The 57671-nt window shown below is 68.6% G+C and carries 49 protein-coding genes, 1 tRNA gene and 1 pseudogene (1 of these 51 running past the window's edge); 20 read left to right on the top strand and 31 right to left on the bottom strand.

Annotated elements, in window-relative coordinates; all coding sequences use genetic code 11:
- Both AWC02_RS00315 and AWC02_RS00310 read right to left on the bottom strand, forming a co-directional pair.
- Nucleotides 1-2769, bottom strand: partial view of an alpha-(1->3)-arabinofuranosyltransferase gene (locus AWC02_RS00315; protein ID WP_109560799.1) — the 5' portion only. It extends 1473 nt beyond the left edge of the window; the window shows 2769 of its 4242 coding nt (coding positions 1-2769); its start codon is at nt 2767-2769; its stop codon lies beyond the left edge, outside the window.
- Between the two features lie 49 nt (nt 2770-2818).
- A complete protein-coding gene (locus AWC02_RS00310) occupies nt 2819-2992 on the bottom strand; it encodes a DUF2613 domain-containing protein (protein WP_013827163.1) in 174 nt (57 codons plus the stop codon).
- A 127-nt stretch (nt 2993-3119) separates the two neighbouring features.
- On the opposite strand from AWC02_RS00310, the gene AWC02_RS00305 reads away from it, so the two are divergent.
- Nucleotides 3120-4298 (top strand): glycoside hydrolase family 3 N-terminal domain-containing protein, encoded by a 1179-nt coding sequence (locus tag AWC02_RS00305; RefSeq protein ID WP_085126163.1) that lies wholly within the window; start codon nt 3120-3122, stop codon nt 4296-4298.
- Nucleotides 4299-4372: 74 nt separating this feature from the next.
- Nucleotides 4373-4999 (top strand): TetR/AcrR family transcriptional regulator, encoded by a 627-nt coding sequence (locus tag AWC02_RS00300; protein WP_046321346.1) that lies wholly within the window; start codon nt 4373-4375, stop codon nt 4997-4999.
- Nucleotides 5000-5014: 15 nt separating this feature from the next.
- On the opposite strand, the gene AWC02_RS00295 is transcribed toward AWC02_RS00300, so the two are convergent.
- Together AWC02_RS00295 and AWC02_RS00290 are read right to left on the bottom strand one after the other, a co-directional pair.
- The gene (locus AWC02_RS00295; protein WP_085126161.1) at nt 5015-5857 is read right to left on the bottom strand and encodes a MaoC/PaaZ C-terminal domain-containing protein; all 843 of its coding nucleotides are present in this window, start codon (nt 5855-5857) and stop codon (nt 5015-5017) included.
- Nucleotides 5858-5945: 88 nt separating this feature from the next.
- Nucleotides 5946-7310 (bottom strand): 3-oxoacyl-ACP reductase, encoded by a 1365-nt coding sequence (locus AWC02_RS00290; protein ID WP_085126159.1) that lies wholly within the window; start codon nt 7308-7310, stop codon nt 5946-5948.
- 136 nt (nt 7311-7446) lie between these two features.
- On the opposite strand from AWC02_RS00290, the gene AWC02_RS00285 reads away from it, so the two are divergent.
- Nucleotides 7447-8781, top strand: a complete 1335-nt coding sequence (locus tag AWC02_RS00285; RefSeq protein ID WP_085126157.1) for an acetyl-CoA C-acetyltransferase — start codon at nt 7447-7449, stop codon at nt 8779-8781.
- A 135-nt stretch (nt 8782-8916) separates the two neighbouring features.
- Here the strand turns inward: AWC02_RS00285 and AWC02_RS00280 are convergent, their stop codons facing one another.
- From AWC02_RS00280 to AWC02_RS00270, 3 genes are all read right to left on the bottom strand, one after another.
- Nucleotides 8917-9645, bottom strand: coding sequence for a DJ-1/PfpI family protein (locus AWC02_RS00280; RefSeq protein WP_085126155.1), 729 nt, complete (start codon nt 9643-9645; stop codon nt 8917-8919).
- A gap of 11 nt (nt 9646-9656) precedes the next feature.
- Nucleotides 9657-10625, bottom strand: coding sequence for a GlxA family transcriptional regulator (locus AWC02_RS00275; protein WP_085126153.1), 969 nt, complete (start codon nt 10623-10625; stop codon nt 9657-9659).
- 136 nt (nt 10626-10761) lie between these two features.
- Nucleotides 10762-12597, bottom strand: a complete 1836-nt coding sequence (locus AWC02_RS00270) for an acyl-CoA dehydrogenase (RefSeq protein WP_085126151.1) — start codon at nt 12595-12597, stop codon at nt 10762-10764.
- A 281-nt stretch (nt 12598-12878) separates the two neighbouring features.
- On the opposite strand from AWC02_RS00270, the gene AWC02_RS00265 reads away from it, so the two are divergent.
- On the top strand, nt 12879-13355 hold the full coding sequence (locus tag AWC02_RS00265) for a flavin reductase family protein (RefSeq protein ID WP_046319898.1): 477 nt from the start codon (nt 12879-12881) through the stop codon (nt 13353-13355).
- Nucleotides 13356-13418: 63 nt separating this feature from the next.
- Nucleotides 13419-14279 (top strand): inositol monophosphatase family protein, encoded by an 861-nt coding sequence (locus tag AWC02_RS00260; protein ID WP_085126149.1) that lies wholly within the window; start codon nt 13419-13421, stop codon nt 14277-14279.
- Nucleotides 14280-14301: 22 nt separating this feature from the next.
- Here AWC02_RS00260 and AWC02_RS00255 read toward each other — a convergent pair whose 3' ends face one another.
- The 5 genes from AWC02_RS00255 to AWC02_RS00235 all read right to left on the bottom strand — a co-directional run bounded on the left by AWC02_RS00255 (nt 14302) and on the right by AWC02_RS00235 (nt 18828).
- On the bottom strand, nt 14302-15057 hold the full coding sequence (locus tag AWC02_RS00255; RefSeq protein ID WP_085126147.1) for a succinate dehydrogenase/fumarate reductase iron-sulfur subunit: 756 nt from the start codon (nt 15055-15057) through the stop codon (nt 14302-14304).
- Complete coding sequence (locus tag AWC02_RS00250) at nt 15057-16976, bottom strand: fumarate reductase/succinate dehydrogenase flavoprotein subunit (RefSeq protein ID WP_085126145.1); 1920 nt, start codon at nt 16974-16976, stop codon at nt 15057-15059. The genes AWC02_RS00255 and AWC02_RS00250 overlap by 1 nt, the downstream gene beginning before the upstream one ends.
- Before the next feature lie 42 nt (nt 16977-17018).
- The gene (locus AWC02_RS00245) at nt 17019-17849 is read right to left on the bottom strand and encodes a hypothetical protein (protein WP_085126143.1); all 831 of its coding nucleotides are present in this window, start codon (nt 17847-17849) and stop codon (nt 17019-17021) included.
- 72 nt (nt 17850-17921) lie between these two features.
- Nucleotides 17922-18218 carry a hypothetical protein gene (locus AWC02_RS00240; protein WP_046319882.1) on the bottom strand — a complete coding sequence of 99 codons (297 nt, stop codon included), beginning with the start codon at nt 18216-18218 and terminating at the stop codon, nt 17922-17924.
- A gap of 166 nt (nt 18219-18384) precedes the next feature.
- Complete coding sequence (locus AWC02_RS00235; protein ID WP_085126141.1) at nt 18385-18828, bottom strand: Hsp20/alpha crystallin family protein; 444 nt, start codon at nt 18826-18828, stop codon at nt 18385-18387.
- Nucleotides 18829-19055: 227 nt separating this feature from the next.
- On the opposite strand from AWC02_RS00235, the gene nirB reads away from it, so the two are divergent.
- A complete protein-coding gene (gene nirB / locus AWC02_RS00230; RefSeq protein ID WP_085126139.1) occupies nt 19056-21626 on the top strand; it encodes a nitrite reductase large subunit NirB in 2571 nt (856 codons plus the stop codon).
- A complete protein-coding gene (nirD, locus tag AWC02_RS00225) occupies nt 21623-21994 on the top strand; it encodes a nitrite reductase small subunit NirD (RefSeq protein ID WP_085126137.1) in 372 nt (123 codons plus the stop codon). The genes nirB and nirD overlap by 4 nt, the downstream gene beginning before the upstream one ends.
- Here nirD and AWC02_RS00220 read toward each other — a convergent pair.
- The 12 genes and pseudogenes from AWC02_RS00220 to AWC02_RS00165 all read right to left on the bottom strand — a co-directional run bounded on the left by AWC02_RS00220 (nt 21991) and on the right by AWC02_RS00165 (nt 36812).
- Nucleotides 21991-23124: a uroporphyrinogen-III synthase gene (locus AWC02_RS00220; protein WP_237160255.1), complete on the bottom strand. Its 1134-nt coding sequence runs from the start codon at nt 23122-23124 to the stop codon at nt 21991-21993. The genes nirD and AWC02_RS00220 overlap by 4 nt on opposite strands.
- A 1-nt stretch (nt 23125) precedes the next feature.
- Nucleotides 23126-24517: a nitrate/nitrite transporter gene (locus AWC02_RS00215; RefSeq protein ID WP_085126133.1), complete on the bottom strand. Its 1392-nt coding sequence runs from the start codon at nt 24515-24517 to the stop codon at nt 23126-23128.
- Between the two features lie 160 nt (nt 24518-24677).
- Nucleotides 24678-25370, bottom strand: a complete 693-nt coding sequence (locus AWC02_RS00210) for a sirohydrochlorin chelatase (RefSeq protein WP_085126131.1) — start codon at nt 25368-25370, stop codon at nt 24678-24680.
- Nucleotides 25367-25657: pseudogene (locus AWC02_RS00205) on the bottom strand (winged helix-turn-helix domain-containing protein); the annotation flags it as partial. The pseudogene AWC02_RS00205 and the gene AWC02_RS00210, both read right to left, overlap by 4 nt.
- A gap of 99 nt (nt 25658-25756) precedes the next feature.
- Nucleotides 25757-27160 carry an MFS transporter gene (locus AWC02_RS00200; RefSeq protein WP_085126127.1) on the bottom strand — a complete coding sequence of 468 codons (1404 nt, stop codon included), beginning with the start codon at nt 27158-27160 and terminating at the stop codon, nt 25757-25759.
- Between the two features lie 236 nt (nt 27161-27396).
- Nucleotides 27397-28599, bottom strand: a complete 1203-nt coding sequence (locus tag AWC02_RS00195) for a sodium-dependent bicarbonate transport family permease (RefSeq protein WP_085126125.1) — start codon at nt 28597-28599, stop codon at nt 27397-27399.
- Between the two features lie 433 nt (nt 28600-29032).
- Nucleotides 29033-29587: a GNAT family N-acetyltransferase gene (locus AWC02_RS00190; RefSeq protein ID WP_046319892.1), complete on the bottom strand. Its 555-nt coding sequence runs from the start codon at nt 29585-29587 to the stop codon at nt 29033-29035.
- Nucleotides 29588-29599: 12 nt separating this feature from the next.
- Nucleotides 29600-30493 (bottom strand): 5-oxoprolinase/urea amidolyase family protein, encoded by an 894-nt coding sequence (locus AWC02_RS00185; RefSeq protein ID WP_085126123.1) that lies wholly within the window; start codon nt 30491-30493, stop codon nt 29600-29602.
- A 32-nt stretch (nt 30494-30525) separates the two neighbouring features.
- Nucleotides 30526-31176, bottom strand: a complete 651-nt coding sequence (locus AWC02_RS00180) for a 5-oxoprolinase subunit B family protein (RefSeq protein ID WP_085126121.1) — start codon at nt 31174-31176, stop codon at nt 30526-30528.
- 96 nt (nt 31177-31272) lie between these two features.
- On the bottom strand, nt 31273-32217 hold the full coding sequence (locus AWC02_RS00175) for an ABC transporter substrate-binding protein (protein WP_085126119.1): 945 nt from the start codon (nt 32215-32217) through the stop codon (nt 31273-31275).
- Nucleotides 32218-32291: 74 nt separating this feature from the next.
- Nucleotides 32292-35900: a hydantoinase B/oxoprolinase family protein gene (locus tag AWC02_RS00170; protein ID WP_085126117.1), complete on the bottom strand. Its 3609-nt coding sequence runs from the start codon at nt 35898-35900 to the stop codon at nt 32292-32294.
- 3 nt (nt 35901-35903) lie between these two features.
- Nucleotides 35904-36812 carry a TetR-type transcription factor C-terminal domain-containing protein gene (locus AWC02_RS00165; protein WP_109560798.1) on the bottom strand — a complete coding sequence of 303 codons (909 nt, stop codon included), beginning with the start codon at nt 36810-36812 and terminating at the stop codon, nt 35904-35906.
- A gap of 155 nt (nt 36813-36967) precedes the next feature.
- Between AWC02_RS00165 and AWC02_RS00160 the strand changes: the two genes are divergently transcribed.
- The 5 genes from AWC02_RS00160 to casI all read left to right on the top strand — a co-directional run bounded on the left by AWC02_RS00160 (nt 36968) and on the right by casI (nt 42236).
- Nucleotides 36968-38179 carry an acyl-CoA dehydrogenase family protein gene (locus tag AWC02_RS00160; protein WP_085126113.1) on the top strand — a complete coding sequence of 404 codons (1212 nt, stop codon included), beginning with the start codon at nt 36968-36970 and terminating at the stop codon, nt 38177-38179.
- Nucleotides 38176-39201, top strand: coding sequence for a phosphotransferase family protein (locus tag AWC02_RS00155; RefSeq protein ID WP_085126111.1), 1026 nt, complete (start codon nt 38176-38178; stop codon nt 39199-39201). Before AWC02_RS00160 ends, AWC02_RS00155 begins: the two co-directional genes overlap by 4 nt.
- A gap of 29 nt (nt 39202-39230) precedes the next feature.
- Nucleotides 39231-39992: an SDR family NAD(P)-dependent oxidoreductase gene (locus AWC02_RS00150; protein ID WP_085126109.1), complete on the top strand. Its 762-nt coding sequence runs from the start codon at nt 39231-39233 to the stop codon at nt 39990-39992.
- Nucleotides 39993-40102: 110 nt separating this feature from the next.
- On the top strand, nt 40103-40465 hold the full coding sequence (locus AWC02_RS00145) for a hypothetical protein (RefSeq protein WP_109560797.1): 363 nt from the start codon (nt 40103-40105) through the stop codon (nt 40463-40465).
- 76 nt (nt 40466-40541) lie between these two features.
- The gene (casI, locus tag AWC02_RS00140; RefSeq protein ID WP_085126107.1) at nt 40542-42236 is read left to right on the top strand and encodes a steroid-22-oyl-CoA synthetase; all 1695 of its coding nucleotides are present in this window, start codon (nt 40542-40544) and stop codon (nt 42234-42236) included.
- Here casI and AWC02_RS00135 read toward each other — a convergent pair.
- Nucleotides 42233-43471: a DNA polymerase domain-containing protein gene (locus AWC02_RS00135; protein ID WP_109560796.1), complete on the bottom strand. Its 1239-nt coding sequence runs from the start codon at nt 43469-43471 to the stop codon at nt 42233-42235. The genes casI and AWC02_RS00135 overlap by 4 nt on opposite strands.
- A 68-nt stretch (nt 43472-43539) precedes the next feature.
- On the opposite strand from AWC02_RS00135, the gene fadD2 reads away from it, so the two are divergent.
- Nucleotides 43540-45210 (top strand): long-chain-fatty-acid--CoA ligase FadD2, encoded by a 1671-nt coding sequence (fadD2, locus tag AWC02_RS00130; RefSeq protein WP_085126103.1) that lies wholly within the window; start codon nt 43540-43542, stop codon nt 45208-45210.
- A 75-nt stretch (nt 45211-45285) separates the two neighbouring features.
- On the opposite strand, the gene AWC02_RS00125 is transcribed toward fadD2, so the two are convergent.
- From AWC02_RS00125 to AWC02_RS00115, 3 genes are read right to left on the bottom strand one after another with little or no spacing between them, the layout of a single operon-like run.
- Entirely contained in the window at nt 45286-47493 is a 2208-nt protein-coding gene (locus AWC02_RS00125; protein WP_085126101.1) for an acyl-CoA dehydrogenase family protein, read from the bottom strand.
- Nucleotides 47494-47525: 32 nt separating this feature from the next.
- Nucleotides 47526-48476 (bottom strand): 2-hydroxyacid dehydrogenase, encoded by a 951-nt coding sequence (locus AWC02_RS00120; RefSeq protein WP_085126228.1) that lies wholly within the window; start codon nt 48474-48476, stop codon nt 47526-47528.
- 40 nt (nt 48477-48516) lie between these two features.
- Entirely contained in the window at nt 48517-49158 is a 642-nt protein-coding gene (locus AWC02_RS00115; protein WP_085126100.1) for a TetR/AcrR family transcriptional regulator, read from the bottom strand.
- An 87-nt stretch (nt 49159-49245) separates the two neighbouring features.
- Here AWC02_RS00115 and AWC02_RS00110 point away from each other — a divergent pair, with 87 nt between their 5' ends.
- Together AWC02_RS00110 and AWC02_RS00105 are read left to right on the top strand one after the other, a co-directional pair.
- Entirely contained in the window at nt 49246-49821 is a 576-nt protein-coding gene (locus AWC02_RS00110) for a VOC family protein (protein ID WP_085126098.1), read from the top strand.
- 114 nt (nt 49822-49935) lie between these two features.
- A complete protein-coding gene (locus AWC02_RS00105) occupies nt 49936-50460 on the top strand; it encodes a hypothetical protein (RefSeq protein WP_133055589.1) in 525 nt (174 codons plus the stop codon).
- Here the strand turns inward: AWC02_RS00105 and selB are convergent.
- The 3 genes from selB to AWC02_RS00090 form a co-directional block, all read right to left on the bottom strand.
- Nucleotides 50457-52271 carry a selenocysteine-specific translation elongation factor gene (gene selB / locus AWC02_RS00100; protein WP_085126094.1) on the bottom strand — a complete coding sequence of 605 codons (1815 nt, stop codon included), beginning with the start codon at nt 52269-52271 and terminating at the stop codon, nt 50457-50459. The two genes, AWC02_RS00105 and selB, sit on opposite strands and share 4 nt — an antisense overlap.
- A 2-nt stretch (nt 52272-52273) precedes the next feature.
- Nucleotides 52274-53581 (bottom strand): L-seryl-tRNA(Sec) selenium transferase, encoded by a 1308-nt coding sequence (gene selA, locus AWC02_RS00095; RefSeq protein WP_085126093.1) that lies wholly within the window; start codon nt 53579-53581, stop codon nt 52274-52276.
- A 21-nt stretch (nt 53582-53602) separates the two neighbouring features.
- Nucleotides 53603-53697: transfer RNA gene (locus AWC02_RS00090), tRNA-Sec, on the bottom strand.
- 119 nt (nt 53698-53816) lie between these two features.
- Here AWC02_RS00090 and AWC02_RS00085 point away from each other — a divergent pair.
- The 5 genes from AWC02_RS00085 to AWC02_RS22760 form a co-directional block, all read left to right on the top strand.
- Nucleotides 53817-54713, top strand: coding sequence for a metal-dependent hydrolase (locus AWC02_RS00085; RefSeq protein WP_085126226.1), 897 nt, complete (start codon nt 53817-53819; stop codon nt 54711-54713).
- 47 nt (nt 54714-54760) lie between these two features.
- Nucleotides 54761-55849, top strand: coding sequence for a PDR/VanB family oxidoreductase (locus AWC02_RS00080; protein WP_085126224.1), 1089 nt, complete (start codon nt 54761-54763; stop codon nt 55847-55849).
- On the top strand, nt 55846-56826 hold the full coding sequence (gene selD / locus AWC02_RS00075; RefSeq protein ID WP_085126091.1) for a selenide, water dikinase SelD: 981 nt from the start codon (nt 55846-55848) through the stop codon (nt 56824-56826). The genes AWC02_RS00080 and selD overlap by 4 nt, the downstream gene beginning before the upstream one ends.
- A gap of 64 nt (nt 56827-56890) precedes the next feature.
- The gene (locus AWC02_RS00070) at nt 56891-57217 is read left to right on the top strand and encodes a hypothetical protein (RefSeq protein WP_085126090.1); all 327 of its coding nucleotides are present in this window, start codon (nt 56891-56893) and stop codon (nt 57215-57217) included.
- Nucleotides 57218-57371: 154 nt separating this feature from the next.
- Nucleotides 57372-57671: hypothetical protein (locus tag AWC02_RS22760; protein WP_207567965.1), on the top strand; the 300-nt coding region annotated here is incomplete at its 3' end.

The following is a 57671-nucleotide window of genomic DNA, read 5'->3' as shown; positions in this document are numbered from 1 at the left end:
GCTGAAGGTGGCGGGCTCCTCGGGCTCCAGCATCATCGACGCCGCGCAGCGCACCGCGCCGTCGACCGGCGCACAGCCGGCCCGGCCCGGCAGTCCCGCCCCCAGGTCCCACTGCGCCACCTGCGCGCCCGCCGGCGGCGCTGGAACCAGCGCGGTGTGCCGCAGGTCGACCGGATGGGCGAAACCCGAGGCGTCGTACTGGGTGACGGCCAAATCGGTGATGCCGAACTGCACACCCGGAGAGCCGTCGTCGGTGCCGGACGCCGTGATGCGCACCCACGGCGTCTCGCCGTAGGGCAGGGCGGCGGTCAGCGGCTCGCCGGCCCGGTCGAAGCGCAACGTGGTGGTGCCGTTGACGGTGGAGATCTGGATGCGCCGCACCTGCGCGCCGACGGCCGTCGCGCTGGGCGTCACGGTGATGATGCCGTTGGTCAGCGGATGGTCGAAGTCCACCTGCAGCCACTGCCCGACCGCCGACTGCAGCGCGCTGGAGACCCAGGCAGTTCCGGAGTCGCCGTCGATGGCGGCCGCAGGGGAGGTCGACGGCGCCACGTCGGGCAGCGTGGTGGCGTCCGAGGACGAACTGGAGGCGGTGAGCCGGCCTCCGAGCCAACCACCGAACACGGTGCTGGCGCCGGGCGTCGGATAGTCCGGGACCCGGCTCAGGGTGTGCCGGGCGTCGCCGGCGGCCCGGATCGTCGAAGAGTGGTCGTCCACCCGGCCGTAGTCGGTCTCGCGGGCCAGCGGGGTGTCGGTGACGGTCACCGCGGGGGTGGGCAGTCCCGCGCGCCGGGCGTCCCCGGTCAGCAGCACCGGGCCCAGCGCGGGCTCGCCGCGCAGCCGGCGGTGCTCGTCGAGGCGCAGCAACACCTCGGGGCCGCCGTCGACGCGCGGCATCGCGTCGAGATCGGCCAGATAGGGCGCGCCCGGGTTTGCGTCGGCCGCGGGATCACCGACCCGGTAGATCTCGATCGCCGGATACGCGGGCCGCAGGCCGCTGTCGGCGACGAAGCCCGGGACCGAGCCCGAGCCGACCGGATCGCCGAACTGGGCAACCCGCCGCAGCCCCGGTGAGCCGTCGACGGCGCGGTGCACCAGCAGTGGCCGCGCCGAGCGGGAGGTGTCGGGATCGAGGTCGTTGCGCACCACCAGGTAGGAGATGCCCTGTCTGATCAGGGTGTCGGCCAGGCCGGCCGATGGCCGGCCGGAGGCGAACAGGCGCTGCACCGAGTCGAGCGCCCGGATGGTCTGCGGCGGTGTCAGCGGGATCGAGTCGCGCACCCCCCACGGGCCGGCCTCGAGGACCTGCAGCGGCTCGTCGTGACTGTTTCCCCAGGTCTGGGTGGCGAACGGCGCCCCCGGTGCCACGAGAACGCGGCCCGGGGTGGGCCCGCCGGCGTTGTGTTCGGAGAGCCACGCCGCGGCGTCCCGCCAATATTGCGGCAGGGCGGTGAAGGTCCCCGGCGGCGTGAGCCGGCCGGTCCAGGCCAGCGAGGTGCTGACCAGCAGGGCCGTCAGGATCACCAGGCCCACCGCGGCTGACTTGTGGTGCTCGGGGTGGGCGAAGGCGCGCCGCCACACCGGCCGGGGGGCGCTGCCCGGCAGCGGGATACGGCCCAGCAGGTGGACGAGCCCCAGGACCAGCGGGATCCGGATCACCGACTCGAGCTTGTGCAGGTTGCGCAGCGGGGCGCCGGCACCGTCGAGGAAGGCCTGCACCGGGTGGGCCAGCGGGGAGCCCAGCCCGCCCGCGTAGCCGATGGCCAGCAGCGTCACGCCGATCAGCAGCATGGTGACCAGCCGTCCGGCCCCCGGTGTGCGCCGGACGAGCAAGCCGGTCAGACCGGCCAGACCGGCGGCGGCCACCAGGCAGGTCCCCAGGATCAGCACCGGGCGGGTGACCAGCGGAGACCCCGCGGTGGCGTTCGGCGCGACGAACGGCGTCCAACTGTGTGTGCCGCGCAGCATCTCGGTCAGCGACGTCCACCGGGTGGTCACCCCGGCCGATTCGATGAAATCCAAGAACGGCGGGCTGACCCGGCCCAGCAGCACCAGGGCCACCACCCACCAGGCCACCGCCAGAGTCAGCGCTAGCAGCCACCAACCGGTGAACCGCCACCAGCGGCGGCTCGGGCGGTGACACAACCACCAGATCAGGGCCGGCAGGCAACCCGCCAGCGTCGCGACGGCATTGACGGCGCCCATCAGCGCCACCGCGACGCCGGCCTGCCCGGCCAGCATCCGCGCCGACCGTTGCGGTGCCTGCCGATCCGGATCGCCGGGCAGGCCCAGCGCCCGGATGACCGGCAGCAGCACCCACGGCGCCAGCGCCATGGGCAGCGTCTCCGACGAGATCGAACCCAAGGTGGTGAGCACCCGTGGTGACAGGGCGAACGCGGCGGCGCCGATCAGCCGTGCCGTGGGGCTGCCGATCCGCAACGCCTCCGCGACGCGCAGCAGGCCCCAGAACGCCACCGTGAGCAGCACGGCCCACCACAGTCGCTGCACCATCCAGCCCGGCAGGCCCAGCAGATCACCGGCCAGGAAAAAGGCGCCGTGCGGAAACAGGTAGCCGTACGCCTGGTTCTGCACCTGGCCGAACGGCAGCTCACTGCTCCACAGGTTGGCGGCCCGTGCCAGGAACCGCAGCGGAGCCAGTGTGAGATCAAGCTTGGTGTCCGGCGAGATCCGCCCGGGCGCCTGCAGCATGCTGCAGGCCAGCGCGACGGCGGCCACCAGCCACAGCCAGCGCCGGGACAGCGGAGTCAGCGCCTGCGACGTTGCCGGCAGTTGGTCGAGCGTTGCCGGCGGGCGCAGGTCAGCCGCGGTTGCCGTATTCAACCCTGTTCAGCACCGAAGACTGCGGGTCCCCTCCGGCGATCTGCGGCTTGGTGTCCTGTTGCACCATGAGCGTGACCCCGAAGACGGCCGCGGCACCGAGTAACACGCCCACGACGATGCTGATGGCGGCCGGTACCACGAACCGAGGCATGGTCAGGCTCCTTCTGCACTCTCGTGACGTGTTCGTCGGGGCACCATCACCCCCGCTGGCCCCCGCCCGCCAAACTAGCATGTGGGCCTTGTGAGGCCGGTTGTTCCGGCCGTGACAGCATGGTGCGATGCCTGGAACGCTGACTCGACAACTGCCCGGCCTGTTGCTGGCCGCCGTAGCGCTGCCGGCACTCGTCACGTCGTGCTCGCACCGCGACGAGACGCCCGCGCCGGCGTCTGAGGCCGCCCCGACGGCCGCCTCCCCGGCAGCGGACCCGGTGTGTGAGCAGCTGTCCGCCCTGTCGGTGCGCGACAAGCTGGCGCAGCTGGTGATGGTGGGGGTTCGCGACGCGGCGGATGCTCGCGCGGTCGTCACCGATCACCACGTCGGCGGCATCTTCATCGGCAGCTGGACCGAGTTGTCCATGCTCACCGATGGTTCTCTGAAGGAGATCAAGGAGAGCCAGGCCCCCACCGGCCCGCTGCCGCTGGCGGTCAGTGTGGACGAGGAGGGCGGCCGGGTGTCGCGGCTGTCGTCGCTGATCGGATCGTCGCCGTCGGCCAAGGAACTCGCGCAGACCAGCACCCCCGAGCAGGTCCGTGAGCTGGCGGCGCAGCGCGGCCGCCAGATGGCCGAGCTGGGCATCACCGTCGACTTCGCGCCGGTGGTCGACGTCGTGGACGACGACACCGACGACGACACCGTGATCGGTGACCGGTCCTTCGGGGCGGACCCGGCCAAGGTCACCGAGTACGCCGGCGCATACGCCCAGGGATTGCGGGACGCCGGGCTGCTGCCGGTGCTCAAACACTTCCCCGGCCACGGCCACGGCTCCGGCGACTCGCACACCGCCGGCGTGGTGATCACGCCGGACCTGCCGCAGTTGCGGGAAAACGACCTGATTCCCTACCGCACGCTGGTCACCCAGGCCCCGGTAGCGGTCATGATGGGCCACCTGGAGGTGCCCGGGCTCACCGAGGACCCGGCCAGCCTGAGCCCGGCGGCCGTCGAGCTGCTGCGCACCGGCACCGGTTATCACGCGCCGGCGTTCGACGGTCCGGTGTTCAGCGACGATCTGTCGTCGATGGCGGCGATCACCGAGCACTACGGGGTCGCCGAGGCGGTGCTGCGCAGCCTTGCGGCCGGTGTCGACGTGGCGCTGTGGGTCACCACCGACGAGGTGCCGGCGGTGCTCGACCGGTTGGAGCAGGCGGTGTCGGCCGGTGAGCTCAAGCAGGAGGCCATCGACGCCTCGCTGGCCCGGGTGGCCGCGGTCAAGCGGCCAGGTACGCACTGCCACGGGTGATCCCGGCAGCAGGAGCCCAAGTTACTCTTCGGTAAGATCGCGCCGGAGGGGGAACGCGGAAGGACCTCGAGGCGATGGCAGCTGGTAGCAAACGGTTACCGCGGGCCGTGCGCGAACAGCAGATGCTCGACGCCGCGGTCCAGATGTTCTCGATCAACGGCTATCACGAGACCTCGATGGATTCGATCGCCGCGGCCGCCCAGATCTCCAAGCCGATGCTCTACCTGTATTACGGCTCCAAAGAAGAACTGTTCGGGGCCTGCCTGGACCGCGAACTGCGCCGTTTCGTCGAGACGCTGCGTACCGGGATCGATTTTCAGCAGCCGCCGAAAGAGATGCTGAGCAACACGATTCGGGCGTTCCTGCAATATATCGATGCCAACCGGGCGTCATGGATCGTGATGTACACCCAGGCCACCAGTTCGCAGGCCTTCGCCCACACCGTTCGCGAGGGCCGCGAGCGCATCATCGAACTGGTCGGCCGGTTGCTGCGCGCCGGCACCCGCAAACCCGAACCGGGCGTCGACTTCGAACTCATGGCGGTCGCGCTGGTGGGTGCCGGCGAGGCCATCGCCAGCCGCGTCAGCACCGGCGACACCGGCGTGGACGAAGCCGGCGAACTGATGATCGACCTGTTCTGGCGCGGCCTCAAAGAAGCCCCCGGCGGCCGCGACGGCGCCGACGCCGTCGCCGCCGGCTGAGCCGGGGTTGCGCCGCTACAGCGCCCGCACCGCCCCGGTCAGATACGGGTAGCCCTTGGCGATGTTGCGCAGTGCCAGATCCCAGCCGCCGTCGACCTTGTCGACGTAAAGGCCCGGGCTGGCCGGTAGCAGCATCGGCTTGCCGAACCGCACCGAGTAGTCGACCGCATCGGGAAGCACGCCTTCGATGTTGGCCAGCACCGTGGCCGCCGAGAACATCCCGTGCGCGATAGCGGTCGGAAACCCGAACAACTTGGCGCCGATCGAGCTGGTGTGGATCGGGTTGTGGTCTCCGCTCACCGATGCGTAACGCCGAATCTGCCCCGGGGTGACCCGCAGCACCGCGTTGGGCGGGCCCAGTTTGGGCGGCTTGGCCGGTTCGGGCTTGGGCTCATCGGACAGGTTGGTGCGCTGCTGATGCAAAAACGTCGTCACCTGATTCCAGGCCGTTTCGTTGCCGATATTGATGTCGGTGAGGATGTCGACCAACAAACCCTTACGGTGCTCCCGCAGGTTCGCCGCCCGAACGGTCACCCCGACCGTGTCGGTGACCGCGATCGGGCGGTGGCGCGTGATGCGGTTCTCGGTGTGCACCGAGCCCATCGCCGCGAAGGGGAAGTCGAAGCCGGTCGCCAGCGCCATCACCATCGGAAATGTCAGCGCGAAGGGATAAGTCAGCGGGACCTGGTCGGCGAACCGTAATCCGGTGACGGCCGCGTAGGCGGCCACGTTTTCGGGATCGATGGTCAGCTCGTCGACCCGCAGTGTCCGGTTCGGCAGGGTCTGACTGCGCGGGACGAAGGGCAGTGCCCCGGCGACCGCGCGCACCATGTTTCTCAACCCGCTCGGCTGCGTCACATCACTCACAGGTGCCCTTCCTTCTCATCACGGGTGTCCCCACCGCAGCGCGGCCGGGGCTCCCACGGCATCGTTGTCGGGGTGGGGGTCAGGCGCCCAGCATGGCTTGGCCGCAGACCCGGATGGTGTTGCCGGTCACCGCATTGGAGGCCGGGCTGGCGAAGTAGCCGATCAACTCGGCGACATCGACGGGCTGGCCGCCCTGGAACAGCGAGTTCAGCCGGCGGCCGACCTCGCGGGTGGCCAGCGGGATCGCCGCCGTCATCTCCGTTTCGATGAAGCCCGGGGCCACCGCGTTGATCGTGATGCCCTTCTCCGCCAGGGACGGAGCCAACGCCTCGGTCAGGCCGATCATCCCGGCCTTGGTGGTCGCGTAGTTCGTCTGACCCCGGTTGCCCGCGATTCCGGCCATCGATGACAGACCGATCACCCGGCCGCCCGCACCGATGCTGCCGTTGGCGACCAGCCCCTCGGTAAGGCGTTGCGGGGCAAGCAGGTTGACCGCCAGGACAGCGTTCCAGCGGCTGTCGTCCATGTTGGCCAGCAACTTGTCGCGGGTGATGCCGGCGTTGTTGACCAGTACGTCGGCCTTGCCGTCGTGGTGCTGCTTGAGGTGGGCGGTGATCTGCTCCACGGCGTCGTCGGCGGTGACGTCCAGCGTCAGCGCGGTGCCGCCCACCCGCGCGGCGGTCGCGTTGAGTGCCTCGGCGGCGGCCGGAACGTCGATGGCGACCACCGTGGCGCCGTCCCGGGCGAACACCTCGGCGATGGTGGCACCGATACCGCGCGCCGCGCCGGTGATGATCGCCACCTTGCCCTCCAGCGGCTTGTCCCAGTCGGCGGGGGCTGTCGCGTCGTCGGCGCCCACGTAGAACACCTGGCCGTCGACGTATGCCGAGCGGGCCGAGAGAATGAATCGCAGCGTCGATTCCAGACCGGTGGCGCCGGGCTTGGCGTCCGGCGACAGATACACCAGCTGCACCGTGGCGCCGCGCTGCAGTTCCTTGCCCAGTGAGCGGGTGAAGCCTTCCAGTGCCCGCTGGGCGATCCGCTCGTCGACGCTGCCGGCCGCCTCCGGGGTGGTGCCGACGACCACCAGCCGGCCGCAGCGGCCGACGTTGCGCAGCAGGGGGGTGAAGAACTCGTGGAGTGCGGTCAGCCCGGCGGGCGTGGTGATGCCGGTCGCATCGAAGACCAGCCCGCCGAAGGAGTCGGCCCACCGGCCGCCGAGGTTGTCGCCGACAAGCTGGTAGTCGTCGGCCAGCGCGGCCCGCAGCGGCTCGGCCACCCGGCCCGCGCCGCCGATCAGCAGCGGTCCGGCCAGTGGGGGTTCGCCGACCCGGTAACGGCGCAGGCTCTCGGCCTGCGGTACGCCGAGCTGCTTGGACAGGAACGATCCGGGGGCGGAGTTGAGGATCTGGGACAACAGGTCCGACGAGAGCTTCGGGGCCACTGAGCTGCCTTCCGTGTGAGGACGTGCCTGGTGCGCGGTGTCGACAACGAACTTACTCCAGAGTAAGAATACTGGGTAGTATCAGTCCGACCGTCCCCGGCAACGCGGGGGGACCCAGCATCACATCGGAGAGACCGTGTCATCTGCATCTGCTGCTCAACCCGCCGGTACGCGCCGTCGCGTCGCTGTTCTCGGCGGCAATCGCATTCCCTTCGCGCGTTCGGACGGCGCCTACGCCAACGCGTCCAACCAGGACATGTTCACCGCCGCGCTGGGCGGTCTGATCGACCGTTTCGGCCTGTCCGGCGAGAAGCTGGACGCGGTGGTCGGCGGGGCGGTGCTCAAGCACAGCCGTGACTTCAACCTGATTCGCGAGTGCGTCCTGGGTTCGGCGCTGTCGCCCTACACCCCGGCGTTCGACCTGCAGCAGGCCTGCGGCACCGGGCTGCAGGCAGCGATCTGCGCCGCAGACGGGATCGCTGCCGGCCGCTACGAGGTCGCCGCCGCCGGGGGAGTGGACACCACCTCCGATGCGCCGCTGGCGATCGGCAACGAACTGCGCCGCACGCTGCTCGCGCTGCGCCGGGCCAAGTCCACCACGCAGCGGTTGAAGCTGGTGGGCAAGCTGCCCGCGGCGCTGGGTGTCGAGATCCCGGCCAACAAGGAGGCCCGCACCGGTCTGTCGATGGGCGAGCACCAGGCCATCACCACCAAGGCGATGGGCATCAAGCGGATCGACCAGGACGAGCTTGCCGCGGCCAGTCACCGCAACATGGCGGCCGCCTACGATCGCGGCTTCTTCGACGACCTCATCACGCCCTTCCAGGGCCTCTACCGCGACGACAACCTGCGGCCGCAATCCAGCCCGGAGAAGCTCGCCACGCTCAAGCCGGTGTTCGGCACGAAGGCCGGCGACGCCACCATGACGGCGGGCAACTCCACTCCGCTCACCGATGGAGCCTCGGTGGCGCTGTTTGCCAGCGAGGAGTGGGCCGCGGCGCGCGGCCTGACTCCGCTGGCCTACTTCGTGGACGCCGAGACGGCGGCGGTCGACTACGTCAACGGCGCCGACGGCCTGCTGATGGCCCCGACCTACGCGGTGCCGCGTCTGCTGGCGCGTAACGGGCTGACCCTGCAGGACTTCGACTTCTACGAGATCCACGAGGCGTTCGCGGCCACGGTCCTGTGCCATCTGGCGGCCTGGGAGTCGCCCGAGTACTGCAAGCAGCGGCTGGGGCTGGATGCGGCGCTGGGGTCCATCGATCGGTCGAAGCTCAACGTCAACGGGTCGTCGTTGGCGTCCGGACACCCGTTCGCCGCCACCGGCGGTCGAATCGTGGCGCAGGCGGCAAAGCAGATCGCCGAGGCGAAGGCGGCCAAGAAGGGCGCCGCCAAGAACCAGCCGGTGCGTGCGCTGATCTCGATCTGTGCCGCCGGAGGCCAGGGCGTGGCCGCCATCCTCGAGGGTTAGACGACCGGCGCCGCGACGCGACGTTTGAGTTGCGGCATCGCCGGGTAGACCAGGCACGGGCCGTTCCGCCGCGCTCACCGGTGTGGTGACCGCCGCCGAGCCGCCTGCTCCGGTCCGCCGTTGAACTGAGGGGATTCAACGGCGGACCGTTTGGGCACTACGGGCGCGCACCGCACCGAGTGCCTGATCCCACAACAGCAGCGCGCTGGCTTTCAGCCGGGCCGGCTTCGCCAGCTCCCGCGCCATCAGCGCGGTGGCCGCCGTCTTGGTCGGCACCGAGGCCTTGGAGGTGTGGCCGGAGTCGAACGGCGGCTGCGGGTCGTATTCGATGGACAGCTGAATGGCCTTGGCGCGACCTTCCCCGCCGATCTGGCCGGCCAGCCACAGGCCGAGGTCGATACCCGCCGACACACCCGCGCAGGTCACGATGTCGCCGTCGTGAACGATGCGCTCGTCACCGATCGCGGTGGCGCCGAAGGCTTTCAGGGCGGGCAGTGCCATCCAGTGCGAGGTGGCCCGCTTGCCTGCCAGCAACCCGGCTGCGCCCAGCACGATCGAACCCGAACACACCGAAGTCGTCCAGGTTGCCGAGCGGTGAGCGGTGCGGACCCATTCCAGCAGCTTTTCGTCGCGGGCGTGTTCCATGGTCGTCATCCCGCCGGGGATCAGGATCAGGTCGGGGGAAGGGGTCTCGTCGAAGGAATGGGTCGCGCCGACCACCAGGACGCCAGAGTCCGCGGCAACCGGACCCGGTGTGTGCCAGACGAAGCGCACCTGCGCGTCCGGGAGCCAGCGCAGCACCTCATAGGGACCGATGAAGTCCAGGGCGGTGAAGCCGGGGTAGAGCACGACGGCGATCTGCATGGTTGTTCCTTTCAGGCGAACGTCTTGCGGTAGTGATCGGGGGAGACGCCGAGTCGGCGCAAAAATGTGCGCCGCAGCGTCTCTGCGGTGCCGAACCCGCAGCGGCCGGCGATCGCGACGACGGTGTCGTCGGTCTCCTCGAGTTGCCGGCGCGCGGCCTCGGTGCGTACGCGCTCGACGTAGGCGGCCGGCGTCATGCCCACCTCGCCGGTGAAGACCCGGGTGAAGTGCCGGGGACTCATCGCGGCGCGGGCGGCCAGCTCGGTGAGCCGGTGCGGCCCACCCGGTTCGGAGTCGATCAGTTCCTGCACCTCGCGGATGGGCGCCCGGCGGGCCCGCGGGAGCCACCCGGGCGCCGCGAACTGGGACTGACCGCCGGGGCGGCGCAGATACAGCACCAGCCAGCGGGCTGCGGTCTGTGCCACCTCGGTGCCCAGGTCCTCTTCGACCAGCGTCAGGGACAGATCGATGCCGGCGGTGACCCCGGCCGCGGTCCAGACCGTGTCCGAACTGCGCAGGAAGATCGGCTCCGGGTCGACGGTGACGGCCGGGAACTGCCGCGCCAGGGCCTCGGCGAACGCCCAATGCGTGGTGGCCCGGCACCCGTCGAGCAGGCCCGCCTGGGCGGCCAGGAATGCACCGGTGCACACGCTGACCACCCGCCGGGCGTGAACGGAGGCGCGGCGGATCCAGGCGACGGTGGCCGGGTCTGCCTGCGCGGCATGGATGCCGACCCCGCCGGGCAGCAGCAGGGTGTCGATGGAGTCGTCGGGTGCGGGCAGGGGGCTGGGCTGCAGCGTGAGTCCGCTGCTGGTGGCGATCGGCGCGCCGTCGGCGCTGGCCACCGTGACCTCGTAGCCATCGTGGTCGCCGCCCTGTGCGAGCACCGCCAACGTGGCGGTGGCGAACACTTCGGACGGTCCGACCACGTCCAGCGCCTGGATCCCGGCGTAGCCCAGGATCACGACCTTGCGTGTCATGCGACCAGTCTCCGGCGTACGGGTGGGTGGCGTCTACGCCATACATCCCACAAATCAGGACAACCCGCCGGTACCCCCGACGGCAGCAGGCCCCCAGGGGGTCTCCCCGGGGGCCTGCGCGGCCTGCGGTCAGCGCTTAGAACGCTGCTTCGTCGAGCTCCATGATGTCGTTGTCGATGGCCTCGATCACCGAGCGAGTGCTGGTCAGCAACGGCAGGAAGTTCTTGGTGAAGAACGACGCCACCGCGATCTTGCCCTCGTAGAAGGACCGGTCGGCCCCCTGCGCGCCGGCGTCGAGCTTGGCCACTGCCACGGCGGCCTGGCGGGTCAGCAACCAGCCGATCATCAGGTCGCCGACGCTCATCAGGAAGCGCACCGACCCGAGGCCGACCTTGTAGATGCTGGAGGCATCTTCCTGCGCGGCCATCAGGTAGCCGGTCAGCGCCGCCGCCATGCCCTGCACGTCGGCCAGGGCGGTGGCCAGCAGCTCCCGCTCAGCCTTCAACCGGCCGTTGCCGGTCTCGTTCTTGATGAACGTCTCGATCTCGCCGGCCACGTGGCCCAGGGCAACGCCCTTGTCCCGGATGATCTTGCGGAAGAAGAAGTCCTGGGCCTGAATTGCCGTGGTGCCCTCGTAGAGGGAGTCGATCTTGGCGTCCCGGATGTACTGCTCGATCGGGTAGTCCTGGAGGAAGCCCGAGCCACCCAGGGTCTGCAGGCTCTCGGTGAGCTTGGCGTAGGCCTGCTCGGAGCCGACACCCTTGACGATCGGCAGCATCAGGTCGTTGATCCGGACCGCGAGGTCGGCGTCCACCCCGTGCAGCGCCTTGGCCACCGGGGCGTCCTGGAAGGTCGCGGTGTACATGTACAGCGCCCGCAGACCCTCGGCGTAGGCCTTCTGGGTCATCAGGGACCGACGGACGTCCGGGTGGTGGGTGATGGTCACCCGCGGAGCGGTCTTGTCGGTCATCTGGGTCAGGTCGGCGCCCTGCACACGCTCCTTGGCGTACTCCAGCGCGTTGAGGTAGCCGGTGGACAGTGTGGCGATGGCCTTGGTGCCCACCATCATGCGGGCCTGCTCGATGACCTCGAACATCTGCGCAATGCCGTTGTGCACCTCACCGACCAGCCAGCCCTTGGCCGGCACCCCGTGCTGACCGAAGGTCAACTCGCAGGTGGCCGAGACCTTCAGGCCCATCTTGTGCTCGACGTTGGTGACGAACGCCCCGTTGCGCTCACCGAGTTCGCCGGTTTCGAAGTCGAACAAGAACTTCGGCACGAAGAACAGCGACAGGCCCTTGGTGCCGGGCTTGGCACCCTCGGGGCGGGCCAGCACCAGGTGGAAGATGTTCTCGAACAGGTCGTCGGAGTCAGCCGAGGTGATGAATCGCTTCACGCCCTCGATGTGCCAGGAACCGTCGGGCTGCTGCACGGCCTTGGTGCGGCCGGCGCCCACGTCCGAGCCGGCGTCCGGCTCGGTGAGCACCATGGTCGAACCCCAGCCGCGTTCGGCGGCGAGGACGGCCCACTTCTTCTGCTCCTCGGTGGCGATGTTGTAGAAGATGTTGGCGAAGCCGGCGCCGCCGCCGTACATCCACACCGCCGGGTTGGCGCCCAGGATGTGCTCCTGCAGGGCCCACATCAGCGCTTTGGGCATCGGGATGCCGCCAAGCTCTTCGATGACCCCGACCCGGTCCCAGCCGCCTTCCAGGTTGGCGCGCACCGACTTCTTGAACGATTCGGGCAAGGTGACCGAGTGGGTCTCCGGGTTGAACACCGGGGGGTTGCGGTCGCCCTCGACGAACGATGCGGCAATCGGCCCCTCGGCCAGGCGAACCATCTCGCCGAGCATCTCCTGAGCGGTGTCGATGTCCAGGTCGGCGTAGTCGCCCTCGCCGAAGACCTGGTCCAGGCCGAACACCTCGAAGAGGTTGAAGACCTGGTCACGGACATTGCTCTTGTAGTGGCTCACTCTTCCTCCTCATGGAATGCCACCTGTGGTTGGGTACTCAGGCTTAAGTTACCCACCAGTAACGTAACCTGAAATATACTCGCCGGTAGCCATAGTGCAAGCTGATGTGAGCTACGTCCTTTTTCCGGGTAACCAACCGGTTGGTCTCTTTGCCGGGCAGGGGCCGCAGACGGCCGATCAGCCGAGGCCAGCGGCCGGCGGGTAGGGTTCTCAGCGACCAGATCACACCAGACGAAGCGAATGGTTTTCCGGTGAATTCTCACGTGAGCTCCGCGAGCAGACTGACCCCGCTGACACCGGCGTCGTTGCGGGAGGCCTTCGGGCATTTCCCCACCGGAGTGGTGGCGGTGGCCGCCGAGGTCGACGGCGTTCGGGTCGGCCTGGCCGCCAGTACTTTCGTGCCGGTCTCCCTGGAGCCGCCCCTGGTGTCCTTCTGTGTGCAGAACACCTCGTCGACCTGGCCGAAACTCAAGGACGCTCCCCGGTTGGGGATCAGTGTGCTCGGTGAGGCGCACGACGTGGCGGCGCGGACCCTGGCGGCCAAGACGGGCGACCGGTTCGCCGGGCTGGAGACGGTGACCAGCGAAGGGGCGGTGTTCATCAAGGGCACCGGCGTCTGGCTGGGCAGCGCGATCGAGCAGCTGGTTCCGGCAGGGGATCACACCATCGTGGTGCTGCGGGTCTGCGAACTGACCGTAGACCCCGAGATCGCGCCGATCGTGTTTCACCGCAGCGGTTTCCGCCGGCTCGGTAGCTGAGGCCGCGCCGCCGCCCCCGCGCCGGGGGTGCGACAACCGCCGCCGGTGTGCTGCTATGGGCTGATGGCGCCACTCACCAGCGACCCCCTACAGCTGCGAATCACCGCCGAGACGCTGGTGGCCGAGGCGGCGGCCTTCGTCCGGCGCCGACGCGCCGAGGTGTTCGGTGCGCACGGAGCCGACCCCGCCGCCGGGATCGTCCAGACGAAAAGCAGCCCGACCGATCCGGTGACCGTGGTCGATACCGAGACCGAAAGCCTGATCCGTGACCGACTGACCCGCTTGCGGCCCGGAGATCCGGTGCTCGGCGAGGAGGGCGGAGGTCCGGGTCGCCACGAACCGGGGGTCGTCACCTGGGTGGTCGACCCGATCGACGGCACCGTGAACTTCATGTACGACATCCCGGCCTACGCGGTTTCGGTGGCCGCACAGATCGGCGGGGTCTCGGTGGCCGGCGCGGTTGCCGACGTGGCCGGCGGCCGGCTCTACTCGGCCGGTGCCGGACTGGGCGCACAGGTCACCGATTCGCAGGGCACAGCCCAGCTGCGTTGCACCGATGTCAGCGAGCTGTCGCTGGCGCTGCTGGGCACCGGCTTCGGCTATTCGCCCCGGCGCCGGGCCGCGCAGGCGGCGTTGCTGGCCCGGTTACTGCCGACGGTGCGCGACGTCCGCCGGATCGGGTCGGCCGCACTGGATCTGTGCATGGTCGCCGCCGGACGGCTGGACGCCTACTACGAGCACGGGATCAAGCCATGGGACTACGCCGCGGGTGCGCTGATCGCGGTCGAGGCGGGCGCACGCGTGGTGCTGCCCGGCCCGGCGATCGACGCAGGGGACCTGATCGTCGCGGCAGCGCCGGGTGTGGCCGACGCGCTCATCGCGTCGCTCCGGGATGCGGGCGGCTGGGAGCCGATTCCCGAGTAATCGGTGCGCAGTCGCCCACGCGTCAGTCGGACTTGCGGCGGAAGATCTTTCGGCCGAGCCAGACCACCGGGTCGTAGCGGTCGCCCGCCACCCGTTCCTTCATCGGGATGATGGCGTTGTCGGTGATCGTGATGTGCTCCGGGCAGACCTCGGTGCAGCACTTGGTGATGTTGCACAGCCCCAGACCGGCCTCGTCCTGGGCGAAGTCACGCCGGTCGGCGGCGTCCAGCGGGTGCATGTCCAACTCGGCGAGCCGGATGAACATCCGCGGCCCGGAGAAGCGCTCCTTGTTCTCCTCGTGGTCCCGGATGACGTGGCAGACGTTCTGGCACAGGAAGCATTCGATGCACTTGCGGAACTCCTGGGAGCGCTCCACATCCATCTGCTGCATCCGGTACTCGCCGGGCTTGAGGTCCGCGGGCGGCTTGAAAGCCGGCATCTCGCGGGCCTTCTGGTAGTTGAAAGAGACGTCGGTAACCAGGTCGCGGATCACCGGGAAGGTCCGCACCGGGGTCACCGTGATCGTCTCAGCCGGGTCGAACACCGACATCCGCGTCATGCACAGCAGCCGCGGCAGGCCATTGATCTCCGCCGAACACGATCCGCATTTGCCGGCCTTGCAGTTCCAGCGGACCGCCAGGTCCGGGGCCTGGGTCGCCTGCAGGCGGTGGATGACGTCGAGTACGACCTCGCCCTCGTTGACCTCGACCTCGAAGTCGTGCAGACCGCCGCCGTCGAGGTCACCGCGCCAGACTCGCAACTGGGCGTTGTATGTCATTACGCTCTCCGTCCCGGATGTTGCGCCAGCTCTTGGTCGGTGTAGTACTTCTCCAACTCGGAGATCTCGAACAGCTCGAGCAAGTCCTCGCGCATCCCGACCTGGGGTTCCGGAGTGATCGTGATGTCGGGGACCGCGCTGTCGTCCGAGACCCGGCAGACCAGCAGGGTCTTACGCCAGTCCGGGTCCATCCCCGGGTGGTCGTCGCGGGTGTGCCCACCCCGGCTCTCGGTGCGCTGCAGCGCGGCCTTGGCCACGCATTCGCTGACCAGCAGCATGTTGCGCAGGTCGATGGCCAGGTGCCAGCCCGGGTTGTAGTGCCGCCCGCCCTCGACGGTGACAGCGGCGAACCGGGCCTTGAACTGCTCAAGGCGCACCAGGGCCTGCTCCAGCTCGCCGGCATTACGGATGATGCCGACCAGGTCGTTCATCGCCTGCTGCAGCTCGGACTGCAGCGTGTACGGATTCTCGCCAGTGCCGCCGCCGGAGGGTCCGTCGAACGGCGCGAGCGCCAGCTGGGCTGCGGCGTTCAGCGTCGCCGGTGTCACCGTCGGCCTGGTCTCCAGGCTCCGCACGTATTCGGCGGCGCCCAGACCGGCGCGGCGGCCGAAAACCAGCAGGTCCGACAGGGAGTTGCCGCCCAGCCGGTTGGAGCCGTGCATCCCACCGGAGCACTCGCCGGCGGCGAACAGGCCGGGAACCACCGACGCAGCGGTGTCGGGGTCGACCTCGATCCCGCCCATCACGTAGTGGCAGGTCGGCCCGACTTCCATTGCGTCCTTGGTGATGTCGACCTCAGCGAGCTGCATGAACTGGTGGTACATCGAGGGCAGCCGGCGCTTGATCTCCTCCGGCGTCAGCCGGGAGGCGATGTCGAGGAACACCCCGCCGTGCGGCGATCCCCGCCCCGCCTTCACCTCGGAGTTGATGGCGCGGGCCACCTCGTCGCGGGGCAGCAGGTCAGGGGTGCGGCGGGCCGAGTCGTTGTCCTTGAGCCACTGGTCGGCCTCTTGCTCGGTCTCGGCGTACTGGCCTTTGAACACCGGCGGGATGTAGTCGAACATGAACCGGGTGCCGTCGGAGTTCTTGAGCACCCCGCCGTCGCCGCGGACACCCTCGGTGACCAGAATTCCCTTCACACTGGGGGGCCATACCATCCCGGTCGGGTGGAACTGGACGAACTCCATGTTGATCAGGGTGGCCCCGGCGCGCAGCGCCAGCGCGTGACCGTCGCCGGTGTACTCCCAGGAGTTGGAGGTCACCTTGAACGACTTTCCGATGCCGCCGGTGGCCAGGACGATCGCCGGCGCTTCGAACAACACGAAGTCGCCGCTTTCGCGCCAGTAGCCGAACGCACCCGCGATGGCACCGGTGGCCTCGTCTTTGACCAGTTCGGTGATGGTGCACTCGTGGAAGATCTTGATCCGCGCCTCGTAATCACCGAACTCGGCGTAGTCGTCCTGTTGCAGCGACACCACTTTCTGCTGCATGGTGCGGATCAACTCCAAGCCGGTGCGGTCACCGACGTGGGCCAGACGCGGGTAGGTGTGGCCGCCGAAGTTGCGCTGGTTGATCTTTCCGTCGGGCGTCCGGTCGAACAGCGCCCCGTAGGTCTCCAGCTCCCACACCCGCTCCGGGGCTTCCCGGGCGTGCAACTCCGCCATGCGCCAGTTGTTCAGGAACTTTCCGCCACGCATGGTGTCGCGGAAGTGCACCTGCCAGTTGTCCTTGGAGTTGACATTGCCCATCGATGCCGCGCAGCCGCCTTCGGCCATCACGGTGTGTGCCTTGCCGAACAGTGACTTACACACCACCGCAACGCTCAGGCCCTGCTCGCGCGCTTCGATTACCGCACGCAGCCCAGCGCCGCCGGCACCGATCACGACCACGTCGTAGGAGTGCCGTTCGACTTCAACCATGAATCCTCACTCGTCTATGAGTTGACACTTCGAAAATGTCTGTCAGCCAATGAATCGCAGGTCGCTGATGGTGCCGCTGGCGACCAGCATGATGTAGAAGTCGGTCAGCATCAGCGTGCCCAGGGTGATCCAGGCGAACAGCTTGTGATGCACGTTGATCTTGCTGATCTGCGACCACATCCAGTACCGCACGGGGTTTTTGGAGAAATGCTTGAGCCGCCCGCCGAACACGTGCCGGCAGGAGTGGCAGGACAGGGTGTAGGTCCACAACATGGCGACGTTGCCGACCAGGATGAGGTTGCCCAGTCCGAATCCGAAGCCGTGCGGACCGGTGTCGGAGTGGAATGCCGCGATCGCATCGTTGGTGTTGATGATCGAGATGACGGCGGCGATGTAGAAGAAATAGCGGTGGGTGTTCTGGACGATCAGCGGAAACCGGGTCTCCCCGGTGTAATGGGCGCGGGGCTCGGGGACCGCGCACGACGTCGGCGACTGCCAGACGGTCCGATAGTAGGCGCCGCGGTAGTAGTAGCAGGTCAGCCGAAAGAGCAACAGGAACGGCAGCGACATCGCCGCGTAGGGCAGCCACCACACATCGGGCAGGAATTGCGGCCAGAACTCACTGGCCTCGGCGACGCAGCCCTTGCTCACGCACGGTGAATAGAACGGTGTCAGGTAGTGGTACTTCTCCACGAAGTAGTGGTTCTGCTGGAACCCGCGCGCCGTCGCGTAGATGAGGAAGATGGCGAAGCCCAGGTCGATTCTCAGCGGCGACAGCCACCAGCGGTCGGTGCGCAGCGTTCGGTCGGCGATCCGGGCGCGTGTCGCCGAGAAGACACCGGGGCCGGGACGGTACGCGGCGGGTGCGCTCATCTATGGGGGTTCCCTTCGGCTGAGATTCGTCGGAGGGCGCCCCTTAGCGACAAGCAGCACCCAGTGGGGGTTTCAGTACCTGCCCTGGCCGCCGACGCCTTCGTCGTCGACGTCACGCCAGAATTCGCTGTCGTATTCGGTGTCGGGGATCGTGATCTTCTCCTGGGCGCGCTCGGCGGCCCAGCGTTGCAGGTCGAGTTCTCCGGCGTCGGATTCCAGGAGCTGGACGTCGGTCAGGATGCGCTCGGCGTCCATCTCGATGCGGCGCATGCCGGGTATGTCGCCTAACCGGGTCTTGAGCCCCAGCACGCAGCGCCGCAGGTCACCGATCAGGGTGTGCAGTTCGGCGAGTTCGGTTGTGCTCGACACCAGGGCCTCCTCGGGTGGTACGGCTCACAGTACGTTCACCCGATGCTAATCACATCGGGAATCGAACGTGAGACAGATCACGTTAGTGGCGGTAAGCGCCCGATGCGCAAAACCCCCACACACCCAGGTGTGTGGGGGTTTTCGCTTGCCGAGGGGGTACGGCGATTTAGCGGGTGATGGCGATTCGCTGTGGCTGCGTGCCGGCGTAGACACCGGCCACTCGGACCGTCAGGACGCCCGCGTCGTACGACGCCGAGACGGCATCGCCGGTGACGTGCGCCGGTACCGCGAAGGAGCGGCGGAACGCGCCGTAGCGAACCTCTCGCAGCGTGCGGCCGGCTGGGGCGTCGGTGTCGGCGTGGCGGTCACGGCGTTCGCCGTGCACCACCAGACGGCCGCCGTCGAGCTCGACCGTCACGTCGTTGTCGACATCGATGCCGGGCAGCTCCAGGCGGACCACCGCGTCGTCGCCGTCCTTGGTGATCTCGGCGGCCGGGCGGAAGCCGCTCACCGGCGGCGTCCGCCAGTCGCTGGCGGTGGCCGGTCCGAAGAAGTCGCGGACCCAGCGGTCGGTGTCGAACGGGCGGTGCCACAGAGTCAGGGTGCTCATGGGTCTCCATACCTTTCTTGGGGGCGGTTGCTTTACGTGCCGGTGGGTGCCGGTCCGTCACCCGTTAAAACTTGAGTCGCCCGCGCTAAAGTTCCGCGTTCGCCGTCGGCGAACACGACCGGCGGCCCCGTGCCTGCCGAGCCCCGAGTCGAGGGTGTGGGCACACCGTCACACCATTGTAACGTGTGGCGATATTCCAGAAATATCGGCTTCCTAACGTGTTACGCATGACCACTGTTGAGACCCCGCGTGACGTGAGGGACCTTGTCGTGGTTGGCCACGGCATGGTGGGTCATCGTCTGGTCGAGGCGCTGCGCAGCAGGTCTGCAGGCCCGGCCTGGCGGGTCACGGTGCTCGCCGAGGAAGCCGACCCGGCGTACGACCGGGTCGGCTTGACCTCCTACACCGACGGCTGGGATCGCTCCCGGCTCGCGCTGCCGGGTAACGATTACGCCGGGGATGAGCATGTGAAGCTAATGCTGAGCACGCGCGTCACGAAAGTCGACCTGGCCGCCAAATCGGTGCTCGCGGCCGATGGGCGGTGCTACGGCTACGACACCCTGGTGCTCGCCACCGGCTCGCGCGCCTTCGTTCCCCCGGTCCCGGGTCATGACCTGCCCGGGTGCCACGTCTACCGGACCCTCGACGACCTGGACGGAATCCGTGCGGACATCGAATGCATGCTCGAGGCGGGCAAGACCCGCGCTGGAGTGGTGATCGGTGGCGGGTTGCTGGGGCTGGAAGCGGCGAACGCACTGCGCAGGTCCGGCATCGAGCCGCACATCGTCGAGATGGCCCCGCGGTTGATGCCGCAGCAACTCGACGACGCCGGCGGCGTGTTGTTGATCCGGATGATCGCGGATCTGGGTATCGCGGTGCACGTCGGTGTGGGAACCGAGTCGATCCAACAGTTGACGCACCAGCACGGCGCCCCCACTCTTGCGGTGCGACTGGGCGACGGCACGGTGATCGAGGCCGGATTGGTGATCTTTGCCGCCGGTGTGCGGCCACGTGACGAACTGGCTCGTGAGGCCGGCCTGCAAATCGCCGAGCGGGGTGGCGTGTTAACCGACCTTACTTGCCGCACAAGTGATCCCGATGTATACGCGATCGGCGAGGTGGCTGCCATCGAAGGGGTCTGCTACGGATTGGTCGGACCCGGTTACAGCAGTGCCGAGGTGGTCGCCGACCGGCTCCTGGACGGTGCCGCCGAATTCGGTGAGGCCGATATGTCCACCAAGCTCAAGTTGCTCGGTGTGGATGTGGCCAGTTTCGGCGACGGGATGGGAGCGACCTCGAACGCGCTGTCGGTCGTCGTCAACGACCCGGTCAAGCGGACCTACGCCAAACTGGTGCTCTCCGACGACGCCAAGACCCTGCTCGGCGGAATCCTGGTCGGCGATGCCTCGGCATACGGGGTGCTGCGTCCGATGGTCGGTGCCGAGTTGCCCGGCGATCCGCTGGAACTGATCGCCCCGGCCGGCCCGGGCGACGGGAAGGCCGGCCTGGGAATCCGGGCGCTGCCGGGCGCGGCCCAGATCTGCTCGTGCAACAACGTGAGCAAAGCGCAACTGTGCGAGGCGATCGCCGGTGGTTGTCACGATGTGCAGAGCTTGAAGGTGCAGACGAAAGCGGGTACCTCGTGCGGGTCCTGTGTACCGCTGCTCAAAGACTTGCTGATCGCCGAAGGTGTGGAGCAGTCCAAGGCGCTGTGCGAGCACTTCACCCAGTCGCGCGCCGAGCTCTTCGAGGTGGTTCAGGCCACCCGGATCCGCACCTTCTCCGAACTGCTGGGCCGCTTCGGCACGGGCCACGGGTGCGACATCTGCAAGCCGACCGTCGCGTCGATCCTGGCCTCCACCGGATCCGAGCACATCCTCGAGGGCGAGCAGGCCGCGCTGCAGGACACCAACGACCACTTCCTGGCCAACATTCAGCGCAACGGCAGCTACTCGGTGGTTCCCCGTGTCCCCGGCGGCGAGATCAAACCAGAGCATCTGATCCTGATCGGCCAGATCGCCCAGCAATTCGGCCTCTACACCAAGATCACCGGCGGGCAGCGGATCGACATGTTCGGCGCCCGGGTCGACCAGCTGCCTGAGATCTGGCGCAAACTGGTCGATGCCGGCATGGAATCCGGCCAGGCGTACGGCAAGGCCCTGCGGACCGTGAAGAGTTGCGTAGGCAGCGATTGGTGCCGCTACGGGCAACAGGATTCGGTGAAGCTGGCCATCGACCTGGAGTTGCGCTACCGCGGCTTGCGTGCGCCGCACAAGATCAAGATGGGCGTGTCGGGCTGTGCCCGGGAGTGCGCCGAGGCGCGCGCCAAGGATGTCGGTGTGATCGCCACCGAAATCGGCTGGAACCTCTACGTCGGCGGGAACGGCGGCATGTCGCCCAAGCACGCCCAGCTGCTCGCCGCCGACCTCGACACCGAGACGGTCTTCCGCTACATCGACCGGTTCCTGATGTTCTACATCCGCACAGCCGATCGGTTGCAACGCACCGCGCCGTGGATCGAGTCGATGGAAGGCGGGCTCGACCACGTCCGCGAGGTTGTCTGTGACGACTCCCTGGGGCTGGCCGATGAATTCGAATCGGAGATGGCCCGTCACGTCGAGAACTACACCGATGAGTGGAAAGGCGTACTCGACGATCCGGAGAAGCTGGCGCGGTTCGTCTCGTTCGTCAACGCCCCCGAAGCCGAAGATCCGACTGTCGCATTCGCCGAGCGCGACGGCCGCAAAGTCCCGCTTCCGGTCCCCGCACTGCGCTCAGCTGAGGAGGAATCACAATGACAGACAACAACAACATCGCGTCATGGACCACGGCCTGCCGCTACGACAGCCTGATTCCCGGCCTTGGAGTGGGAGTGTTGCTCGACAACGGCGCGCAGGCGGCGCTTTTCCGGCTTGACGACGGCTCGGTCCGCGCGGTCTGCAATATCGACCCGTTCTTCCGCGCGGCGGTCCTGTCGCGGGGGATCGTCGGCGACCGCGGTGGCCGGCTCTCGGTCATCTCACCGCTGCAGAAACAGGCTTTCGCCCTCGACGACGGCAGCTGCTTGGAAGACCCGGGCGTGTCGGTTCGGGTGTACCCGACGCGGATCACCGCGGACGGCTATGTGCAGATCGGTCTGACCGCCCCGAAGCGGGCAGTCGCCTAGCCGGCCTCGCGGTCTACGTGGTCTACCGCGAGCCGGTAACCCCGTTTGACCACTGTGGCGACAATATCTTTGTCGCCCAGAGCATTTCGCAGGCGCAGGATGGCGGTCTCCACCGCGTGGGTGTTGGTGCCGTGACCCGGAAGCGTCTTCAGCAGCGTCTCGCGGGAGACGACTCGGCCAGGCTGGTGCGCCAGTGCTCGCAGGGTTGCCATGCATGACGGCGACAGCACCTTGGGCACACCGTCCACGGTGACGCAGCTGCCCCGGACCTCGATGCGATGGCCGGCGGCATGAACGGTGTGGGTGCGCAGTCGCGGCAGTTCCTCGGCGATGTGATGGGCCAACGCCGCCAGCCGCATCACCTTCGGTGAAGACGCCGGCACGTCCAGCAGCGTCAGCGGCCGAGCCGTCAACGGCCCGACGCACATCGCGTGAACATCGGACCGCAACGCCTGCAGGAGCTCATCGGAGATGCCGAGATCGGCTGCCCGCGTCAGCGTGGCCAGCACGGCTGCGGCCGAGGTGAAGCTGACGGCGTCGAACTGCCGCTGGGCGATCTGGGTGGTGAGCTGATCGAACTCGCCGCCGCGCGCCGCAGGCCGCCACCGATAGACCGGGATGGGTATCACCTCGGCGCCCGCGCTGCGAAGCTGCGTCAGCAACTCGGGCGCCGGATCCCAGTCGCCGGTGGTTCCGTGCAGCTGCACGGCGACGCGCGAACCGGCGATATCGGACTTCAGATGATAGAACATCGCGGCTGATGACTCGGTACCGTTGGACCACTTCTCCGGCAGCCCCAGGTTGCGCAACGCGCCGACCGCCTTCGGGCCACGGGCCACGACCCGGCCGGCGGTCACGGCCGCGATCAGCTTCTCGGCGAGGCCCCACCGCTCGGCGGCCGAGATCCAGCCGCGGAAGCCCACAGCAGTCGTCACCACCAGGACGTCGGGCGGTGCCAGGATCAACGATTCGGTACGCGCGCGTAGGGCGGCATCGTCGGTCAAGTCGATCATCGTGATTGCCGGTGCGGCGCATACCGTGGCGCCGTGGCGCCGCAGCATTGTGCACAGCTCGTCGGCGCGGCGCGCAGAGGTGACCGCGACCCGGTAACCGCTCAGTGAGGCCGACACGTTACGCCGGTGCCAGAGCAGCCCGGGCCGGTTGCGGGGCGAAGGCAGACCGGCGTACATATCTGCGCCAGGTCAGCGTCGCGGCACCGACGTATCCCACCAGGAAGATCCAGAATGCGGTCGTGGCCGAGCCGCTGGACATATACGACTGGCGCAAGGCCAGATTGATTGCCACGCCGCCCAGTGCGCCCACCGCACCGGCGAATCCGATCAGCGCTCCCGACATCGCCCGTGCCCAGTTCCGCCGGTCGCGCTCCGGCAGGCCCAGTCGGTGACTGCGCGCCTCGAAGACCGACGGGATCATCTTGTACACCGATCCGTTGCCGATTCCGGAGACGATGAACAGCGCCACGAAGCCGAGGACGTAGCCCCCCATGATGGCGCCCGTCGTGGGACCGCTGCGGCTGTCGTCCAACGTGCTGACGCCGACGAGCAGGCCGGCGGCGGCGAACAGGCCGCCGAACGCGGCCAGCGTGACCCGGCTGCCGCCGAGCCGGTCGGCCAGGCGGCCGCCGACGATCCGGGACAACGAGCCCAAAAGCGGTCCCAGGAAGGCGATCTGAGCGGCGTGCAAAGACGCCTGCGCGGGGCTCTGGCCGCTGCCGGCGAAGTTGATCTGTAGTACCTGGCCGAACGCGAACGAGAATCCGATGAACGAACCGAAGGTTCCGATGTAGAGCAGCGCGACGATCCACGTGTCGGGTTCGGGAAGAATGGAGCGCATGGCGGTCAGGTCGGCCCGCTGCCCGTCGAGGTTGTCCATGAACAGCGCCGCACCTACGGCGGCGACCGCGAGCACCACGAGGTAGATCGCGCACACCCAATAGGGTTCCCGGTTGCCCGCGGTGGCAAGGACTCCCAGCCCCACCAGCTGGATCAGTGGCACGCCCAAGTTGCCGCCGCCGGCATTGACCGCCAGCGCCCAGCCCTTGAGCCGGTGCGGATAGAAGGCGTTGACGTTGGTCATCGACGCCGCGAAGTTGCCGCCGCCCAGACCGGTGAGCACCGCACACAGCAGGTACGGCCACAGCGGTAGGCCCGGGTGGGCGAGCAGGACGATCATTGCGGTGGTCGGGATCAGCAGCACCAGCGCGGAGAACATCGTCCAGTTGCGGCCGCCGAATGCTGCGGTGGCCAGCGAGTAGGGGATGCGCAGTACGCCGCCGGCCAGGGTGGCCGTGGCGGCCAGCAGGAACTTGTCGCCGGCGGTGAAGCCGTATACCGACTCCGGCATGAACAGCACCATCACCGACCAGATGGACCAGATCGAGAAGCCGGCGTGTTCGGCGACAGTCGACCACACCAGGTTGCGCCGTGCGATCTTGTCGTTACCGGCTGCCCATGCCGCGGTGTCCTCAGGATTCCACTGAGTGATCAGGTGCGAGCGAGCCATGTGGTCACCGTAGAAATCTTTCGTTACCGCAATGCTGCACGAAGTGACCCGCCCGTGAACTTCTGCTCACCGTCCTATGAGGGGAATATCAGCTTCCGCCGCGGCCAAGCGGCGCTGGCGGCGATGTGATCGATCGGACCGGCCGTCCACGCGGGCCGGTTCAGGGCACCGGTATCCGGGACGCGGCGGTGACGAATCGGTCGGCGACCACGCCGACGATCCCGGGGTGCGCCCCCAGGGGCGAGGTGATGAGATCGGCGCCGGCGGCATGAAGACCACGCTGGAACCGGCCGTCGGCCAACAGGTATGACGCGATCACCACCCGTGCAGTGCTCCGGCGACGCAAGGCGGCAACCGCGTCGGGCACACCGGGGCCGCCGGTGGCGGCGAACGCCGTGGCGACCGGCGAGCCGAGCAGACCGCTGAGCATCTTCGCGGCGGTATACAGATCACCCCGGGCACGCGGGTCCGATGACCCGGCGGCGGCCAGAACGACCGAGTCGCCAGGGCGCCAGCCTGATTCGGTCAACCGGGCGGCAACCACCGCGGCAACGCGCGGGTCGGGTCCCAATGCCGGTGTCATCGTCACATCCGGGTGCCCGCTGCTCAGGATCTGAGTGGGCACATCGACCCCGACGTGGTAGCCGCGGGACAGAAAGGCGGGCACCAGGACCGCTGGGCAACCGGTCTCGGCCTCGGCGGCAAGGACTTCCGCCGGGCTGGGGCCCAGGACGTCGACGAACGCCACCCGGATCGGTTGCCCCAGCACGGCGCCGACCCGTTGCGCGAGCTCGCCGATCATGGCGATTCCCTCGGGCCGGCGGGTACCGTGCGCCACCAGCACAGGGATCATGCCACTCCCTGCTCGCGATCGACCGCCAGCCGGTACCCGCGCTTGATCACCGTGGCCACGATCTGGCTGTCGCCCAACGCCGCCCGCAGCCGCAACACCGCCGACTCCACGGCGTGCATGTTGTTGCCCCGCCCCGGGAGTGCCCGTAACAGGGTCTCCCGGTCCACCACGTTGCCCGGGCGATGGGCCAACACACGCAACGCGGCCAGACCGGCAGGAGAGACCGGCCTGACGATTCCGTCCACCAGGACCCGGTCCTCTTCGATCTCGATGCGGTGACCGGCGGCATATACGGCGATACCCATGTATGAGGTTTAGACCCGATCCATTGCCGCTGTGTTACCGGCCGATTTCAGAACGGTTGCCCCGCTGACCAGTACTTTTGATCATGCAGAGATCTTCTCGGTGCCCACCGGAGTGCGGGAGAGCCGCGAGTTCGGGGTGCGCGGCGGTCGCCGGACGTACCGGGCCCAGGTGAGGCCCGCGGCAAGGCAATACGACACCAGGAAGACCCAGAACGCCGGCGTCTCGGTTCCGGTGCTCGCGTAGGCCTGTCGCAAGGTCAGGTTGATGGCGACGCCGCCGAGCGCACCGACGGCGGTGGCGAACCCGATCAGTGCACCCGAGTGCGAGCGTGCCCAGTGCCGGCGGTCGGATTCGCTGCCCGCCAGGGAGCGACTGCGCGCCTCGAAGATCGACGGGATCATCTTCAGCACCGACCCGTTGCCCATGCCTGCCAGGATGAACAGCACCATGAACGCGGCGGTGTAGGCCACGATCGTCGAGGTGGTGGCGCGGCTGTCGTGGTCGTCGGCGGTGCTGGTCGCCACCAGGACTGCCGAGGCCAGGATCATGCCGGCGAACACCACCAGGGTCACGCGCCCACCGCCCCGCCGGTCAGCCACCCGACCACCGTAGATGCGGGCCAGGGCGCCTAACAGCGGGCCCAGGAAGGCTATCCGCGCGGCGTACAGCGCCGCCTGGGCGGGGCTGTGGCCGGCCTTCTCGAAGGTGACGTGCAAGACCTGGGCGAACGCGAACGCGAAGCCGATGAACGATCCGAATGCGGCGCAGTACAACGCCGAGACGACCCAGCTGTCCGGGACGGACAGGATCGACCGGATGCTCCCGACTTCTTCCCTGCCGTGATCGAGGTTGTCCATCCACAGCGCTGCGCAGGTGCCGATCACGGCCAACAGCACCAGATACACCGAGCAGACCAGCTCCGGCCTGGTGTTACCGAAGGTGGCCAGGACCAGCAGCCCGACCAGTTGGATGGCCGCCACCCCGAGGTTGCCGATGCCGCCGCACAGGCCGAGGGCGACTCCCTTGAGCCGCTGCGGATAGAAGGCGTCCACATTGGCCAGCGACGCCGCATAGTTGCCGCCGCCCAGGCCGGTCAACGCCGCGCAGACCACGTACATCCACAGCGGTTGACCGGGATGGATGAGCAGCGCCAGGGTGCCGAGGGTCGGGATCAGCAGGACCAGGGAGGACGCTACCGCCCAGTTCCGGCCGCCGAGCTTCGCGTTCGCCTGGACATACGGGATGCGGACGCAGCCGCCCACCAGCGTGGCGACCGCGGCCAGCAGCAACTTGTCGGCGGGTTTGATGCCATAGACCGACTCGGGCATGAACAGCACCACCACCGACCACAGCGACCAGATGGAGAATGCGACATGCGTGGTGGCCGTGGACCAGATGAGGTTGCGGCGCGCGACGGCGGCGTTGCCGGCCTCCCAGTCCGCGTAGTCCTCCGGATCGAAATTGCTGATGTGGCCGTGCGCCATGCGATCTCCTCGGGCTCAGGCCCACCGTTGATGAATAAGCTCGCATCACGATGGACAGTCTGCGAAGCTACCGATCTGGTCTGGCAAGTGACGCAGCGGAACCTGAAAATGCGTTGGGCCGGCCGGAAACGAGTGGGCCAGGTCACGTATTAGCCGGCCGCACAGCGTGTTTCACGCGCATTTCACCTGGTGGATCGGATGCGAATCGAACCCTTGTGTTCGGTTGGAACGTGCTGTCAGCTGACTGGAAACCAGGCGTTGATCGACTTCGCGACTTGCAGATACAGCGGAATGCCGATGGTCACGTTGTAGGAGAACGTCAAGCCCAGCGACGCGGCCAGGGGAAGTGTTGGGCTGGCCTCGGGGATTGCCATGCGTTGCACCGCCGGAACCGCGATGTAGGAAGCCGCTCCGCACAGCACTGCGAACAACACATAGCTACCGGCCTCGAAATGGGTTCCGGTGACTTGTGAGTAGGTGTGGATGATGAGAATGCCGCTCAGCGCGAAGACATTCGGAGCCAGCAGACCGAAGGCGATCAGACCGCGCCCGGCGGTCCGTAGATCCTTGAGCTTGCGCGACGCCGTCATACCCATCTCGAGCAGGAAGATGCACAGGATTCCCTGGAACGCGCCGACGAAGACGTGGTCGCCGTCGGCGATGACCGAAGCCCCCTGCAGGCGGCTGACAAGGCCGATGATTATGCCGCCGAAAAGCAGATACAGACCTGGGTTGAGCAGCACCTCCCGCAGCAGCGCCGCATGAGACGGCGGCGAAGGAGCCGGCGCGGTCTCGTGCGGCGGGGCGTACTCGCGCTCGTGCAAGGCAACGTCGGAGTCTGATCCGTGCCGGGTCGCCGCGTGCGCTTCGCCCACGGCGGCGGCGACCAGCCGGCGGCTGGCCCTCGGGTTGTAGCCGGGCTCGTCGGCCATGGTGCCCTGTGCGTCCATGCCGCGGGCGCGCAGTCGCGCCACCAGGACCAGTGCCACGATGCAGCCCGGGATCTCCATGACGGCCAGCATCACGGGCATGTAGGCGTCCACCGCGATGTCCAACGTGACCAGTACGCCCAGGCAGGTGGCGAACGTGCCGGCTGAGTCCGACCCGTAGTAGCCGGCCACCGTGGCCCGATCAATACGTCTCATCTTGGTCATCCGGGAGAGCAGCCAGTAGGCGGCGAACCCGATCAGCAGGTTGGTCACGAACCCCAGCACGATGAAGCCCAGGACGCCCCCGATGCTCGATGCGTCGATGGTCGCCAACTCTTCGCCGCCGCGCCAGCCGATAGCCAGCAGCAAATACAACGTGAGGCCCTGATACAGCACATAGGGGAACTCGAACTGGATCCTCAGCAGCGGGATGAGGAACCCCATGTAGAAGAAAAGCAGCAGCGGTCTGAACAAGTTGTGGGTGAAGTTGTGCCAGAACTCGAACAGCATGCGGGTGTCTTTCCGAGAATGGGGCCGCTCCGGCTGGGGCTGCCGTGACCGTCAAACCATAGGGCGAGATCTGGCCCCCCGTCGTCCCCAAGCCGGGCTCCGGTGGAGATTGGCAGGCAAGTGGCAGAAAGCGGCGCTCGGCACGCCGGCACTCGAGGTGTTCACGCCGGGCGTGACTCCGCCCGATCTGCGCCGAATGCGCAGCTCACAACCCTGTGAAGTGATCAGGGTGGGAACGCCGGCGCCGCCCTACGGATCGGGGGAGGGCAGCGGAGGTGAGAATGACGTGCGGCTAAGTTAACGCTGAATCTGGGTAATTCCTCCGCGTCACGGCCGATTCTTGGGTTTCCGGCGGGGCTTGGGCGGGCCGCATCGGGCTACCGTCCCGTTTTCGCCGGGTCCACCCGACGTCAACCGTTCGTTAACCGCGCGGCTACCAGAGCTTGCCGTCGCGCCAGTCGCACGCCAGCTCTGCGGTCGGGTCGGCGGCATCCATTTCGGGTCCGACCGGCATGACGAACACGGTGCCGTCCGCTTCGGGGGTGCGCCGGGTGCCGGTCGGGGACAGCGTGGCCGTCGGTCCGTGCCACAGCAACCATCCGCGCGCGGTGTAGAGCCGCCGGCTGAAGCCCGGCGAACTGAGGGCTCCGAGTTCGAAGGCGCCGCGGATCACCTGCTCGCACGCGGCCAGCACCGCGGTGCCCAGTCCTTTGCCCTGGTGGTCCGGGTGAACGGTGACGGCTTCGACGTAGCCGCATCGCAGCGATCTGCCGCGATAGAGCAACTGCCGCCGAATCACCGAACCGTGGGCGATCAGGACGCCGTGGTGCCAGATCAAGGCATGCATGCCGCCGAGCGCGTGCTGCCAGTCGGCATCAGAGAGTGCCCCTCCGGAGGCCTCGGCGACCAGTCGATGGGCGCCGAGGCGCGTCGCGGGATCCAGATCGCTGGTGTGGATCAGGCGGGCGGTGTGTACCTGGCCGGGCACCTGATCGGCCTGTCAGGCCGTGCGCGCGACGAGGTGCTGACGGGGCCGCGACCATTGCATCCGCACCGTTTGTCCGGGTCTGACCTGGCCCAGCGTGTCCACGTCCTCATCGACGACGACCCCGACCACCGGGTAGGCGCCGGTCACCGGGTGGTCGGGTCCCAGGATTATCGGAAAGCCGTTCGGCAGGATCTGAATCGCGCCCCGGGTAGCGCCTTCTGCGGGCAATTGCCTATCCGGCCAACGGTATTCCAGGGGCATCCCCACCAGTCGCATGCCGACCCGGTCGCTACGGTTGCTCACCAGCCAGTTGGTGCGCACCATGATGTCGGGATCGACGAACCAGTCGTCGCGGGGTCCCGGGGCCACCCGCAACTCGACCACATCACGTGCAATGCTGGCCACCGGCGCTTGGTCGATCTCGGGGAAGTGGCCGGTCGGTTCTCCGATCGCCAGCACATCGCCGTCGTGCAGCGGTGCCGGCCCGATCTCGCTCATCACGTCGTAACTGCGTGAACCCAGCACCGGGGAGACGGCGATCCCGCCCCGCACCGCCAGGTAGCTGCGCAGACCCGACTGCGGTGTGCCCAGCGACACCACCTGACCGTCGCGGACCCGCTGAATGCTGTTGGATCCGAACGCGACTCCGTCAACTTCGGGGCCGGTGTCGGCGCCGGTCACCGCGATGTCGATGTCGCCGCCGCGGGCTCGGGCGGAAAGCCCGCCGAACGTCACTTCGATCGTGGCCCGGTCGGCGGGATTGCCCAGCAACCGGTTGGCCAAGGTATGCGAGCGACGATCGGCAGCGCCGGACGGGCTCACGCCGAGGTGTCCCAGCCCGGCCCGTCCCAGATCCTCGACCAGGGCCAGTGGACCGGTGTGCACAATCTCCAGGGTGGTTGTCATGGCCACGCGGTGTCCTTTCCCTTGGTGGGCCGTCACGCGGCGCGGAACTGCACGGAGCGGCCCGGGGTCAGCAAGGCCGGTTCGGGTAGGTCGAGGTCCCACAACACGGCGTCGGTATGGCCGATCAACTGCCAGCCGCCCGGCCACTGACGCGGGTAGATGCCGCTGAATCGGCCCGCCAGCGCAACCGCGCCGGCTGGAACCGCGGCCCGCAACTCCGGGCGGCGCGGCACCTCAAGTCGCGGGTCGCCGCCGAGCAGGTAGGCGAAACCGGGCGTGGATCCGCCGAAACCCACCAACCAGGGTGTCGCGGTGTGGGCGTTGATGACCTGGGCGACGCTCAGGCCGGTGCGCTCGGCAACCTCGGCCAGGTCCGGCCCGTCATAGACGACGTCGATCACCACGTCCGCCCTGCCGCGTGGTGCCCGGGTCTGCACGGCGGCGGGGTCGACGTCTATTCGGCTCAGCGCGCGTCGGACGCCCGCCTGGTAGCGGGGTGCGGCCAACGTCACCAGCACCGTGTGCGATGCCGGGACGATGTCGACCACCCCGGGCAGGGCGGCGGAATGAAGTGCTGCGGTCCACGCGAGGACGTCGACAGTCGACGCGCATTGCAGCAGCAGGGCGGTGTCGCCGTAGTCAAGGACGGTGTCGACCGCGGTGGAATCCAATGCCACGCTCATGTCTTGACGGTAACCCCGTCTCGCATCGAATAGTGATGCAGAACACAATTCTGCGGGGTATGCCAGAGGGGCCTTACCGAACGTGCAGAGTTGGGTCTACCCCGTGATCTTCGCGATCAGCCCCGGCAGCTGCCCGGCCACCAACCGGTAGCTGAGCGGGGAGGCGAAGGCTACCGCGCCGGCCTGGTCCTTGGTGGTGAAGACGCTGCGCGGTTCGCACCTGGCGATGTCGGGGTCGGCCAGTAGCGCCACGCGTTCGTCTTCGCTCTCGGTGGTCCAGATCAGCACGTCCGCTTCACCGAGCACCGAGCCGATCCGATCGCGTTCGATCACCGCGGGCGCCTCCGGGACGTCCAGGCCCATCTGGGTGAGAAAGGCGGTTCGCCATCCGGTTGCGGCGCCGACTTTGCCGCGGTCGAGTCGCCCCGACAGCAGCAGCACCTTCTTGCCTTTCAAACCCGGGTGGGCGGATGCGACCTCGGTGAACGCGGTGTCGACCGCGTCGATCAGAGCCTGCATCTGCTGGCTGCGGTGGACGGCTTTGCCGATAGCGGCGGCCTGAACCTTCCACGGTTCGAAGAATGCCTCGCCGCCCGACTGCGGCACCGTCGGCGCGATCGCCGACAGCTTCTGATAGGTCTCGGCGTCCACGCCGGAGTTGGTCGCGATGATCAGATCCGGCTTGAGATCCGCGATCTGCGCAACCGGGATGCCGTTGTCCAAGTTCAGAACAACCGGCTTGGCGTCCCCGAGTTGCTGCCGGGCCCAGGGCCAGACCGCGAAGGGCTGGTCGCCGAACCAGTCGGTGACCGCCACCGGAACCACCCCGAGCGCCAGCAGGTCGTCCTGACCGGTGTAGCCGGCGCACACCACCCGCCGGGGCGGCTGTTCGACCGTGGTCTCGCCGAAGATGTGGGTGACGGTGACCGGTCCGTCCTCGCCGTCGCCGCCGCCCTCGCCGGACGAGCAGGATGCCAGCAGCGCGGCGGCAGCGGCAACGCCGCTCAGGCGCAAGAAACCGCGTCGGCTCTGGTCTCCCATCGCGTGAGACTAACCGCTGGTGGCAGGGCCGGGCCAGGTGTTGCACACACCGCGCCGGCCGCGGTCGGTCGGCCCTACCGGCCTTCGCCGGGTTCGCCGTACCCGCCGCCGCCCGGTGTTTCGATCTCCAGCACGTCGCCGGGGGAAACAGCGGTGGAATCGCAGCCGGCCAACTCGGTCACCGTGCCGTCCGCGCGGGCTATCCGGTTGCGCCCCAACTGCCCGGTTTGGCCGCCGGCCATACCGTAGGGCGCGATCCGGCGGTGCCCGGACAGCACGCTGACCGTCATCGGCTCACGGAATTCGATCCTGCGCAGGCCGCCGTCCCCGCCGTGCCATCGTCCGGCCCCACCACTGCCGCGCCGGATCGAGAACTCACGAACCCACACCGGCAATCGCATCTCGAGGACTTCGGGGTCGGTAAGGCGCGAGTTGGTCATATGGGTCTGCACCACCGAGGCCCCGTCGAACCCCTCGCCCGCGCCGGAACCGCTGCCAAGCGTCTCGTAGTACTGGTGGCCGGCGTTGCCGAACGTGACGTTGTTCATGGTGCCGGAGCCTTCGGCCTGTACCTTCAGCGCCGCCAGCAGTGCGCCGGTGATCGCTTGGGAGGTCTCCACATTGCCGGCGACCACAGCGGCCGGGTAGTCGGGGGACAGGAAGGTTCCGGGCGGAATCGTGATGTGCAACGGACGCAGGCATCCGTCGTTGAGGGGGATGTCGTCGGCAACCAGAGTCCGGAACACATACAGCGCGGCGGCGGTGGCCACTGAGGACGGAGCATTGAAGTTCGTCGGCAACTGGGCTGATGTTCCGTCGAAATCGATGGTGGCACTGCGGGCCCCGCGGTCCAGGGTGACGCGGACGGCGATGGTCGCGCCGGAGTCCATCTCGTAGCGAAACGCGCCGTCGTGTAAGGAGTCGATCACCCGGCGCACCGCTTCCTCGGCATTGTCCTGGACGTGACCCATGTAGGACTGCACCACTTCCAGCCCGAAATGCCGGATCATGGCGTGGATCTCGTCAATGCCCTTCTGGTTCGCGGCAACCTGTGCACGCAGATCGGCGAGGTTGGCATCCGGATTGCGCGACGGGTACGTCGCGCCGGTGAGCAGGTCACGGGTCTGAGCTTCGCGGAAGCGCCCGTCGTCGACCAGCAGCCAGTTGTCGAACAGGACACCCTCCTGCACCACCGACGTGCTGTCGGCCGGCATGGAACCCGGTGTGATTCCGCCGATCTCGGCGTGATGCCCCCGCGAGGCCACAAAGAACAGCACGGGGTCGTGCGCGCCCGCGGACTCGGCGTAGACCGGGGTGACGACGGTGATGTCGGGCAGGTGGGTGCCGCCGTGATACGGGTCGTTGACCGCATAGACCTGCCCGGGTCGCATGGTCGGCCCCCGGCGGGCGATCACCTCCTTGACGGTGGCGCCCATCGATCCCAGATGCACCGGGATATGTGGAGCATTGGCCACCAGATTGCCGTCGGCGTCGAACAGGGCGCAGGAGAAGTCCAGTCGTTCACGGATGTTCACCGACTGAGCCGTGGCGGCCAACCGGGCGCCCATCTGCTCGGCGATGGCCATGAACAGGTTGTTGAAGATCTCCAGCAGAACCGGATCGGCGGCGGTTCCCGCCGCGGACACGGTGGCCGCGGCCAGTCGTCGCAGCACCAGTTGGCCGTCGGCGGTCAACTGCGCCTGCCAGCCGTCGTCGACGACGGTGGTGGCGTTGTCTTCGGCGATGATCGCCGGTCCGAGCACCACATCGCAGATCGCTTCCCGCCGGTACAACGGCGCGTCGCGCCATGATCCGCCGGTATAGAGGCGGACCATCTCGTCGGCGGCACCGGAGGCGCCGGTATCGCGACGCGCGAACAATTCGGGCTGCTCGGTGAGCCCGGTTGCCTCGACGGAGACCGCTTCGGCGATCAGGGGGCGCTCCATGAGGAACGAATACATGCCCAGGTGGATGTCTTCGAACGCCTTGGTCATCGCGGCCACGCTGTCGAGTTCGACGGCGATCGGGGTGTCGGTGCCCTGATAGCGCAGGTGAACGCGGTGGGCCACCCGCGTTCGCTCCGCCGCGACGTCCTGGCCGGCGAGGTCGGAGCGAGCTTGGCGCTCCAGGTCGGCGGCGGCCTCGCGCAGCCCGGCCAGCGCGGCGGCGTCCAGCGGGGTCTCGATGGCGCGTTCGCGTATCACCGTGGTGTCGGCCAGGCCGATTCCCAGTGCGGAGAGCACGCCCGCCATCGGCGGTACCAGGACGGTGCGGATGCCCAGCTCGTCGGCTACCGCGCAGGCGTGCTGGCCTCCGGCCCCGCCGAAGGTGGTCAGGGCGTAGCGGGTGATGTCATAGCCCTTGGCCACGGAGATCTTCTTGACCGCATTGGCCATGTTCGACACGGCGATCCGCAGGAATCCTTCGGCGACCTGCTCGGGGGTGCGGTCATCTCCGGTGGCCGCACGGATGTCCTCGGCAAGGGCGGCGAAGGACCGCGCCACCGTCGCCGAATCCAGCGGCTGGTCGCCGGCGGGTCCGAACACGGCTGGGAAATGAGCCGGCTGGATGCGCCCGAGCATGATGTTGGCGTCGGTGACCGTCAACGGCCCACCGCGGCGGTAGCAGGCCGGGCCGGGGTCGGCGCCGGCAGACTCCGGCCCCACCCGATACCGGCTGCCGTCGAAGTGCAGGATCGAACCGCCGCCGGCCGCGACCGTGTGGATATGCAGCATCGGTGCCCGTAGCCGCACGCCGGCGACCTCCGTGGTGAACACCCGCTCGTACCCGCCCGCGGCGGTGTAATGCGAAACGTCGGTGGAGGTTCCGCCCATGTCGAAACCGATGACCGAGTCAAAGCCCGCCAGTGCCGACATGCGGACCATGCCGACGATGCCACCTGCCGGACCGGACAGAATCGCGTCCTTCCCGCGGAAGTGATCGGCCGCCGCCAGGCCGCCGTTGGACTGCATGAACATCAGCCGCACGCCGGTGAGCTGGTCGGCCACCTGCTGCACGTAGCGGCGCAGTACCGGGGATAGATAGGCGTCGACGACGGCGGTGTCCCCGCGTGGGATCAGTTTCGGTAGCGGACTGACCTCGCACGACAACGAGACCTGGGTGAATCCGATCTCCCGGGCCAGGTCGCCGATCGCTTTCTCGTGCGCTGGATTGCGGTAGCTGTGCAGGCATACCACCGCGCACGCGCGGATGCCGTCGGCGTGGGCGGCGGCAAGTTGTGGGGCAAGGGCATCCAGGTCCGCGGGCCGCACCACCGTCCCGTCGGCGGCGATACGTTCGTCGACCTCGAGCGTGCGTTCGTAGAGTTGTTCGGCCGTCACGATGTGCCGGTCGAAGATCCGCGGCCGATTCTGATAGCCGATGCGCAGCGCGTCGCCGAAACCGCGGGTGATGACCAGTACGGTGCGTTCGCCGGCGCGCTCCAGCAGTGCGTTGGTCGCCACCGTCGTGCCCATCCGCACCGTGTCGATCTGCTCGGCCGGAATCGGCGCGTCGCCCTCGATCTGCAGCAGGGCCCGGATTCCGGCCACGGCCGCATCGCGGTACCGGCCCGGATTCTCCGAGAGCAGCTTGTGGGTGAGCAGGCGCCCGTCGGGCCGGCGCGCCACGATGTCGGTGAACGTGCCGCCGCGGTCGATCCAGAACTGCCAGCTAGCCGACACGGGTCATCTCCTGCCTTCGGGAAGCGGTGCTGGGGAGACCGCTCGGGAACCGCGGGGCTTGGTCAGCAGCGAGACCGCGAAATCGGCGTAGGTGCGCGCGGTCTCCTCCGGCGTGGCCGGGCCGTCGGCGTTGAACCACTGCGGCAGTGCGGTGCACATCGTGGCGATCGCACGGCCGGCCATCCGGCGGTCGTCGACGTCGATGTCGCCCTCCCGTGCGGCGCGGTCCAGGGCACCGTCAAGTGTGTGCTGCAGCTGGTTACGGGAATCGGCGATCCGTTGCCGGTTCGTCGCGGTGAGGCTGCGCATCTCGCTGGCGCCGATGAAGGCCAGCTTCTGGCGGTGGGTGTGGAACAGCGCCAAGGCTTCCACCACCAGTCGCACCTCCTGCAGGCCGGTAGCGGCTTGGGTGCGGGCGGCGTTGACCCGCCAGTGCAGTTCGGTCATGGTCAGATCCAGTATCGCGACCAGCAGGGTCTGCTTGTCCGGGTAGTGGTGGTAGATCCCGGGCACACTCATGCCTGCCCGCGCCGAGATGTCTCGCATGGTGCTGCCGTGATAGCCCGTTTCGACGAAGGCGTCGATGGCTGCCGCCAAGACGCTGTCGAGGGCCAAGGGTGGAAAGCTTCGCCAGTCGCCGGTCTGGGGGTCGTCGAGGTGCGCGGGCCGGTTGGGCTGCGGTCCGGGGACCGGTGCGCCGACGGTGCCGGCCAGGATCTGGGCGGGCGTGACGTCCAGGGCTCCGGCGCACTCCTGCAGCCGCGACACCGAGATTCCGGTCTTGCCGTTTTCGATCGCGCTGACGGTGGCCGGACTGACTCGCAGGTGCCGGGCCAGATCGCGGACGGTCAGTCCCCGGGCGCGCCGGGCGGCGCGGATCGCGGTGCCACAGTCGGATTGCGCCTGGGCCACGGCCACCTCCGAATTTGTTCAGGAATTCTGAACTATACCGTAGCGAAAGTCGCAGCTCGGAGATGTTTTTGACGGTTAGCGGCCATTTGTGCCACAGTCCGTAGTGTTCGGGCCGAGTGATCGGTCGGTCAATGCGAGTGTGGTGATGGGGTGACATGGCGATCGAATTGAGCTACTCGCCGGAAGTGTCGGAGCTCGTCGAAAAGACACGGGCGTTCGTCGAAGACGTGGTCCTGCCGGTGGAGGACCGCTTCGGCGGGGACATCGCCGCCGCGGGCGGCGACGCCGCGATACAGGAACTGCACGCCGCCGCGCGGCAGGCCGGGGTATTCGCCCCCCACGCCCCCGTGGAATACGGCGGTCTGGGCTTGAACATGTCCGACCGGGCTCCGGTGTTCGAGGCCGCCGGTTACTCCCTGTTCGGCCCGGCAGCGGTGAACATCGCGGCCCCCGATGAGGGCAACGTGCATCTGCTGGCGGAGGTGGCCAGCCCCGAGCAGAAGGCCCGCTACCTGGCGCCCCTGGCGGCCGGCGAGGTGCGCTCGGCATTCGCGATGACCGAGCCGGGGCCCGGCGCCGGCTCGGACCCGGCTGCGCTGACGACCAGGGCCGAACGTCGGTCGGGGGACTGGTATATCACCGGCCACAAGTGGTTCATCACCGGCGCCGACGGGGCCGGGTTCTTCATCGTCATGGCGCGGACCTCCGGGGAACCCGGTCAGCGTGGCGGCGCCACCATGTTCCTGGTACCCGCCGACACCCCGGGCCTGACCGTCGGTCGGCACATCACCACGCTGGACCGGTCGATGGTGGGTGGCCACTGCGAAGTGTTCTTCGAGGATGTCCGGGTTCCCGACGAAGCGGTGCTCGGTGAGGTGGACCGTGGATTCGAGTACGCCCAGGTGCGGCTCGGGCCCGCCCGGATGACGCACGTCATGCGGTGGCTCGGCGCCGCGCGCCGGGGTCACGACACCGCGCTGTCGCACGTGGTGCAGCGTCAGGCATTCGGATCGGCGCTCGCAGACCTGGGCATGATCCAGCAGATGGTGGCCGACAACGAGATCGACATCGCCGCCACCCGGGCGTTGCTGGTCCGCGCGTGCTGGGAGCTGGACGAGGGCAGTACCGCCGGCGATGCGACGTCGATCGCCAAGACGTTCGCCGCCGAGGCGATCTTCCGGATCGTCGACCGCAGCGTGCAGATGTGCGGTGGGCTCGGCGTCTCCGAAGATCTGCCCCCGGCGCGACTCTCCCGCGAGGTGCGTCCCTTCCGGGTATATGACGGTCCCTCGGAGGTGCACCGCTGGGCCATCGCCAAACGGCGGGTCGGGGCGGCCCGTCGCGCGCTCAAGGATGCTTCGCAGTGACGGCCGAGGCCCTGAATCCGGTTGCCCTGCGGCAGTACCTCATCGACAACGGCGTTCCGGTTCAGGGTGAACTCGCCGTCGAACTGATCGCCGGCGGCCGTTCCAATCTCACCTTCAAAGTCAGCGACGAAGCCTCGGCGTGGGTCGTTCGCCGCCCGCCGCTGGGTGGCCTGACCCCGTCGGCGCACGACGTGGGCCGCGAGTTCGTGGTGACCGAAAGGCTCTACGGCACCGGTGTTCCGATCGCCCGGCCGGTGGCCCTGGACGCCGAGGGTACGGTCTGCGGCGCGCCGTTGACCGTCACGGAGTTCGTGACGGGTCGGGTCTACCGGCACAAAGACGATCTGAGCACACTCACCGACGCCGAGCTGGCGGCGAATGCCGCGGCGCTGGTTCGGGTGCTGGTGGACCTGCACGCCGTGGACTACCGCGCCGTCGGGCTGGAGTCCTTCGGCAGGCCGGATGGATTCCTGGAGCGCCAGGTGCGGCTGTGGGCCCGCCAGTGGGAACTGGTCAAGACACCCGAGAACGACAGCGCACTGTCGAACGACGTGGCCAGGCTGGCCGCCGCGCTGTCCGCGGCCATCCCGCAGGCAACGCAACCGTCGGTGGTCCACGGCGATTTCCGCATCGACAACACGATCTGCGATCCCGAGCGGACGGACCTCATCCGGGCGGTCGTGGACTGGGAGCTGTCCACGCTCGGTGACCCGCTCACCGATATCGCCCTGATGTGCGTCTATCGATCGCCGGCCTTCGACGGGGTCTTCGGTCACCCCGCCGCGTGGACCAGTACGCGCCTGCCGTCGGCGGACGCGCTGGCCGAGGAGTATGCACGGCGCTCCGGCCGCGACCTCAGCGACTGGAACTTCTACCTGGCCCTGGCGAACTTCAAGATCGGGGTGATCGCCGAAGGCATCACCCACCGAGCCCAGCACGGCGCCAAAGACGTGCAGAACGCCGGTGCAGCAGCGCAGGCCACGCCGGAATTCATCGCTGCGGCGCTGAAAGCTTTGCCCTAACCCGTGAGAAGTCGAGAAAGGTGAGACGCGTGAGCGTATTGGACAAGTTCCGCATGGACGGCAAGGTGGCCGTGGTGACCGGGGCGTCCTCGGGCCTCGGTGTGTATTTTGCCCGGGCCTTCGCCGAGGCCGGCGCGGATGTGGTGCTGGCGGCGCGGCGGGTGGAGAAGCTTGCGCAGGCAGCCGATCTCGTCAGCGCCACCGGACGCGCCGCACTGCCGGTCGCGACCGATGTCGCCGACCCGGAGGCGGCGACCAGAATGGTGGAGGCCGCGATCGAGCGGTTCGGCCGGGTCGATGTGTTGATCAACAACGCCGGGATCGGCACCGCGCACCCGGCCACCCGGGAAACCCCGGAGCAGTTCCGTGAGGTGATCGATATCAACCTCAACGGGGCCTATTGGGCTGCGCAGGCCTGCGGACGGGTGATGAAGCCGGGATCGTCGATCGTCAACATCTCCAGCATCCTGGGTCTGACCACGGCGGGCCTTCCGCAGGCGGCATACGCCGCCAGCAAAGCCGGGCTGATCGGTCTGACGCGCGACCTGGCGCAGCAGTGGGGAAGCCGGAAGGGCATCCGGGTCAACGCGATCGCGCCGGGCTTCTTCGAATCGGAGATGACCGAGCAGTACCGCCCGGGTTACCTGGAAAGCGTCGCGCACCGAATCGTGCTGGGCCGGATGGGAGACCCCGAAGACCTCGCGGCCTCCGTGCTGTGGCTGGCTTCCGACGCCGGCGGCTACGTCACCGGACAGACCATCGCGGTGGACGGCGGCTTCACCATCAACTGAATCGGCGGGTTGCAATCGCCGTTACGGTTGCGTGTATTCGCTGCGGTACAGGTGGTGTCTTGTAAGGCTTGAGGTTTGTCGTGGAAGACAACCTCAGCGAGGAGAGCACGATGACGGACACCATCACCGATCTGATGGAAGCCAACCTGCTGGGCGTGTTCGACGAACGCGACCCGCAGCGCCGCGCCGCGGCGATCGCAGCGACCTATTCGGCACAGGTGCAGTGGATAGACGACGAAGGCGTCGCCACCGGTCACGATGAGCTGAACGCCAAGGCCGCTGAACTGCAGGAGAAGCTGCGCGGTCTGCATTTCGTGAAGGCCGGGCCGGTTCGTCAGACCCGCGGCCTGGGTTTCCTGGCCTGGGAGGTCCGCACCCCCGACGAGGTCGCCGTGGCGTCCGGCTTCGATGTGGCCGAGATAGCGGACGAACGCATCATCCGGATGTGGACGGTGCTCAACCCGCCTGAATAGCACCGGGCGCCGGCTCGGTGCCAAGCACCCACGGTCGAACACGGTTGCCGGCGCGGTGTCTCGGTACGCTGCGCTGATGAGCGTCGACTCGGAGAGCTTCGCCGACCTGCTGCTCAATCGGCTCGGTGACCCGCACCCCGGGCTGCGCACCCGGACGCGGGATTGGTCCTGGGATGAGGTGGTGCGCGAATCCGCGGCACGCGCCGCATTGGCTTCGTCGTTGCGCCGCAACCAGTTTCCTGAGGAGCCCTTCCACATCGGTGTCCTGCTGGACAACACCGAAGACTTCGTGTTCTGGCTCGGCGCGGGCGCGCTGGCCGGCGCCGCCATCGTCGGGATCAACCCCACCCGCGGCGACACCGAGATGGCCGCGGAGATCCGCCACGTGGACGCTCAGCTGATCGTCACCGACACCGCCGGCCGGGGCCGGTTGCGCGGCCTGGACCACGGCCTGGACGCCGAGCGCATCCTGAACGTCGACGAGCCCGGCTACGCCGCCCTGGTCGCCCAACACCGGGTGCAGCCGGCCGCCGCCCCCGGCGTGGGTCCGGAAACGCTGTTGCTGCTGCTGTTCACCTCCGGCACCACCGGCGCCTCCAAGGCGGTCAAGTGCAGCCAGGGCCGGCTGGTCCGGATCGCCAAGGCGGCCACCGCCAAGTTCGGCCACGTGCGCGGTGACGTCGACTACTGCTGCATGCCGCTGTTTCACGGCAACGCGATCATGGCGCTGTGGGCACCCGCGCTGGCCAACGGCGCCACGATCTGTCTGACGCCGAAGTTCTCCGCATCGCAGTTCCTGGCGGACGTGCGCTATTTCGGCGCGACGTTCTTCACCTATGTCGGTAAGGCGCTGGGCTATCTGCTGGCCACCCCCGAAGAGCCCGACGACGCCGACAACACCCTGGTACGCGGTTTCGGCACCGAGGCATCGCCGCAGGACCGGGCCGAGTTCGCGCGCCGGTTCGGCGCAGTGCTGCATGAGGGATACGGCTCCAGTGAGGGAGGCAACGCCGCCCAGCCCGACCCGGCGGCACCCCCCGGCGCGCTCGGCCGACCGGCGCACGCGGGCATCGCCGTCGTCGACCCGCACACCCGAGCCGAGTGTGCCACCGCCATCCTCGACGAACACGGCAGGGTGTGTAACGCCGACGATGCGGTCGGCGAGATCGTCGACAAGACCGGGGCCCGCGACTTCGAGGGCTACTACAACAACGACGCCGCGGACTCCGAAAAGGTACGCGACGGCTGGTATTGGACCGGCGACCTCGGCTACCGCGACGAGGCCGGGTTCCTGTACTTCGCCGGCCGTCGGGGCGACTGGATACGCGTGGACGGGGAGAACACCTCCGCGCTGACCATCGAACAGGTGCTGCGCCGGCATCCGATGGTGATCAGCGCCGGCGTCTACGCGGTGCCCGATCCCCGCTCCGGTGATCAGGTGATGGGCGCCGTCGAGGTGGCCGACCCCGACCGCTTCGACGTGGCGGCCTTCGCGAGCTACCTGGCCGACCAGCCCGACCTGGGCAGCAAGGGTTTTCCGCGCTTCCTGCGCATCACGGCCAGCCTGCCGGTGACGGGCTCGAACAAGGTGCTCAAACGCCAACTGCAGGCCGAGGCCTGGCACACCGAGGAGCCGCTATATCGCTGGGCCGGGCGGGGCCGGCCCGCCTACACCCGCATGAGCGCCGACGACAAAAGCTCGCTGGACGCCGAATTCGACTCCTACGGCCGGCAAAGCCACCTACCGGGTCACCGGCCGGCCGGCGGCTAGCCCGGGCCCGCGTCGCGGCTCGGCCAGGGGCTGTAGTCGGCGATCAGCTCTTCCTGGGGCGGGCGGTGCGCATCCGGCACGTGCTGCAGGTTGATCCGGACGCGGTACCAGATCGAACTCGGTCCGCGCATGCCGTCGAGCAGAACGTCTTCGGGCGCCAGCCGGTTCGCGGCGGCGGCGTGCCGTTCCCGCCACACGTCGAGGGCGGCCGTCGCCTCGTCGCGGGTCTTGGTGCGGGCGATCTCGATCAACGGCAGCGGCGAGGTGCGCCGGCCGTCGACGCTCTTACGGGTGCCGCGTGGCGCCTTCGGAGCGGGGCCCTGCGCCTGCGCCAAGTCCAACAACTCCTGCAGGGAGCCGACGGCGTCGTCCATGCCCGCCCACGGATCACCGATCGCGGCGAACCGGTCCGGCACGGTGTCGATGGTGAACGACGCCGGGTCGCAGCCGGCGACCTCGTCCCAATGCAGCGGCGTAGACACCCGGGCGTCGACGGTGGCTCGTACCGAGTACGCCGAGGCGACCGTCCGGTCCTTGGCGTTCTGGTTGAAGTCGACGAAGACGCCGTGCCGCTCTTCCTTCCACCACCGGCTGGTGGCCAACTCCGGTGCGCGGCGCTCGATCTCGCGGGCCACCGCCTGGGCGGCCAGCCGCACCTGGCCGAACTGCCACTGGGGTGCGATGCGCGCATAGATGTGCATGCCCCGCGAACCCGACGTCTTGGGCCAGGCGGTCAATCCGTGCTCGGTGAGCACCTCGCGGGCCAGCAGGGTCACCTCGACGATCTGTGCCCAGCCGACTCCGGGCATCGGGTCGAGGTCGATTCGCAGCTCATCGGGATGGTCCAGGTCGCCGGAGCGCACCGGGTGCGGATTGAGATCCACACAGCCCAGGTTGATCACCCAGGCCAGCCCGGCCGCGTCGTCGACGACGACTTCGTGCGCAGAACGGCCCGACGCATAGTGCAACTCGGCGACCGACACCCAATCCGGCCGGTTGGCCGGCGCCCGCTTCTGGAACACCGCTTCGGCGTCGATGCCCTGCACGAAGCGCTTGAGAATCATCGGCCGCCCGGCCACGCCGCGCAGCGCACCGTCGGCCACCGACAGGTAGTAGCGGATCAGATCGAGCTTGGTCCGCGGGGGCCGGCCTCCTCCGCCCGGGAACACCGTCTTGTCCGGGTGGGTCACCCCCACCCGCCGTCCCGCCACGTCCAGCGACAACCCGCCGGCCATGAGCGCCATATTAACGAGAGCGCACCGTCCCCCGCCCGACGGCGATCTGCGTCACATAAGGTTGTGCCATGGCTAAGCTCACCGACCTGCCCAGCCAGGCTGTAACCAAGCTCGGTCGCTATCTCGAACGCGGCGGGGCCGAGTTGCATTATCTGCGCAAGATCCTGCAGTCCGGGGCGCTGAAACTGGAATCGCCGAAGGTCATCGCCAGCGCACTCTCCGACGGAGCGCGCTGGGGTGAGTTGGGGATGATTCCGGCGCTCAACGCCCGGCGCAACCCGAACGGCATCGCCGTCATCGACGACGACGGCAGCATCACGTTCAAAGAACTCGACGATGCCGTCAACGCCGTGGCCAACGGCCTGCTCGCGATGGGGGTCCGCGGCGGCGACGGGGTGGCGATCTTGGCCCGCAACCACCGCTGGTTCCTGATCGCCAACTACGGCTGCGCCCGGGTGGGTGCCCGGCTGATCCTGCTGAACAGTGAGTTCTCCGGCCCGCAGATCAAGGACGTCTCCGAGCGCGAAGGCGCCAAACTGATCATCTACGACGACGAGTACACCGCCGCCGTCGCGCAGGCCACGCCCGAGCTGGGCAAGTTGCGCGCTCTGGGAGTCAACCCCGACAGCGACGAGCCCTCGGGCAGCGCCGACGAGACGTTGGCTCAGCTGATCGCGCGCAGCAGCAAGGCGCCGGCGCCCAAGGTCACCAAGCACTCCTCGATCATCATCCTGACGTCCGGCACCACCGGTACCCCCAAGGGCGCCAACCGCGCCACCCCGCCGACGCTGGCGCCCATCGGCGGCATTTTGTCCCACGTCCCGTTCCGGGCCGGGGAAGTGACGTCGCTGCCGTCACCGATGTTCCACGCCCTGGGCTATCTGCACGGCACCCTGGCGATGTTCTTCGGCTCCACCCTGGTGTTGCGGCGCCGCTTCAAGCCCGCGACCGTGTTGGCGGACCTGGAGAAGCACAAGGTGACCGCGATGGTCGTCGTGCCGGTCATGCTGTCCCGGATCCTCGACGAGCTGGAGAAGACCAGCCCCAAACCGGACCTGTCGCACCTGCGGATCGTCTTCGTCTCCGGCTCGCAGCTGGGCGCGGAACTGGCGAGCCGGGCCATGAAGGACCTCGGACCGATCATCTACAACATGTACGGGTCCACCGAGGTCGCCTTCGCCACCATCGCCGGACCGGCCGACCTGCAGCACAACCCGGCGACCGTCGGACCGGTGGTCAAGGGCGTCAAGGTCAGGATCCTCGACGACAACGGCAACGAAGTGCCGCAGGGCGAGGTCGGGCGAATCTTCGTCGGCAACTTCTTCCCGTTCCAGGGCTACACCGGTGGCGGCGGCAAGCAGATCATCGACGGGCTGCTGTCCTCGGGCGATGTCGGCTACTTCGACGAGCGGGGCCTGCTCTATGTCAGCGGCCGCGACGACGAGATGATCGTCTCCGGCGGCGAGAACGTCTTCCCGGCCGAAGTCGAGGACCTGATCAGCGGACACCCCGACGTGGTCGAGGCGACCGCCCTGGGCGTCGACGACAAGGAGTGGGGCGCACGGCTGCGGGCCTTTGTGGTGAAAAAGGAAGGCTCGAGCGTCGACGAGGACACCATCAAGGTCTACGTCAAGGAGCACCTGGCCCGCTACAAGGTGCCGCGTGAGGTGATCTTCCTCGACGAGCTGCCCCGCAACCCCACCGGCAAGATCCTCAAGCGCGAGCTGCGCGACCTGTAGGTCGCGGCCCAGGGTTGTGAGAATGCTTCTGGGGTCGTGGCGGAATCCACGACCCCAGAAGCGATCTCGTCGGGCCTACGGGTCGCGGGGCAGGCCCAGCAGACGCTCGGCGATGATGTTGAGCTGAACCTCTGAGGTGCCGCCGTAGATGGTGGTGGCGCGGCTCATCAACAGGAACTCGGCCCACTTGCCGGGAAGCTGCTCGCGGTCGCCGATCGCGGCATCCCCGCCGAACGTGCCCACCGCGAACTCGGCGTAGCCCTGACCCGTGCGCATCGACAGCAGCTTGGACACCGCCGCTGCCGGCATCGGATCCTTGCCCGCCAGGGTCAGCAGCGTCGAGCGCAGGTTGAGCAGCTTGGCGGCGTGCCCCTCGGCGATCAGCTGCCCGGCCCGGCGCTGCGCGCCGTGATCGAACTGCCCGTCGCGCATGAACTCGACGAAGCCGTCGAGGCTGGCCAGGAACGGCATCTCGGTGCCACCGATGGACACCCGCTCGGCCGTCAGCGTGTTACGGCTGACCTCCCAGCCGCGGTTCACCTCGCCGAGCACCAGCTCGTCCGGGATGAACACGTCGTCGATGAACACGGTGTTGAACATCGCGCCGCCGGTGAGTTCACGCAGCGGGCTGACGGTCACGCCTTCGCTCTTCATGTCCAGCAGGAAGTACGTGATGCCGTCGTGCTTCGGGGCGCTCGGGTCAGTCCTGGCCAGCAGGGCTCCCCAGGAGGAGAACTGCGCGGCCGAGGTCCAGATCTTCTGGCCGCTGATCCGCCAGCCGCCGTCGACCTTGGTCGCCTTCGTGGTCAGGCTGGCCAGGTCGGAGCCCGCACCGGGCTCGGAGAACAGCTGGCACCAGATCATCTCCCCGCGGAAGGTGGGGGGCAGGAAACGCTGCTTCTGCTCGTCGGTGCCGAACGCGACGATCGACGGGATGAGCCACGCGGCGATACCCATCGACTGGCGACGCACCCGGCCGCTGGTGAACTCCTGCTCGATGATGATCTGCTCGATCGGCTCGGCGGCGCGTCCCCACGGCGTGGGCAGGTAGGGCAGCACCCAGCCGCCCTCGGCGATGGCGACCGTGCGCTGGTCGTGCGGCATGGCCTTGAGGGCTGCGACCTCAGCCCTGATCTCGGCGCGCAGCTTCTCGGTGTCGGGATCCAAGTCGATGTCGATCTTGCGCATACCGCCGGCGGTGGCGGTGTCGACCACCTGCTGGGGGTAGGCCGAGCGGTCGCCGAAGGAGGCGGCGAGGATCAGCGCGCGCCGGTAGTACACCCCGGCGTCGTGCTCCCAGGTGAATCCGATGCCGCCGTGCACCTGGATGCAGTCCTGGGTGCAGCGCTGGGCGGCGCTGGGGGCCAGGGTGGCGGCCACGGCCGTGGCGAACGCGACGGTCGGCGCCGCGGCTTCCCAACCGGGCGCCCCGCCCTCGGTCGCCTCGTCGATGGCGCGGGCGGCGTCCCACACCGCCGCGGTGGCCCGCTCGGTGTCGGCGATCATCTCCGCACACTTGTGCTTGATGGCCTGGAACTGACCGATCGGCCGGCCGAACTGCTCGCGGATCTTGGCGTATTCGGCGGCGGTGTCGGTGGCCCACCGGGCGACACCGATCGCCTCCGCGGACAGCAGTGTGGCGATGAGCGCCCGGGCACGTACCTCGGTGAGGTTGCGCAGAACCGCGGCGTCGTCGACCTCGACGCCGTCGGCGCGCACGTGGGCGATGGGGCGCAGCGGGTCCACGCTTGCCACCGGCTCGATCTCGAGCTGGTGGGCGCGCAGCAGTACCCACAGCGCTCCGTTGTCGGTCGCCACCGGTAGTACCAGCAGCGACGCCTGGGCGGCGGCGACCACGGCGCGGGCCTCCCCGCGGATCACCAGACCCGACCCCGAAGCGGTGGCGGTCAGCCCGGGGTTGACGCTGTAGGTGGCGATCACCTCGCCGCTGGCCAGTCCGCTCAGCTCGGCGGCGCCGGGATCGTGGGCGGCGATCAGGGCGCTGGCAACTGCGGACGGGACGAACGGGCCCGGCACTGCGCCGTAGCCGAACTCGGCGAGTACCACCGCCAGTTCCAGGATTCCGAAGCCCTGGCCGCCGACCTCCTCGGCCAGATGCACACCCGCCAGGCCCTGCTCGGCGGCGGCCCGCCAATACGGTGGCGGGTTCTCGATGGGGTTGTCCATCGCGGCGTGCAGCATCTCGGAGGGCACGGCGCGGGTCAGCAAGGACCGCACCGAATCGGCCAGGTCCTGGTGCTCGGAGGTGATCGCTATCGGCATCGATACGCCTTTCGGTTGTACGTGAGGTGAATCTAACAACCAGTCGGTTGGTTGACTACGTGGGACAGTGCCTGCCCGTCACGTAGCCGGCGGCAGTTGTCGACGGCCGCCGCCAGGTAGCGCCGCATGGTGTCGGCGGTGTACCAGCTCACGTGCGGCGTCAGCACGACGTTGTCCAAACCGAGCAGGGGGTTGTCCGCGGTCACCGGCTCGACGGCGAACACGTCGAGGCCCGCGCCGGCCAGCCGCCCGCGGCTCAGTGCGGCCGCCAGCGCGGCCTCGTCGACGATCGGTCCCCGGGAGGTGTTGACCAGCACCGCCTCGGGCTTCATCTGGCGCAGGGCCGCCTCGTCGATCAATCCCTCGGTGGCATCGGTCAGGGGAAGGTGCAGCGAGACGATGTCGGCCGCGGCCAGCAGCTCCGGCAGGGGTCGCCAGCCCGGCGTGCCGTCGTCGCGGGTACTGGTGTGGATGACCTGCGCACCCATGGCACTCACGATATGGGCCACCCGCTGGGCGATGCTGCCGAAGCCGACCAGCCCGACGACGCAGCCGCCGATGTCGCGGCAGTGTTCGCCCAGGTCGGGATCGGTCGGCCAACCGTGTATCGCCCGGGTCGCTCGGTCCAGCGGCAGGAGCCGGCGCAGCACCGCCAGCATCAGCATCACGGTGCCCTCGGCGACCGAGGCGGCGTTGGCGCCGGGCATATTGGCCACCGCGATGCCGCGCTGGGTGGCGACATCGACGTCGATGGTGTTGATTCCCACGCCGAACTTGTGCACCAGGCGCAACCGCGGTCCGCGTCGCAGGTCGTCGCCGGACAGCGGACGCAGCACGTGCCAGAGCACCTCCGCCTCGGCCAATTCGCGGTAGAACGTGGCGTCGTCATCGGCGGCGCACCACCGGATGTCCAGCCAGTCGGATTCGGGCGCCACGAACGCCGAGACCTTCGGGCCGGGAATGAAGTGGGCCAGCACGCGCACGGTCACGGCTGTGCCTCGGGGGCGGGCGGGCACCACATGCTCAGGCACTCTCCTCGGTATAGATGGCCCGGTAGAACACGTTGGCCAGGGTGCGGATGCAGGCCTCGTCGTCGGGGCCGTCGTCGTCGCGGGGCGTGGCGAGTTGGACGTAGCAGAACTGGTTGAGCATCGAGACGATCGCCACCGCGAGCAGGGCGGGGTCGTCGTCGGTGCAGTAGCCCTCGGCCTGGGCGCGCTTCACCGTTTCGGTGATGTGGCCGACGGGCACCGCGCAGATCTCCGCCCAGTACCGGGCGAAGTCGTCGTTGACCATCGCGAGCTGAGACACGCCGACCATCTCGGCCAGCCGATTGCGATAGGTGTACCAGTGCGCGGCGGTGGCCTGCTCGATGCGTTCCCGATTAGTCAGTCCGTGCCGGGTCACGGTGGCCGCCCGCCGGCTGGCCTCGTCGCGGAACCGCAGCGCCCACTCCCGGACCATCGCCTCTTTGGACTCGTAGTAGTTGTAGAACGACGCCGCCGAACGGCCGGCCTCAGCGGCGATGTCGGCGATGGTGGCCGCCAGGACCCCCTTCCGGGCGATGACGGAGCGGGCGGCGGAGTCGATCGCGGCCTGGGTGCGTCGGCCCCGCTCGGTGGGCAGTGGTTCGCGGTGGCCGGGCTGCTCGGGGTGGGTAGACACCGGGTCGGACTTCCTGTCTCGGGTCTGGCTCAAATCTGAATCTGATGTTAGATTCAGATTCTGATCTTCGCCAGAGGAGTGTCCGCAATGATCAAGCCGCACGGTGTGAACACCGAATTCGAAATCAGCGGGATCAACCACGTGGCGATGGTGTGCTCCGACATGGAACGCACCGTCGACTTCTACAGCAACATCCTGGGTATGCCGCTGGTCAAATCGCTGGACTTGCCCGCAGGTATCGGCCAGCACTTCTTCTTCGATGCCGGCAACGGCGACTGCGTGGCCTTCTTCTGGTTCCGTGACGCGCCGGACGGGGTGCCGGGCATCTCCGCGCCGGCCCACATACCCGGCATCGGCGAGATCACCAGCGCGGTGAGTTCCCTCAACCACCTGGCCTTCCACGTGCCGGCGGACAAGTTCGACGCCTACCGTCAGAAGCTGAAGGAAAAGGGCGTGCGGGTGGGCCCGATCCTCAACCACGACGAGTCCGAGTGGCAGGCGAGCCCGACGCTGCACCCCGGTGTGTATGTCCGCTCGTTCTACTTCCAGGACCCTGACGGAATTACGTTGGAATTCGCCTGCTGGACACAGGAATTCACCGGTGATGTAGAGCACGTCAAGCCCAAGACCACTGCGGACCGACGGGTTCCGGCGAGCACCTAGGCGTCCTGGGCTCACAGGCCGCGGGGTCGGACGCGAGTCCGGCGGGCCGGCGGCTTCGCTGTCGACCGAACGGTCGATACTGCATCGTGCGGTGTGCTAGTACGGTGCGACGGTATGAAAGTTTTCGCGCTCGTGGCCGGACTTGTGTTGGGCTGCGGCGCTATTACGATCGTTTTCGTCAGCAGACGTACCCGTGCGCGAAGGGGTCGGGGGCGAATCAGCCTGCCGCGCGGTAAGCACCAGGGTGAGCGGCTGCTCAACAATCCGCTGACCTTCCGCACCTGTGCCGCACTGGAATCGGTCGCCGAGCGGCTGATCGCCGATATCACCCCCTACCGGCAGGACCCCGGTGACCAACAGCTCTACCTGGCAGCCGCCGAGCCCGTCGAAGACAGTGCGGCGTTTGTTCTTATATTTAGGACTCCTGCGGAATCGGGGCCGCGATGTGTCATGGAGTCGACAGTCGTGCTCAGCCCGTCCGGCGGCGGGACCTCGGGAACGGTTGTCGTCGAGGCATGGCAGACGGTCGATGGAGCCATGGATTCCGTTGCGGTACAGACCGCGAAGGCGGTGCGCGACGGCGTCCGCAGGACAATCGCACAGTTGGACTCCGCGGCGGATTTCAGCGACAACTTCTAACCGCGCGCGACGGTTCGGTGCACCACCTCTCGATGGACGGCGTCGAGCCGACGGGTCCAGCCCCGGGAATCGAGGTATTCCAGCAGGGGGATCGCTACCCGCCGTGTGGTGTTCAGCGCCTGTTTTGCCTGCGTCGCGGTGAAAGGCTGCCGCAGTGAGGCCAATTCACGCATGGCCAAGGCGGGTGCATTCGGTAACAGCACCAGGTTGTCGTTGAGGCGCAACAGTCGCCCCACTCGTGCGGCTGCCGCCAGCTCGCGCACCCCCAGTCCCAGGGCGGCCAGATCGTCGGCTTCCGGGGCATGAAACGGGGACGCGGCCAGCCGGGATTCCAGGTCGGCGATCGCCGCTTCGGCCGGGCCGAGGTCGCAGCTGTCGTCCGGCAGTGCGATCAGTCCGTCGCGCTGTGTCAGTCCGGCATGGCCCACCAGTTCATCGAGCAGTTCTGGTCCCGGTAGTGCGAGCAGATCCACGGCCGCGCCCCGGGAGAGCCCGGCCGACAACGGATCTCGCTCCCGCAGCTCGTGCACCGCGCACTGCAGGCGGTCCCGCCACGATCGATACGTCGGGAGGTGGACCCACCAGCCGCGGATCACCGTCACCTGCGAGGGCGGGGAGGTGAGCTGGTAGCCCAGCAACCGCAGCCGCTGCTCGGACACCGCGCCGCGCCGGGCCACCTCGGCGAGCACCCAACGGCTGCGATCGGCGGGATCGGCGCCGGCCAGCTCTTCGGCGCGGCGGGCCGCGGCGCCGCGCCGCCGCAGCGCAGGAGGATCTGGGTCGAGCACCCACACCCCGCCCAGCACCCGGCCGGCTCCCGGATCGCGCACCAAGAGCCGATCCGAAAACGTCAGCGGAAGGGCACAGGTCAAGGTGATGCGAGCGTGATCGGCATCGAGGCGCCGCAGTCGGGCCGGGGTCGCCGCCGTGCCCACGTGCACCACCAGTTGCTCGGGTGCCTCGGCGAGCGGGCGGCCGGCGGCGTGGCGAACGTCGGCCACCGCGGTGGTCAGCCACTCGTCGGGCCGCACCAGAACGTCTCCGCGACGTACCTCCCCGGAGGCCACGCCGCGCAGGTTGACGGCCACCCGCGCGGTCGGCCCCAGGGCCGGATGCGGCTCGCCGCAGCTCTGCAATCCCCGGATGGTCACCGGGCGAGGCTGCCCGCGACACAGCAGCAGCAGGTGCTCGCCGGCGGCCAGGGTCCCCGCGGTCAACGTGCCGGTCACCACCGTTCCGGCCCCGGTGATGCTGAACGACCGGTCGACCCAGAGCCGAACCCGCTCGCCTTCTGACGGCGCGGGGATACCGGCCAGCAGGTTGTCCAGAACCGCCCGCAGGTTGTCCAGACCCGCCCCTTGGGCGGCAGACACCGCGACGATCGGGGCACCGTGTATACCGGTGTGCTCCAGTTCGGTGCGGACCTGCGCCGTCACTTCGGCGATGCGCTCAGCGGTGGCCCGGTCCGCGCGGGTGAGCACCACCACCGCATGTGATATCCCCAGGGCGGCAACGGCGTCGCGATGATCGGACGACTGCGCACACCAGCCCTCGTCGGCCGCGACCACGAAACAGACCACTGTCGCAGGCCCCAGACCGGCCAGCGTATTGGGCAAGAACCGTTCGTGGCCCGGGACGTCGACGAAGGCCACCCGCCGGCCCGACGGCAGGGCGGTCCAGGCGAAACCCAGATCGATGGTGAGGCCGCGCCGACGCTCCTCGGCCCACCGGTCGGGTTCCATCCCGGTGAGCGCGCGCACCAGGGTCGACTTCCCGTGGTCGACGTGGCCGGCGGTGGCGACGACGAACATGCTCAGGAGATCCGGGCGAGTGCGGCCCGCACCGCATCCAGCAGGGCAGGGTCGTCGGTTTCGGGCACACAGCGCAGGTCCACCAGGCAGGCGCCGTCATGCACCCGGGGCAGCACCGCGGGATCACCGCCGCGCAGCGGACCGGCCGCCGCCTCAGGCAGCCGGACCGCCCAGCCCGGCAGCGGGACGCCCGGCGCGCCGCCGCCGCCGACCCGGCCGTCGTGCGCCACCACGGTGCCACCCACCGCGGCGGCCAGTTGCTCGGCCCGGGAGCGCAACCGGGCGGGGTCGGCGTGCAGAGCCCTGGTCACGGGTGCATCGGCGCCGGACACGGTGGCTTCCAGGGCGGCGAGCGTGAGCTTGTCGGCGCGTACTGCGCGGGCCAGCGGGTGCCGCGCCAACCGGGCGATGACATCGGAACGTCCCAGGACGACTCCGGCCTGCGGACCGCCGAGCAGCTTGTCGCCGCTGGCGGTCACGATGTCGGCGCCGGCGCTCAGTGTGGTGGCCGCATCCGGTTCGCCGGGCAGCAGCGGATCCGGCGCCAGCAGCCCGCTGCCGAGATCGGCCACCAAGGCCACACCGTGTTCGGTTGCCAACGCCCGTAATGCCGAAACATCCACCGCCGCCGTGAAACCGTGTACGGCGAAATTGCTGGGGTGCACCTTCAGAATGCACCCGGTCTGCGGGCCGAGCGCCTCGGCATAATCGCGCAGATGGGTGCGGTTGGTCGTGCCGACCTCCCGCAACCGGGCCCCGGTCGAGGCGATCAGGTCCGGCAGGCGAAAGCCCGCCCCGATCTCGATGAGCTCACCCCGGCTGACGACCACCTCGCGGCCGGCGGCCAGCGCGGTGGTGGCCAGCACCAGTGCCGCGGCGCCATTGTTGACCACCAGGGAGTCCTCGGCTGCCGGGCACGCCGCCACCAGGGCGGCGCGGGCCGCCACCCCCCGTGCCGAGCGCGCGCCGGTGGCCAGATCCAGCTCGACGTCGACGTAGCCGCTGGCTGCCAGCAGCGCCTCGGTCGCTGCTGCCGACAGCGGCGCTCGGCCCAGGTTGGTGTGCACCACCACTCCGGTGGCATTGAGCACCGGTCGCAGCGCCGTCGCTCGACAGCGTGAAAGGCTCTCCAGGACAGCCTTTTCGACATCCTCTGGGGTCAACTCGCCGCGTCTGGCCTGATCCTGTGCGTCACGAACCACACCCCGCACGACATGCTCGCCGAGCCGTGCGCGGGCCGCTCGAACCGGTGGCAGCATCAGCAGCGCATCGGTGCGCGGAATGGCGCGGCGCGGATCGGCTTCGGTCACAGCTCCTCCTGGATGTGCAGCTGGCGGAGGCGGACGGGAATCGAACCCGCCAGGCCGAGCTGCTCGGCCTCACCGGTTTTGAAGACCGGGGAGCCCACCAGGACTCAGACGCCTCCGTTGATCAACCTAGTCAGTGCCGTGGTCGGCGGCCTGTTTCGGTCCGAGAACCAGCGGTCGACGACGGATCGGGCGCACACCGCTGTGGGTAGCATGACGCCTGAAGGAGGCCGTGACCATGACCAGCCAAACCATCGGCGGCCAGATCTATGAGCCGGCCGGGGTGGAGATCCGCGCCCGCGACGTCGAGTTCGACTGGTCGGCGACCCCGCTGCACTGGATCAAGGGCGAGCCGGTGGCCTCCGACATCGTGTGCATCCTGCACGTGCTGCTTCCCGAGGGCGAGCGGTGGTTCTGCAAGGTGTTCAACGAGGCGCTGCCCTACGTCAAAGACGAAGAACTGGCCCGCGCAATGCGTGGCTTCATCGGCCAGGAGGCGATACACGCCGAGGCGCACGACAAAGCGGTGACGGAGTTCCTGGAAGCGCGGGGCGTGGACACCGGGCCCGCGCTGCGCCAGTTCGAGTACCTGTTCCGGCGGCTGCTCGCGCCGCGCAGCCAGCGCTTCGCTCGCACCCGATACAACGACATGGTGCAACGGTTGTGGCTGATCGCGGCGATCGAGCATTACACCGCCATCCTGGGTGAGTTCGTCCTGAACTGCTCGTGGGACGACTACGACGTCGACCCGACCATGGCCGACATCTGCCGCTGGCACGGCGCCGAGGAGATCGAGCACCGCTGCGTTGCCCACGACGTGGCGAACTACTTTCACCCCGGCTACCTCAACCGGTGTCGAGCCATGGTCACCGCATTGGTCTATCTGGGGTTGATGATTCACCGGGCGATCGGATTCATGTGCCGCTCCGACCCCAGCATCAGCCACTCCTATTTCGGGCTCTGGCGCGAGTACCTGCGTGGGTCGCGGCGCAACATCCTGCCCCAGCTGCGGCAGGTGCTCAAATACACCGCCGTCTACTTCAAGCCGTCGTTTCACCCGGCGTCGATCGGCTCCACGGCGCAGGCCGTCGCCTACCTGGCCACCTCGCCGGCGGCACGCAGGGCTCGGCGTTGAGCGCAGCGCACGACGGGGCGGGCTCGCGATTCCGGCCGCTGGACGAGATGCCGGTGGAGGTTCCGCCGCACCTGTACGGCCGATGGCGTCATGACCCGCTCTTGTGGCTGTCGAACCTGCTGGCCAAGGTCGCGATCCCGACGTTCAGCGTGTTGATGCGACGCCGCAGGCTGGCCCAACCGGAACAGACGCGCCAACTGCGGGTGATAGGACGCGAGATCGTCGCTCACGATAAAGACGTGGTGGCGTTGACGCTGGTCGCCGCCGACGACAAGCCGCTGACCCGCTGGACCCCCGGTGCGCACCTGGACCTGCTGTTGCCCTCGGGGCGGATGCGGGAGTACTCCCTGTGTGGGGACCCCGCCGATTCCGGCAGCTACCGCATCGCGGTGCGTCGCATCCCCGACGGCGGTGGCGGGTCGATCGAAGTGCACGACACGTTGCTGCCGGGTGCCACGGTCACCGTCAAGGGACCCCGCAACGGCATGCCCATGGCCGTTCCCGGCTTTGGTTCGCCGGCGCGGCATCTGCGGTTCGTCGCCGGGGGCATCGGGATCACGCCCATCCTGCCGATGATGCGCGCCGCCGAGCGCCTGGGCCTGGACTGGTCCATGGTCTACACCGGCCGCAGCGCGGACAGCATCCCGTTCATCGCTGAGGTGCAGCAGTTCGGTGCCAAGGTGAGGGTGCGCACCGACGACACGCACGGGCTGCCCAGCGCTGCCGACCTGATCGGCGACGTACCCGGTGCCACAGCGCTGTACGCCTGCGGGCCGCCGGCGATGCTCGAGGTCCTCCGGCACGGCCTGATGGACCGTACCGACGTGGAGCTGCATTACGAACGCTTCTCTGCACCACCGGTTCTCGACGGCAAGGCGTTCACGGTGACGCTCGCCCGCAGCGGCACCACCGTCGCCGTCGGCGCAGACCAGAGCGCGCTGGCCGCCATCCTGGCGGTCGAGCCCGCCACCCCCTACTCCTGCAAGCAGGGGTTCTGCGGCACCTGCCGGGTCCGGGTGGTCGACGGGACGGTGGACCACCGGGATCAGACCTTGACCGATACCGAACGTGCCCACGGCCACATGCTGGTCTGCGTGTCCCGGGCGGCCGGCGACCACCTCATCATTGACGCATGACCGAACTGCGACTGACCGGCTTCGCCCACGGCGGCGGCTGCGCGTGCAAGATTCCCCCCGGCGAACTGGAAGACGCGGTGCGCGGCCTGACCGGACAGTCCGGCAGGGGTGTCCTGGTGGGCCTCGACGACGGCGACGACGCCGCGGCGGTGCTGGTGCGCGACGACCTTGCCGTGCTGTCCACCGCGGACTTCTTCACTCCCGTCGTCGACGATGCGTACGACTGGGGCCGGATTGCTGCCGCCAACGCGCTGTCGGACATCTACGCGATGGGCGGGCGCCCGGTGGTCGCGATCAACCTGGTCGGCTGGCCGCGGGAGAAGCTGCCGATGGAGTTGATGACCGAAGTGCTGCGCGGCGGGCTGGCGGTGGCCGAACAGGCGGGCTGCCCGGTGATCGGCGGGCATTCCATCGACGATCCCGAACCCAAGTACGGCATGGCCGTCACCGGAGTGGCCGACCCGTCGAAGCTGCTGCGCAACGACGCCGCCGAGCCCGGACTGGCGTTGACGCTGACCAAGCCGCTGGGTGTGGGCCTGCTCAACAACAGGCACAAACGCACCGGCGAGGTCTTCGACGAGGCGATCGCCACCATGGTCGCGCTCAACCGCGACGCCGCCGAAGCAGCGGTGTCCCATGGGGTGCGGGCGGCCACCGATGTCACCGGCTTCGGGCTGCTGGGCCATCTCTACAAGATGTGCCGCGCGTCGGGGGTCGGCGCGGTGATCGACCGTGCCGCGGTGCCGCTGCTGGAGGCAGCGCGCGAGGCGTTGGACGCCGGCTTCGTGTCGGGCGGCACCCGCCGCAATCTGGACTGGGTGCGCCCGCACGTATGCACCGGATCCGGGGTCACCGAGGACGATCTGCTGCTGTTGGCCGACGCCCAGACCTCCGGAGGCCTGCTGGTGGTGGGCGAGCTTCCCGGACACCCGGTGATCGGGCACACCGTGGCCGGCAGTGGCGTCGAGGTGCGCTAGCCCATAGCTGGTGCATAGCCAGGACCTAGCGGTGGCTGGTGTTCGCACCGGCAAGATGCCCTCCATGAGTGAAGTACCCGAGAACACAGCCACCTCGCCGGCGGCGCCCGCCGAGTTCAAGCCCTACTGGCTCTACCGGCTTGCCGCCTGGGTCGCGATCGTCGCCGGCATCGTCTTCATCGTGTCGTCGATCTTTCTCGCCGGCGTGTGGGTCAGTCACGGCGGACCGCGCGGCCACCACTGTCCCGGCGGGCACGGGCATCACGCCCAGCACGCGATGTTCCACAAGGGCCCGCACCGTCCGGGGCCGATGTGGTGGGGGCCGGATCGGCCGGGCCCGGAGGAGCTGCCACCGCCGGTGACCACCACGGCGCCCACACCGGGCCGCTGAGCCCGACCGGCACCGACCCCGGCCGCCGCCCCCTCCGAAGGGCGGCGGTCGGCGTCGTTCTGGGGCATGATGGATCGGTATGAGCGAGCCGCCAGTCTCCACCCCACCGCCGCCTGCGCCGGCAGCGTCTCCTCCGCCGGCAGCGTCGCCTCCTGTGCAGGCAGCGCCGAACCGGCTCTACCAGATCGCGGCCTGGGTGGTGATCGTCGCCGGAACCGTCTTCATCGCCGCCGTCATCTTCGGTACGGGGGCGTACCTCAGCGGTGGCGGCTGGTACGGGCCGCGACACCACCATCACGGGCCCTGCATGATGCATCACGGGCCGCCCATGGGTCCCGGCTTCGGCCCGGCGGGCCCCGGCGAGGAATCGCAGTGGCCCGGCTTCCGTCCGGCCGGACCGGGCAACGGGCCGGGCGGTCCCGGAGGACCGCCCCCGCCACCACCCCCGCCGTCC

The sequence above is a fragment of the Mycolicibacter engbaekii genome (genome assembly GCF_002101585.1).
In the GTDB taxonomy this organism is placed as follows: domain Bacteria; phylum Actinomycetota; class Actinomycetes; order Mycobacteriales; family Mycobacteriaceae; genus Mycobacterium; species Mycobacterium engbaekii.
Note: the sequence above shows the minus strand (reverse complement) of the source record. Positions and strands in the feature narration are given on the sequence as shown.

Coding starts and splice junctions, on each gene's coding strand:
- nirD (WP_085126137.1), top strand. CDS start 21,623: ATGACAGACAACAACAACATCGCGTCATGGACCACGGCCTGCCGCTAC.
- AWC02_RS00125 (WP_085126101.1), bottom strand. CDS start 47,493: ATGCCGATAGCGATCACCTCCGAGCACCAGGACCTGGCCGATTCGGTG.
- fadD2 (WP_085126103.1), top strand. CDS start 43,540: ATGGCTAAGCTCACCGACCTGCCCAGCCAGGCTGTAACCAAGCTCGGT.
- AWC02_RS00305 (WP_085126163.1), top strand. CDS start 3,120: ATGCCTGGAACGCTGACTCGACAACTGCCCGGCCTGTTGCTGGCCGCC.
- AWC02_RS00175 (WP_085126119.1), bottom strand. CDS start 32,217: ATGGGAGACCAGAGCCGACGCGGTTTCTTGCGCCTGAGCGGCGTTGCC.
- AWC02_RS00185 (WP_085126123.1), bottom strand. CDS start 30,493: ATGACAACCACCCTGGAGATTGTGCACACCGGTCCACTGGCCCTGGTC.
- AWC02_RS00160 (WP_085126113.1), top strand. CDS start 36,968: ATGGCGATCGAATTGAGCTACTCGCCGGAAGTGTCGGAGCTCGTCGAA.
- AWC02_RS00105 (WP_133055589.1), top strand. CDS start 49,936: ATGAAAGTTTTCGCGCTCGTGGCCGGACTTGTGTTGGGCTGCGGCGCT.
- AWC02_RS00080 (WP_085126224.1), top strand. CDS start 54,761: ATGCCGGTGGAGGTTCCGCCGCACCTGTACGGCCGATGGCGTCATGAC.
- AWC02_RS00200 (WP_085126127.1), bottom strand. CDS start 27,160: ATGGCGCACGGCCACATCAGCAATTTCGATCCGGAGGACTACGCGGAC.
- selD (WP_085126091.1), top strand. CDS start 55,846: ATGACCGAACTGCGACTGACCGGCTTCGCCCACGGCGGCGGCTGCGCG.
- AWC02_RS00145 (WP_109560797.1), top strand. CDS start 40,103: ATGACGGACACCATCACCGATCTGATGGAAGCCAACCTGCTGGGCGTG.
- AWC02_RS00195 (WP_085126125.1), bottom strand. CDS start 28,599: ATGCTGTTCGAGTTCTGGCACAACTTCACCCACAACTTGTTCAGACCG.
- AWC02_RS00255 (WP_085126147.1), bottom strand. CDS start 15,057: ATGACATACAACGCCCAGTTGCGAGTCTGGCGCGGTGACCTCGACGGC.
- AWC02_RS00085 (WP_085126226.1), top strand. CDS start 53,817: ATGACCAGCCAAACCATCGGCGGCCAGATCTATGAGCCGGCCGGGGTG.
- AWC02_RS00235 (WP_085126141.1), bottom strand. CDS start 18,828: ATGAGCACCCTGACTCTGTGGCACCGCCCGTTCGACACCGACCGCTGG.
- AWC02_RS00260 (WP_085126149.1), top strand. CDS start 13,419: ATGGCGCCACTCACCAGCGACCCCCTACAGCTGCGAATCACCGCCGAG.
- casI (WP_085126107.1), top strand. CDS start 40,542: ATGAGCGTCGACTCGGAGAGCTTCGCCGACCTGCTGCTCAATCGGCTC.
- AWC02_RS00300 (WP_046321346.1), top strand. CDS start 4,373: ATGGCAGCTGGTAGCAAACGGTTACCGCGGGCCGTGCGCGAACAGCAG.
- AWC02_RS00135 (WP_109560796.1), bottom strand. CDS start 43,471: ATGGCCGGCGGGTTGTCGCTGGACGTGGCGGGACGGCGGGTGGGGGTG.
- AWC02_RS00215 (WP_085126133.1), bottom strand. CDS start 24,517: ATGGCTCGCTCGCACCTGATCACTCAGTGGAATCCTGAGGACACCGCG.
- AWC02_RS00110 (WP_085126098.1), top strand. CDS start 49,246: ATGATCAAGCCGCACGGTGTGAACACCGAATTCGAAATCAGCGGGATC.
- selB (WP_085126094.1), bottom strand. CDS start 52,271: ATGTTCGTCGTCGCCACCGCCGGCCACGTCGACCACGGGAAGTCGACC.
- AWC02_RS00280 (WP_085126155.1), bottom strand. CDS start 9,645: ATGCAGATCGCCGTCGTGCTCTACCCCGGCTTCACCGCCCTGGACTTC.
- AWC02_RS00245 (WP_085126143.1), bottom strand. CDS start 17,849: ATGAGCGCACCCGCCGCGTACCGTCCCGGCCCCGGTGTCTTCTCGGCG.
- AWC02_RS00210 (WP_085126131.1), bottom strand. CDS start 25,370: ATGATCCCTGTGCTGGTGGCGCACGGTACCCGCCGGCCCGAGGGAATC.
- AWC02_RS00275 (WP_085126153.1), bottom strand. CDS start 10,625: ATGACACGCAAGGTCGTGATCCTGGGCTACGCCGGGATCCAGGCGCTG.
- AWC02_RS00310 (WP_013827163.1), bottom strand. CDS start 2,992: ATGCCTCGGTTCGTGGTACCGGCCGCCATCAGCATCGTCGTGGGCGTG.
- AWC02_RS00180 (WP_085126121.1), bottom strand. CDS start 31,176: ATGAGCGTGGCATTGGATTCCACCGCGGTCGACACCGTCCTTGACTAC.
- AWC02_RS00070 (WP_085126090.1), top strand. CDS start 56,891: ATGAGTGAAGTACCCGAGAACACAGCCACCTCGCCGGCGGCGCCCGCC.
- AWC02_RS00250 (WP_085126145.1), bottom strand. CDS start 16,976: ATGGTTGAAGTCGAACGGCACTCCTACGACGTGGTCGTGATCGGTGCC.
- nirB (WP_085126139.1), top strand. CDS start 19,056: ATGACCACTGTTGAGACCCCGCGTGACGTGAGGGACCTTGTCGTGGTT.